Here is a 57,671-nt window from a genome sequence, read left to right as displayed (position 1 = left end):
AGTACCAACCCTAGTGGATATACACCTCAAATAGTTTCTACCGCCGTTGTTCAAACGGGTGGTTACGTTTATCCTCAGGATTTACTATTACTTGATGATTTCATTGGCAAATGGAAGGAGTCTTGGGCAAAGTCCCTTGTTAAATACCATCCAGAGTACTGTTATTTAGAATATTCTAACAATTTATGTCAATTAATAAAAAAAACAGTTGTAAAACAATTTTCAGTTAATGCTGGTGTAACCACTGAGACGGGTTCTGTTACAAGGTTTTTAAATTCAGATGAGTATGATGGTTATTTGAATTATTTAGATACATATCAGAAGGCTTACCAAGCAGGCTTATTTGATTTAGCAAGCCCAATGATGAGCAATCCAAATATATATAGCGGTGACCCTTATTTTCAAATTATAAATGGAGAGACCCCTAATCTACTTGCTTGGAGACAAAGTATAATGCTTGAAGCTTTAAATAGTCAATACGAAACCTATTTATTAAACCAAAACGGATTAGCTACTGACCCATTAAATTACGCCAAAATGTTCCAAGCTGCGGTTATTATGGCTAGATGTAACGCAATTCAGGTATGTAATTTCAATGATGTCAGTTTAACGAGTTCAAGTTTTACAAGCTTGTCACCTAATGCCCAAGAAATCATTAAAAATAGAATATGGAATACGTATAAAAATTTATACATTTCTTTAAAACAAAAAATCAAGCATGTTTTTATTAATGCTTATGCCAAATCAAATGGTTGTTTCAACGGATGTATAGGGACAGGTGGTTCAGATAATATTACGAATGTAATCAATAATTATACTGCATATAACGGAAATAATACCTATGAAGAAATCAATACTTATATAGCTGCAAATAATCCAACTTCAACCACAACTATACCTTTATGTTCTTTGCCACAAGCTGCGGCATATGGTGCTAAGATTAAGAAGTTCATTCCAATTGATTTTGGGTATGATTCTGGAAATTTAGGTGGTTCTTTAAATCAGTTGTTAGCTCTTAATAATTATCAATATTATTTACAAACGGGAAATTGTCCATTGATAAATGATTTAAACTTGTTTATAAGTGGTCTTTTTGAAGATGTTAATTTGACAACATCTTCCAGTTTAGTAGGCTGGAATCAAATAGGGCAGGGATTGACAGCAAATTTATTTCATGAACTTACAGGGACTCCTATGCCAACTACTTTAACCCCAACTATGGGAGTTACTATAAATGGTTCGGATTTAAACTTTACTTTTGCCCCTATAGTGCCAAGCTATGTTGCTTCTGCATCACAACTGGTATTGACACTTCCTGCTTCAGCTAATTTAAGCTGGAATAATTATTCAATGGGTAATAGCAGTAATGATTGGCATATTATTGCTTGTAGCCAATTGTATTATGATGTACTTACCTCTAACTTATCGGCTAATCCACCGATTTATGGTTTCCAGATTATTGCCAGGATACAACAAGGTTCAGGGACTTTTAGAGATGTTATATTAACTGGAAAAACGATTGCTAAAATTGGTGCTTGTCATCTTGAGGGACAGTCAGGAACAGGTGAAGTTATTACGCCAGTAGTAACAGCCTGTAATGATAAAAAAATACAATTTCAAGATGCTTTTAAAGCACTTTATAATCATTTATTACAGACAAATCATTTATTTGATAGCGCTTATGATTTAACGAGTGACCCATTTTATATGAGTAGTTTTTTAAGAACTATGTTTGGCTCAACTGCTTCTGATAATGTTACATGGACCGGAACTCAACAGACAGATCATTATTTATTTCAAATATTTAAGAATTCTACCAGTATGCTTGCTTTGCAATTTTGGACAGAAAGCTTTATTGATAATGGTATAATACCACAAGATTTGATTTCATTATCCGTTGATAATTATATTTATGAACCTCAAAATTCAACCAATGAAGCCGGAAATTATATAACGAGTATTTTTAACGTTGATAACGGAACAATTACAGTAGGAGGAACTTTAACGAATTGTCAAGGGCAATATTGTCCTGGTGAGACTAAAAAACCATTGTATTTGCTATGTTGTTCTCCATGTGGCGAATGGGATTATAATGGGAATGGTATTGGAGATATCTGTGATGGTAATAATGGAAATTGTGGTACAGTAGATACTGATGGAGATGGTATTTTTGATAATTGTGATAATTGTCCAACAATTAAGAATGCCGATCAAGCTGATGCGGATAATGATGGTATTGGTGATGTATGTGATTCTGAGGGTAATCCACATCTCACATCATGTCCAATAACTCAAGAAGAAGAAGTTGCATATGAGAATAGACTTAGAGATGTTCTGAATTTTTTAATATTGCCAGGAAATCATTCCATAGCTACTTATAATAATCAGACACAATATACTGCTTATGGTCCAATACAAAGTAATGCTGTCATTTCTACATTTATTCAGCAATGCAATTTAGAGTCTCATTTTCAGGCATTAAGAGATTACCTTGTTGCTTGGCAGAATACAAATTACAATCTTCCAGTTGGTCCTTTTATAAACTATGGTTTATATTATAATACCACAGGAGGAGCTATGTTATATTTTAATAATGGGGATACATCAAATACTTCGAATATTACTATTCAATTGCATTTGCCCGATGTAGACCATATTAATTATATTGATATGACAGATACATTTTTTGGAAATGTAAGCTATGTTGACCATGTTGGTATTACTCATGTTCTTAATCACATACTAATATCTAATTATACTAAGTTTAATACTCAGGGAGAGTGGATTGGTAGTCGTTTCTGTAATTTTATAAGCAACGATTATGATCCTTTAAGCAACAGGAATAGTGCTTCTGCTGAAGGAGTTGTTTCATTTAAAGGTGACCCAGTTATTAATCAATCACCAATAACTATAAATAGAGGCGATGCTCCACCTGTAAATGCGCCTTATACAGCCGCTTGTGAATGCATCCCACAAACGGTAGCTCCAGTAGCTTGTGAAGAAAAATACACAAAGTATACGAAGTATTTAGCTGAGCATAATTTGCCTACCATTACTGTAATGCCCCAACAAGCATTTTGTGATTTGAGTTTACAATATGTAGTTGATTCTTATGTTTATTACATGAGTACTTTAAATGTTCAGTCTGCTGATGATCCAAACTTTCTGACTATAGCGCAGTTTGGAGAAACCGATTTGCATTATGGTTATAACCAAATAAACCAGGTTATAAACAACTATTTGGTCTATTGTTTAGAAAATCAAGATGACCCCGAGAGAGTATATTGGAATGATTATGTAAATACTATATATATGGCTGGCCCTCATGGATGTCCACCAGGTCCAATGCCTGCCTATTCTCCAGCGATTACTCTTCAAGATCCTTGTAAAGAATTAATGGCTAATGTAACAGCAACATATCAGTTGGATTCTTATAATGCCTATATACAATATTTGCGTAAAGAATTTATTAGACAGTACATTGAACAAGCTATTAAATATGCTGTTGAAAATTTCAAAATGACATATGGAGATCAAGAGTATCAACACACTTTATATTATTATGATCAAGCCGGAAATTTAATTCAAACTGTAGCACCTGAGGGAGTATCTAATTTAGGTGTTAGTTTAAACGCTTCAATTAATAATTTCAGAAATCATCCTAATGCTATTGAAAACCCTTTGTTAACCCCTGCTCATGGATTTAAAACTGAGTATAAGTACAATTCGCTAAACCAATTAGTATGGCAGAATACACCTGATGGTGGCATGACAAGATTTGCATATGACGCTTTAGGCAGGATTATAGCCTCTCAAAATGATAACCAACGGATTGTAGATGTAGAAACAGGAAGAGAAAAATACAGCTATTCGGTTTATGATTTTTTAGGGCGAATAATTGAAGCAGGCGAAGTATTTGTTAAGCCTGGAGATTATAATATAAGTGATGAAGGAAGGTTAATATTCGGAGGAAATGCAGTGAATGACTTTTCAGGAACCACAAATATTAGAAGAGAAGTAACTATTACGGTTTATACAGAAGATCCTCTAGTGGAATCGCCCAGCATATTTGCTTCAAGTTTATTTGTAACCAATACATCACCTGATTTTATTCCGGCTCATAACAACAGAAACAGGGTTACAGGAATTTTTTACTATGATCAACTAGATGTTCTTGATAAATTTACCAATGCAATTTTTTACAATTATGATGTTCATGGTAATGTCAAAGAATTGCTTACTTATATTACTTCTTTAAAGAATTTACCTTGTAGCCCTACAGGTGTAATTAATGAGGAAACAGGACAACTCAACGACTGTGAAAAGCATCTTAAAAGAGTAGTTTATGATTATGATTTAATCAGTGGAAATGTTAATAAGGTGACTTTTCAACCAAATAAAATAGACCAATTTATCCATAAATATAATTATGATGCGGATAATAGGTTACTCAATGTTGAAACCTCACCTGATGGAGTTGTTTGGGAAGAAGATGCGGCGTATAAATACTATCCACACGGCCCACTGGGAAGAACCCAAATAGGGGATAAGAAAGTCCAAGGACAAGACTATAGTTATACCTTACAAGGTTGGATAAAATCGGTTAATGGAGAAAATATAATGTCACCTAATAATGATATGGGGAATGATGGCAATATGTCGGGAGAAACTAAAACAAAAGATGCTTACGGTTATTCTCTAAGTTATTTTGATAATGATCAATTTACGGATTATAGAGCTATTGAAGGAGATAATGGTGATGCTGGTTACGCTCCCTTAATGTTTAGTAGAGACAATTCAATTCCAGGAAATAACAGGAATTTATTTAATGGTAATATTAAACAAATGACTACTGGTGTTAGAATTAATGAAGAAGAGGTTCTTTCAGTTCAAAAAAATAATTATACGTATGATCAGCTTAATAGAATAGTTTCATTGACCTCTAATGCTATAAAACCTAAAGAAAATGGTTCAGGTGGTTTTACGGATAGCTATTTATCCAATTATACTTATGATAGGAATGGGAATATTAAAACACTTCTTAGGAAAGCATTAAATAATGATGGTTCCATTGATGTAATGGATGATTTAAAATATGATTATCAATCGAACAATAATAAATTAACTATGGTTCATGATGAATCTTCTCCGGCTAATGAATCAGAATTTGAAAATGACCTAGAAGATCAAATTCATCAAATCCAATTAATATATCCGGACTATGTTTATAACCCTGATGATAATAATACAGGAAATTATATTTATGATCAAATAGGTCAGTTAATCCAAGATAAATCAGAACAGCTAACCATAAAATGGAGAGTTGATGGGAAGGTTAAAGGGATTATAAAAGGTTCAGGAGATTCTTATACTTATGTTGATTTTGAATATGATGGTCTTGGTAATAGAATAGCTAAATCTATACATCAAAATTTTTCTGAATCCGGTAATACAACATACTATTGTAGAGATGCTCAAGGTAATGTGCTTGGGGTATATGATTTAAAAAATAAGCGAGGTAGATTAAATTTATTTTTAAAAGAACACGATATTTATGGTAGTAGCCGAGTAGGGCTAGAAGAAAAAAATACCGTAGTGTATAGTAGTGTACCTTTATATGAGGGGCCTATTAAAGATTATGGAAAATCTACTTTGGTAAATGATAGAGAAAATGCGGTTGCAGAAAAGTGCGAAATTCAGGTTCCACCATTACCATCTGAAAATAGCATGTCAAGAATGTCATCTTGTATTGGAGACCCTGTAGTTAGAGATTATTCATTAAACTTTGGGTTAAATAAATCAGCTACATGGAATTTTAATGCGGCCATGATTACCAATCCACTACCAACTAACATTTCATTAAATACTAGTGTTACGATTAATAACAATTTATCAATACCAGTAAGTTCCATTTATACTGATTTATCGAAATTAATTTTTAATGCTACTGCTCCTGTAAATGGAATTAATATTAGTACACTTTCTCCAATTCCATCTTGTTTTACTCTAGTACAGAATGGGGATACTACTTCTGTTCAAAGGCCAACGGGGTGCCCTTCTACTTCAATGGCGCCATCTAATACTATTTTTGCTCTGAATCAATCAGGATCGGTTGAATATACGATAACAGGAGATATTAATAAATATAATGGAGTAACGGTTGGTTTTGTTGCCAATGGTGTCTATTATGGAATTAGGACTATTATAGCTGCTGGTGATCTTGTATTTAACAAAATGGTTGGAGGAGTAAGTTCATTTGTCACTTCTATTCCGTTGACTAGTTTTAATTCAAGTTATCAGCCTACCGTAAGAATAAGAAAAGCCTACAGAGGAGTCGAGTTTACTATTCCTAATAATGCCGCAAATGTTGATGTACTAGTAAATGATAGTGCAACTAACACGAGATTTAATGCTTACTCTGCTACTTTGAGAGTTGATTTTGCAAATACTAATACATCTATATTAAACCTAAAAGTAGTCCCTGAACCAATTTATGATGTTACTACAGAAGTAAAACTTTCGGTTAGAAAAAATGCCGCGGATTCTTATAAACCAAGAGTTACCATCAATAAATATTCAAGAATAATTAACAGCATTGATCCAACTAATACTATACTTAACTCCTATGAAGCTACTGCAGTTGCTAACGTGCCGAGTAATTTTGAACTTGACTTTACTACTAACTTCTCTTCAACATCTGGGGTACTTAAAATTAATGGAGCTCAAAATCAAAGTTTGACTTCAAATTGGGTTCCATCCAATACTCCCACTGTTGGAGCTATAACTATACCAACAGGCAGTAATAGAATAGGGAATTTCAGTACCATGTATGATTTTGATGTTTGTTATTTTAATTATAACTTTAATAATCTGATTGTTGATAATTATAATTTTGATGATAATGCGAATCCATTATCCCCAACTGGAAGCCCATCCTCAAATGCAATAATGAACCAAAATGGAGCAGTAAGACAATATGGTCCATGCTTGTTAGATCAAGATGAAGACGGACTTTATGATATATATGAAGTTGTATTTGACTCGCCTACCTCAGTAACTTATGCTGAAATAGATACAGATGGGGACGGTTGCCCTAACCATTTGGATGCTGATGATGACGGTGATGGAATTAATACCATTTATGAAGGAGCTAATAATGACGGCGATCATAATCCTAATACAGGTACAGTACTGAATACCGATGCAGCTTCAGCAACAAATCCTGATGGTATTCCAAATTATCTTGATTCTGATGATGATGGTGATGGTTTATTCACTTTATATGAAGGTCCGGCACCGGATGGAGGTATTTTGTCAACGGATACTGATACTGATGGTAATCCTAATTATCTAGATAATGACGATGATAATGATGGTTTATATACTTTTTATGAAAGTGCTGATCCTGACGGAAATCATATTCCTTATGATGCTATAAATACCGATAGTTATCCAACACTAAATACCAATAGTGGTATAATAGATAGTCTCCCTAACTATTTGGATACAGATGATGATGGTGATGGTATTTTAACCATTAATGAATATTCAGATCCAAATGGTGATGGTAATCCTGCTGACGCCGTAAATACTGATATTACTAATTCATCAGGAAACCAATATGTGGCTATTGATGGTATCCCGAATTATTTGGATGTAGATGATGATGGAGATGGCTATCAAACATGGGAAATCATCGAAGGAGGTCCGGGATATGTTAACTATCCTATCCCAGGAGCCGAATACACGATGGATACAGATGGTAATGGTATTCCTAATTATTTGGATTATAATCATGCTATTTTTGATCCAACCGGACCATTCTCCTATAAAAATTATAAAAACCTTGTTGGAGACAAAAGATATGAGCTTAAAAACCATTTAGGAAATGTACTAGTTGTTATTAATGATAAGAAGATACCTTACAAGCCATATGCGAGTATACCATTCTTTAATGCTGATGTTATTGCCTACAATGATTACTATCCTTTTGGAAGTCTAGTTCCTAAACGCCACGGTGGCATTGATGACTATCGTTATGGGTTCCAAGGACAGGAGAAAGATGATGAGATTAAGGGAGAAGGAAATTCTTTGAATTATGATTTTAGAATGCATGACCCGAGAATAGGGAGGTTTTTTGCGATTGATCCTTTAACTGCAAAATATCCTTGGAATAGTCCCTATGCATTTAGTGAAAATAGGGTTATTGATCGGGTTGAGCTAGAAGGTTTAGAAGCCGCTAAAGTTACAATAAGTGGAAGAGCAACATTTCTCATCGTATCAGTGGCTATTGGTGTTTCTGTTGTTGTAGCTCCTAATGGAATTTCGTTATTCGTAACTCCTGAAGGTGGAGTTGGTGCGGGGGTATCAATTGGCGCGGGATTGTCTGTTAGTTTATTTCCTAATGTTACAAACTCAGAACAATTAGGAGGCTGGGGAGTTAGTTTGGGAGGATCAGCAATGGGCAACGGTGGTGATTTAGAAATTTCATTACAACAAGACAAAAACGGGCATGTCAATGATACTAAAATGGGAGCTGGAGGTGCTATTCCAAAAGTAGGAGGTGGTGCCGGTATTGAGTTTCATGCTACCGTTGGCTATTCTTTTCTAATCGGAACTGTTACTTGGGAAGAACTAGGTGATACAATTGAAGATTGGGCAGAAGAAGCAGGTATTCCTGTTAAAGATTTAAAGAAAGCAATTGACGCTGCTAAAAATTACTACACTATGCAAGTTGAACAAGAAAAATCTAACTCAAATACTCCGGATAAAAAAGAAACTAAAAAAGTGGAAACTAATAAAGCCGAAAAGAAAAAGACGGAGACTAAAAAAACTGAAAATAAAAAAGCTGAGGCAAAAAAACCTGAAGCTAAAAAACCTGAAAAGAAAAAGACAGAAAAGAAAAAGTCGTAATAACTTAATTAAAAATTGAACATGAAAATATATGTATCTATTATAGTTATAATCTTTATCATTTCAATAGGAATAAATTTTTTTGTTAATCTTTTATACTTGGATTTAAACAGAAAAGGTTTAATTATCACTTACAAGAGAGTTTCTTTAAAAATTTTAAATTCAGGTTTACAAAATGTGATTAATGTTGAGGACAAAAAATCTATTTTAAAATGTAAAAAATATTATGTGCTATACTTAACATTATTTTATATTAATCTATTTTTAATATTTATTCTGATTATATATGATTTAACGTTTTAAAAAGGTGTTTACATCACTTAAAAATAGACCTACAAGAAAGACTATTCGTTAAGAATAGTTTTTCTTTGTTTTTTTATTCTATTATAAAAAATGAAAAATGAAAACCCCCAAGCCATTAATTCCTTTATTCAAACAGTTTATTAAAGAATCCGAATCGGGCAAACGATTAAAAAAGAATGGGGAACGCATAGCCAAAAGCTCCATAGATAATTATATATATGTACTTAAAAATCTCATATTATTTTCAGAAGAAACCAACACAGAACTCAGAGTTTGCGATATCTTAAAACTCACAAAGAAAGAATTGCTTTCTGAAAAAAATTATTGGAAAAAATTTTACAAGAACTTTACGGACTTTCTATATAAAAAGGGGTGTTTTGACAACTACGTTGGGGCAACTATCAAAGTGATACGGGTATTTTTTAATTACTTAAAACTGGAGAAAGATATTTATGCCGGTGACTTTCATAAACAATTTTATGTCAGGAAAGAAGAAATTGACATCCTAGTATTATCTCCCGAGCAATTAAAATTTCTAATTCACGATAAGGAATTTGAAACCAAATTAACACCAAGCCTAAAAAGAGTGAAAGATATATTTGTTTTTGGATGTACCACGGGTTTACGTTATTCAGATATTTTTTTACTCACCAATAAAAATTTTGAGCAATCAGGCGATGATTGGTATTTAAAATTAAAATCAAAAAAAACCAAAACGAGTAGTTCAATCAAACTGGCTAACTATGCTATTTTAATTTTTCAAAAATACCAGTCCAAAAATAGTAAGACGGCACTTTTTGCACCAATAACACTTTTCAATTTTAACAAAAGCCTAAAGCGTATAGGTGAATTAGCCGAGTTTACAGCTCCAATAGAAATATCCCGTGAGAAACAAGGGATAACCAAACGAATAGCAAGTAGCAAAGAAAGCAAGGACCGTTTTTGTGATAAAATGAGTTCGCATATGATGCGAAGAACCGCCATTACTACACTACTAATTCTTGGTATGCCTGAACACTTAGTACGTAAAATTAGTGGGCATAGTCATGCCAGCAGTTCCTTTAATCGCTATGTTCACTATGCCCAAGTATATATTGATAAGGAGATAGAAAAAGTGCATAGTAAGCTGGAGAGATATTAGATTACTGTAAGTAATAATTATATGTAAATGATTATCGAGTAGTTTAAGCTAAAAATTTTGTACTATAAGTCCCCTCAGATTTCCAGCATTTATAGTTGTGAGTGTTTTTAACAAGCAAAGATGAAAAATAATCGACAACTTTTTCTTAGTACTTTTCTATATAATTTTCCCTAAATGTATTGAAATCATTCGAAGTGATGGCTTTGAAATTAACACAAACAATTACACTTTGATATAAAGTTTCTGATGGTCAATCAATTTTTTTTACTCCATAGTTTAATTCCCAACAAATAATACTCAATTTTATCTAGCTCCCCGTTATCGTTATAATATCTGATTATTCCTTTCCGCCTGCCATGCCTATACTTTCCTTCTTCAATTATACTTCCATTTTCATTTTTTATAAAGTATTTTCCGTTAAAAAAATCATTGTCTATCGTATAGTATTTTATTATTTTACCTTTCTCATATATAATATCAAACTGTTTAGGGTAAATAATATGTCTTTTTAAACCATTTGAGTCATTAAGAATATATAATGGTTGAGTTTTATCCGAATCAAAATTTTCATAATCAATATACCTTACCTCACCATTTTTAAAAAGGTTAATGTTGATTTTCGAAAAAAAACCCTTAGTGTAGTGGCTAATCCTTTTTACCTTGTTTGAAAGAGGATAATAAAGATAGATAAAGCCATTTAATTTAAAATCGTTAATTTCAAAATCATAGACTTTATTTTTATACCTATCTAGTTTAATCCATCTCCCATCTGGTATAATAATTTCAGATGAAAAGCCTGAATTTAAACTTAATTCAGGAAATGGCTCGCCTATTAAATAAAATTCCTCAAATTGTTTGTATGAATATTTACTTGATGCTACATTAAGTTCAAATTGATTCGATAAATCTCTTTTAAAAAATAATGAATCAATCTTCTTATCTATATCATCATCCGGATAACTCGGAAAAAATCTAATGTAACATCCTTCAAAATTCGAAAAATATAATTTTTCATCAAAATTAAAAAAATTATTATCGGAATAAGAAATTGAATCCAATGGCTTCGAATAATGCCCTTTGAATTGTAAATCATTATCATAAATACAAATGTTCCATTTTTGAGAAATTAAATTATTTGAAATTAATAATAGAATGTAAAAACAATTAATTTGTTTTGAATGAATCATCCGATAAAATAATTCTAATTTCAGCTCTTTGATTATTTTTATTTTCAGTATCATTTTCAGATTTTTTTTCAACTTCAGGAACTCCAATTGTTATCTTACTTTCATCAACCCCATAATCTTTTATTAACACTTGTTTGATAAAATTTGCTCGATCATTAGAAAGAATATTATTATTATCTACATTTAGCTCACCTTTAACTATGCTTCCATCAGAACTTCTACCTGTATATCTGCTTGGCACTCCACTTGAAACACCTACTATATTAAGTGTCGCTCCGGTTCCTTTTGAAATAGTTGCAGCTTTTTCGAGCTGTTCCTTTTCTATTGGTGTAAATGAGTCAATAATACTACAGTCAGTTTTAAATTGAACAACAAAAGGTTGAATAGCTATGTTAGTAACATATTTATTTGAAACCTTTTTGTCGGCCATTCCTTTAGCCATTGCTGAATTTAAAGCTTGAGAATCATCCGCAGGCATTTGATCAAATTTTTTAATTTTTTGATAATTATTTTGGAATACTCTCATTAATCGTTTTCTCCCTTCAAGACTAGTAAGGTTAGCACGAGCCGCATTGAACTCATTTTTACCTTCTGGTGTGCTAGTTTCATATTTAAAAATAGCTACTGTTTTATCGTCTACTCCTTCTTTTATCCTTTCAGAGGTAGGAACAAATATTACATATCTTCTTAATACTACCCCAGCATACATTTCGCGAATCATTATTCGCTCTTCAAGGCCATCTAAGTCAATTGCTTGAATTGGTGTATTACCCGCAAATTGATAAGGTGTGTACCATGGATAACCTTTAAATAGTGGGTCAGTAGATAAAAATTTACCTAACCTCGCATCATATATTCTAAATCCATAATCATATTGAACTCCTTCACCTTTTAATTCATCATCTTTTTCCTTACCATTAAACCCATAACGATAGTCATCAATGCCACCGTGGCGTTTAGGAACTAGACTTCCAAAAGGAGGGTAATCTTTTTCGCTGTACTATCAATAAATACAATGAACTTGACGCTTTTAAAAATAGCAAATTATGTTGCTATTTGGACAGAAATCGTATTATTTTCAAAGGTAAATATTATTTTATTGCCCCGTTTCTTTATTTTTATTTTTTTCCTAAAAGTCTTATATTGCATAAGTTTTAAAATAATAGAATTTTGAGAGATTCAGTTGTAAATTTGGTTATAGGGACTGTTGTTGTTTTATCATTTTTTTCTTTTCAAGAGCCTAGGCTTAAAAAAAGAATTACGGATAGTAATTTTAAATATGAGTTTTATGTAACTGATAATAAGCCTGATGTGATGTCAGACAGGGTCTATTATTGGTTTAAGGGCGGCGCTATTCACAATTCAGAAAATGGTATTGCTGGGGAACTGCTTGATGAAACTTTTGATAAATTTTATTTAAATAATCAGTTAGCAGAATCAGGCACATTCAAAAATGGGCTAAAAGTTGGTCTATGGAAAACTTGGCATACAAATGGATTCTTAGCTACTAGTCAGTATTGGAATGATGGTCGAAGAAAGGGAATGAATTTTCATTATAGTGATAGAGGAGAATTGATCGAAAAAGGACGTTACAGTAGAGGTAAAAAGCAGGGAGTGTGGATAAATTTTATTTCAAAAGACACCGTTACTTTTAATAACGGCGAGAAAGTAATACCAAGTCAAGTGGATTTGGCCAGAGAAGCTAAAATAAAAGAAAATAAGGCTAAAAGAAAAATAAAGCGCGATGAAAAGAAAAAGGATAAGCAATTAGAGAAAGAAAAACGAAAAGCCGACAAAACTAAAGCTACTTCCAATAAAGAAAACGATACAAGAGGAAATAATAAAATGAATTCCTCAAATAATAATCCGGAGCCTAAAGCTAAAAAAGATAATTTCTTTAAGAGATTATTTTCTAAAAAGGAGAAGTCAAATGGTAAAGGCAAATAGTTTACTCTATGCTGTTTATGTTTGTTTACTGGTTTCAATATTATGCGGAGCCTTATTGTATTTTTCTAGTTTATATACAATGCTCAATACCTTCTATAACACTAGAGAGGATATGTATGTTCAAAATGAATCAATTTTGAACTATGCACTTACCCAAGGAGATGAAGAAAATACAATGGTTAACAAAGAGAACGGAATTGTCTCCAACTACCAGATGAAATCACATGGGTTGCTTAATGTAATTGTTGTAAGCAGCATTTTAAAAAATGACACCATTGCATCTGCTCATTTTGTAGGGCATTATGCCACCAATACAACAGCCTTATATTTGAGCAATTTTTCTAATGATTTGTCTTATTCTGGTAATGTAACTTTAATTGGAGATAAACTATTGCCTAGTAAATTTATTGATGAAAAATACATTACTAGTGCTCAGAGCAATTTGAAGTCCATAGGAAGGATAGGTTTGTCCACCAGTGTTTTACCGGAGATAAGTCCTGATTTTAAAAAAGTATTTGAAGAAAAAAAATCGGCAGGCTTTTTTTTAAAAGATATAGAAAAGAGTAGGGACTCTATTTATTTTAATTCCTTTTTAAGTAAGACTATTGAGGTGGAGTTGAACTCACCGCTACTTGAAAATGTAATTATTAAAGGGAATTTTATTTTATATGCTAAAGATTCAATTACCATTAGTGCTAATGATGTATTAGAAGATGTAATTATAAAGGCTCCAATAATTAAAATAAGCAAAGGTTTCAAGGGGAATATTCAGGCTATTGCCACTAAAAAGATTGTGATAGAAGATGACGTTATACTTAATTATCCATCGGTAATGGCTATTTATAATACTTCCAATGAAAAGAGTGAGATGACGATTAATAAAAACTGTTCTATTTATGGCGCTGTGGTGTTATTTGGTACACGATTGAATAATATTGATGATAACAGTATAGTACTAAAAGAAGATACAAAAATAGTAGGTGATGTTTACTGTACCGGAAAATTGATGGTATACGGTAGTGTTTACGGTTCGGTATATACTAATAAAATTTTTAGCCGAACTTCCTCGGGAAATTATGAGAACTGCATTATAAATGGAGAAATAGATGTTACAAAAAGACCTAACTATTTTATCTCCATACCACTATTTAAAAACAAGAATGAACCGTATGGCATATTTAAGAAAGTATTGTAGACTATCGGCTAATTCTATTTTGGAATCAGTAATTGCTTTATGCATTATTGCTATATGTCTTTATGTGGCAGTATTGGTTTATGCAGCGGTATTTACTCCTAAAACTTCTCCTAAATTTTACGGTTCTAGGAACAGGTTGGCAGAAATATATTATATGGTTCAGGTTAATCCCGATACGATTGAAAAAATGTCAAATGATAATTTAGTTATCCATCAGGAATGGGTTAACAGTAATTTGCAGGAATTCAGTATTAACTATAAAGACAGTTCCGGAGTGTTTATTAAGAATGATTTTTTTGTTCAGCAACAAAATGAAAAATAAATTGACTGCAACAGCGAGAGCCTTTTCTGTATTAGAGGCAGCATTTAGCATGGTCATTACGGCTATAGTGATTGGTTTGGTTTTTATTGTTTTTAGCATATTATCCGAAAGAATGCTCGATTTTAAGAATCAAAATCAATTTGTTGCCGATATGAACCGATTAACTTATGCTTTAAATAAGGATATCTTTGACAGTGAGAAAATGTCAAGGGATGATGAGAATATTGTCTTTAATACTTATGCGGGAGCTAATGTAAAATACCTGCGTGTTGATGAATACACCATAAGAAGTAAAGATGGTTTTCAAGACACTTTTAGAATTCCATTGACACATTTTATCATAGATACAGTTAAAAACAAAAATAACCGCATCGTTTTTCAGCGTCTTTCTTTGGAATTGAATGTCAATCAACAGCTGATGAATCTGAAGTTTTTTAAAAAAGTATATTCTAATGAATTAATGAAAAACTATAAATAGGATGAGTATTGATTTAAGTAACTATAAGAATATCTCGGCAAATAAAACAGAATTTAACTTTGAATTAAAATCTTTAACCGGTACTAAAAAGTTATCGGACAAGAAGAAAGAAGTGTTTTATCGAGAATTGGGGATGTTATTAAAATCAGGAGTTGATTTTAAAAAAGCACTGGAAATCTTAAGCCACCAGGCCAAATCTAAACTTGAGCAAAGCATCATTATTGATATTAAAGAAAAAGTGGTTTTGGGTAAAAGCATTTGTGAAGCTATGATCAGTACCAATCAATTTTCACCATATGAATATTACAGCATTCAAATTGGTGAAGAAACTCGAAAATTAGAAGAAGTATTAAATGAATTGCAGAAATTTTTCAATAGAAAAATTCAAATGCGCCGCCAAGTCATCTCAGTCTTAACCTATCCTTGTATAGTAATGTTGGTTACTATTTCCGTACTCTATTTTATGTTGAATAAAGTAGTGCCAATGTTCAGTTCTGTTTTTAAACAATTTGGAAGCGAGCTACCCAAAAGCACTCAAATGATTATCAAAATATCAAATCATTCAGGAGCATTATTTCTGTTTTTATTTTTATTAATAACTGGATTAGTTGTTTTTCATTATCTCTTCAAAGAAAAAGATTCTTATAGGGACATTACCTCAAAAATTGTTTTGAGGATACCTTATTTTGGTGATTTAATCAAGAAAATATATATTTCCCGGTTTTGCCAATCTATGAATTTATTAACTACGTCTAAAACGTCGTTAATTACCTCCTTATCATTAACTTCAAAAATGATAGGTTTTTATCCTATTGAAAAATCAATCGAAAGCATTAAAGGTGATGTAACCAAGGGGATTTCTTTAAGTGACAGTCTGAAAAAACACAGCGTATACGAAAATAAAATGGTTTCAATGATTGAGGTAGCAGAGCAAGTAAATCAATTAGATGTTATGTTTGAAAGACTAACAGAACAATACAACGAAGAAATAAATCATCAAACTAAAATGATTGGTGTGATTTTGGAGCCAATGATTATTATCTTTATTGGAGTTATAGTCGGAGTTATAATGATATCGATGTATGCTCCAATGTTCGATTTAAGTAAGATTATCAAAAATTAAAGGAATAGTATTAATTTAGGAAATACCTTGTATAATTAAAAAAAAACCTTTAATTAGAAGTCAAATTATTAATAACACTGAATTGCGAATTCAGATGCTAAATAAGCAATAAATTTTATCCTTAAATTATAATAGAAGATGAAAAAGTCAGGAATTAAAATGGTTAAAAAAATTAAAGGAACTATGGTTAAAGCCTACTCTATGACTGAAATATTAATTGTACTGTGCATAATTGGAATTATTCTTTTAATGGTTTTACCCAATCAAACTGCGGTTATCAGTCAGGCTAAAGCCATAGAAGCTCAGGCTATGCTGAATCAAGTTTACGGGCTGGAAAAAAGCCATTTTTACCGGTATTCAAAATACAGCAATAATCTTGAGGAGTTAGGTTTTGAACAAGAGTTGACTGTGGATCAAGGAGGACAAGCTGTTTATAAAGTGGAGGTTATAGATGCTACCAACGATTCTTTTTTGGCCAGAGCCACTTCTGTTTCTGATTTAGATAGTGATGGTGCCTTTAATACATGGGAAATTGACAATAAGAAAATATTAACGGAAGTAACAAAGGAGTAGATTGGATTTTATTATTACAGGATTGCTATTGAGCTTAATTATAGTGCTATTTCAGGATTTGAAGTTCAGGAAGATACATGTAGTATTGCCTGTATTGATTTTTTTGTTTTCTGTTTTCCTATTTAATAAAAAATCCGGATTGATGAGTTCTATATATATAACCAATATGTTGTTTTTTATAGTAATAATAGCAGTTTTAGTATTGTATATGAGCTTAAAAAACAGAAAGCTATTAAACCCCTTTTCCCATTATTTCGGTTTAGGAGATTTGTTATTTTTCATTAGTATTACTCCCTTGTTTTTAAATTTTAATTACATTCTTTTTTTTATACTCTCCATGATTTTTTCGATTGTATTGTACCTATTGTTTCAAAAAGGAATGAAAGAAAAAACAATCCCCTTAGCTGGGTTTTCAGCTTTGCTATTACTGTTATTTTTACTAAAAGATTTTTTGCTTAATTATACTAAAATGACCATAATATAAGACCATGCAAGAAATCAATATTACTCCCGAAAATCAACATATTATTTCGAGTGATTTAGCTAATCATTATAAGATTGTGCCTAAAAATGCTGATGAGAACAGCATAACTTTTTTTGTAGATACTACTTATAACACTAAAGATTCTATAGAAGAGTTGGAGTTGCTTTTGGGAAAAGATGTATTTTTTTTACCTTTTGAAAGTAATGAAATCGAAAAAGCACTCTCGTTATATTACAGAAAAGATAGAGGTAGTAATGCTTCACAATCTTTAAATATAGATAAAGGAGATTTTTTAGAAAATTTGCTTTACGAAGCAAAGTCACTAAAAAGTAGTGATATTCATTTTGAAATATATGAGTTGGATGCCAGAATCAGATTTAGGATTGACGGTCAGCTTATTGAACGCTATAAAATAGATAAAGAAAATTATTTAGAGTTAGTCAATAAAGTAAAAATTAAAGCAAAGCTTAATATTACTGAGAAAAGATTGCCTCAAGATGGTAGGATTACCAATGATTCCTATGATATAAGGGTTTCTATTTTACCGACACTCTTTGGAGAAAAGATTGTGATGCGTTTGTTAGGCAATGATGCTTCTAATATTGATTTGAATACACTAGGTTTGGATGGTGATGAGTTGCACTATTATCTTGAAGCTATTAAAAAGCCTAATGGAATCATTTTAATTAGTGGTCCAACCGGTTCAGGTAAAACTACCACTCTGTATGCTACTTTGAAATTATTAAATGATACAGTCCGCAATATAGTTACTGTTGAAGATCCAATAGAGTATACTCTTAAAGGAATAAATCAGGTTCAGCTTAAAGAAGACATTGGATTAACATTTGCTTCAACTTTACGATCTTTTCTTCGTCAAGACCCAGACATCATTATGCTTGGAGAAATCAGGGATTCTGAGACCGCTATGATGGCAATAAGAGCTTCGTTAACCGGTCACTTGGTTTTATCTACCATACATACCAATTCGGCAGTAGGAACTGTTGCCAGATTAATTGATATGGGTATACCACCATATTTAATTGCTGAAACGTTAAATATTTCAGTAGCACAACGCTTAATCAGAAAACTTTGTTCCCATTGTAAACTACCCATTGACTTTACTGCAGAAGACTTTCCCAGTAGTTTTCAAATACCTTACAAAATTGATAAATTGTATAAAGCTATTGGATGTAATAAATGTTATCATACCGGTTATAGTGGTAGAAAAGCAATATACGAGATATTAAACGTAGATTTTAAAACAGCAAACCACATAAAAAATAATGAAGTAAATACTATATTCAGTGATAAGGCTAATCATAAGTCTCTACCAGATAGGGCTTTTGATATACTTTCAAGCGGTGAAACTGCACTGGAGGAAATTTATTCAATTTTAATCAATGCTTGATAATGATAAACAAAATTATATATACTGTTATTGGATTTTTTGTTATTAACCTTTCGTTTGGTCAACAAGATTATACGGAGATTAATAAGAAGTTCGAAGATTTTTCGAAGATTAAAAAAGGACTGAATGATGTAATGAAAACAGATGTTTCCGGTTTAACATTATATGATTTTATCAACTCGATAGCTCAAGAACATCAGTTGAACGTTAGTGTTGATACAGATTTAAATCAACCTGTTGTTAATAATTTTTTCGATGTAACCGTAAAGGATGTTTTTACTTTTTTGGTTCAGAAATATGATCTTGATGTTGATTTTGTTAATAATATTATCATCTTCAAAAAGAGAATGGAGATTAAAGTCATTCCTAAAAAAGAGCTCAAAATAATTGATGTCACCTATAACAATTTAAATGATTTTCTTTCCGTTAAACTTGAGAATGATTCTTTGCCTAATGTAGTTCAGGCTATAATTGACAAGTCGGGGAAAAATATCATTATGGCCCCTGACATTAAAACTCAAAAAGTATCCTCCTACATTCTAAACCGTCCCTTTGATCAGGTTATCGAGATGATGGCTAAATCAAATAGTCTTACTGCTACTAAAGACGATAATGGGTTTTATCTTTTAGAAAGGAGTAGTCAGAACTCAGTTTCAACTGCCACGGAAAAAAACAATACCGTTAAAAATAAACCTCAAAAATTAGCCGCTGATGCTCCCGGATTTTTTCAGGTGGATGTTAATAAGAATGGATTTTTAGATGTTAAAGCCAATGTTGCTGATGCCACCGATTTAATTGAAGAGGCTGCAGAAAAATTAAAAATCAATTATTTTTTCTATAATAAGCCTGAAAATGAAAAGACATCATTGCAAGTTGATAATCTAACTTTCGATGATTTATTGGCAAATATTTTTAAAGGCAAAAAATATGCATTCAAAAAGCAGAATGACTATTACTTAATAGGGGAACAGGTAACAGAAGGGCTAAGGGCAACAGAAATCATTCAGCTTGAAAATCGTTCTATTGAATCTGTTTTGACTTCATTGCCAAGAGTTTTTACTGAAAAATTGGAAATTAAGGAATTTGTTGAATTGAATGGTTTAGTTGTTTCTGGTGCCAAGTCTTTGATTGATGAATTGCGTGTCTATATTAAACAAATTGATAAAGTAGTTCCCTTAGTTCAAATAGAAGTTATTATCGTACAGTATAATAAATCATATGATATTCAAACCGGTATTAAGGCTGGTATTGATAAAAGCAATATTAAACAAACCAGCGGAGTTCTATTCCCTACAACTGATGTTAATCTAAATGGTGGTTCAGTGAACAATTTGATAGATGCATTTAATGGACTCGGATTAATTAAATTGGGAAAAGTAACTGAAGCTTTCTATTTGAATCTACAAGCACTTGAGAATAATTCTATTATTAAAATTGAGTCAACTCCGAAAATAGCCACGATTAGTGGTCACGAGGCCAAATTAGCAATTGGGGAAACTAGTTACTATTTTGAGCAAACTAATCAGTTAATTAATAGTGGGATAAATAATAATATTTTGCAGTCAGGATCTTGGAAATCTACTGATGCTAATTTAAGTCTATCTATAAAACCATTTGTTTCTACTGACGAAAATGTTACTCTTAATATAGTTGTTGAAAAAAGTTCTTTCCTAGCCAGAGCAGGGGCTACAGCACCGCCGGGTAAGGCCACACAAAAATTTGAATCTTTGGTGAGAGTTAAAAATAATGAAATGATATTGCTAGGTGGATTAGATGAATTGGAAAGAGAGAATTCAGGTTCAGGTGTTCCCTTGATATCAAGAATACCTATAATTAAATGGTTTTTCAGTAGCAGAAAAAAGGCAAAAAGTACTTCGAAACTTCATATTTTTATTAAACCGACAGTTGTTTATTAATGAATTTTTTATTTCATAAAATAGTAAATTTTAAGGCCCTTAATCTAATCGGAGTCTTTAGGACTGGTGAAGGTGATTCTTATTTTCTTTTGAAAGTAAAGAAAAACAAGTCGCAGTTAGATATTGTTGAAAATTTGGTTTTTTCTGATATTGAAAGCTTAAAAGCTAAACTGGATACCGGAAATCCGTCGATTCTTTTGTTGGATGGCAAAGGAATATTGAATAAAAAGATTGACTTAAAAAATGAGGCTGATACTGAATGGTTAAAAAATTTAGATTATAAATCAATACATTATACCAGTTATAATACTCAAGACAGTCAATTTTTGAGTTTTTGCAGAGCTACTGTATTAGACGAATTGATTGGTCTTTTTCATAAAAATGAAATCCAGATTATTGATTTTTATATTGGTGGTTTAACTGCAGTTTTGGTTAATGATTTACTTGATAAAGGTAAACTCTTATCCAATGAAACAGTACTTGAATTTAATAATAACACTTTAAATGCTATTTCAAAAACTGTTGAAGATAACAAAACTGAAAATTATGCTATTGGAACGGCCTCGATTACTAATTTCCATCTTCCATTATATGGGGCTGCCATTAATTTTTATATCAATCAAAATACTATTCAAAAAAGTAGTAGTGGTCAGATAGATTACGAGGAGGTTATTTATAGAAAGGTTTTTGAAAAATCGGGAGTTGTAATGTTAGTTGGTTTTTTTTGTTTACTGCTTGCCAGTTATGGTTTAACTCAATATTTCATTTATAAAAATGCAACTTTAAATTTAGAAAACAGTTTTACAAATAAGTCATATATGGTTATTAATGATTTAGAACTTCAAAAGGAAAAAAAACTTAAAATTCTTGCTGAAACTGGTTTTTCTTCGAAGAAGTTTATCTCATTTTATTGTTATGAATTGTCAAAATCAATTCCGGCTGCCATCAATTTTTCTTATTTGGAAGTGTACCCATTAAAAAAGAAATCAAAAAAACCGAAAAGGTTGAATTTGATTATAAAATCATTTTATTGAGAGGGAATACTGTTAATGAAACTGCTTTTAATGATTGGATTGATTCTTTAAAAAATGAAAAATGGTTGCAAAAATTGGAGATAATATCTATTAAAAGAGACAAACAAAACATATCTTATTTTGAATTAAAAATCACTATCAAGGATGTTTAATGAATACAGCTATAAACTCAAATTTAAATTTCTGATTGTATTTTTTATAATACTTTCTATAACTGCTTACAAGAGATCTTTCAGTAATTTGATTTTATTGTATACGGAAAATAATGTTTTGAGAGATAAAAAAGCGCTAATGAATAATCAAACTTCCAATATTAGAGTTTTGAGCAACCAAGTGGCTGGGTTAGATAAACTGATTGGTAAAGAAGGGGTTGAAAAAGAAAAAATTCAACAGGAAATCATTGATTTTTTAGTGAAAAATGGCTCCGAAATTTCGATTAATAATTTACAACCCATTCACAATTTTGTATACGATGATTATCAGGTTTATACTTATGAAATAGATTTAACAGGAAGCTATAATCAGTTATTGGACTTGACCTATAAATTTGAAAAACAATTTGACTATTCAAAAATAATAAGCCTTGCCTTTTATACTGATAAAAAAAACACTAAAAAAGAAATGTTACATTTAAAACTAATATTCCAAAATTATGAAAGCAATAAATAGCATAATCATCGTACTGACTTTGATTTCTTTGTGTTCTTGTGAAGATATTATAGAGAAAGATATCACTAACGATGTTGTACAAATTATATATCCGCAAAACAGCCAATCTATTTACAGTAATGTAGTAGATTTTCAATGGAATGAACTCGATGGCGCTGACAAATACAGAATACAAGTTTACTCAACCAATTCTAATATGGTTTTAGATTCATTAGTCAGTCAAAATCATTTTAGTTTTCCTTTGACCCAAGGGAATTATCAATGGCGTGTTAGAGGTGAAAACTTTGCATATTCTTCTACTTATACTTTTAACTATAATTTTGCGGTTTATGAGACTAACGATTTAACTAATCAGCAAATTATATTATCTAATCCATCCGATAATTTTTATACTAATAATACAGCCGTAATTTTATCTTGGCAAAGTTTAACTGCTGCTGATAGTTATAGTTTTGAGTTGATTAATGTTACCAATGCAGCGTCTATAGTTAATCAGCAATCTAACTTAACTGTCACATCTCTTACCTTAAACAGTACTATATTGGCTAATGATGCCCAATATAAATGGAAGATAAAAGGAGTAAACAGTACTAGTGCCACGATGTTCTCTTCGAGAAATTTTTATTTAGACAGAAGTATTCCAAATACTCCTGCAAACGCTTTACCAGCAGCTAATTCATCACAAACTATAAATGAACCGATAAACTTTACCTGGACCATCCCTGCAGATGTTGGAGCCATTCAATCAGCCATATCCTATACGATAGAATTTTCCAGCGATGTAAACTTTACTTCAATTCTTCAGTCATCGAATACTGCAACAACGAGTTTCCAACAGTCATTTTCAACAGCCGGAGATTATTATTGGAGAGTAAAAGCAAAGGATTTAGCCGGAAATACAGGATTGTATAATGTGCCTTTTAAATTTACAGTAAATTAAAACTCATTTTTTAGTTGATGAAAAAGAAATTAAATGTTGTTTTATTAGTATTGATGTTATCCTTGTGGGGAACTGTAATTTATAGATATGTAAATCAATATTTTGTTAAAAAGGAGCCATTGTCTTTTGCTACTATTACCAATAGTAATTATGATGCTAAAAATAAAATACTTAAAAAGGATACTTTTGAATTGAACAAGATTATAAGAGATCCATTTCTGTGCAGCTCTAAAGGAGTAGCTAAAAGAACACGCATAAATTCAAATAATGTATCTTCTAAGAAAGAACTAAAAAAAGAGCTGTCAAAGGCGACCTCTAAAACTTTATTTCCGAATGTTCGTTATTTTGGATATATTAAATCTGTAGATAATAAGGCACAAGAAACAATCCTTTTAAGCTCAGACGGCAAGTTTTTGAAACTGCATTTGAATCAGGATAAAGATGGCTTAAAAGTAACCGCCTTAAACAAAGATTCTATTAAAGTATATTATAATAAAGAATCAAAATGGTTTCGGGTAAAAAAGAAATAAGGTAATGTTGGTAATGTTCCAATGTTAGTGATGAATAAAATTACAATGTTTAACTATATTTGAATCAATAGGAATTATAAAATTTATTAGTGCATTGTAAAATTCTTGCGTTCCCAGCACGTGCCTTACGTTCTGCATCTAAAAGAATTTTATTTCCAAATCCTTTCCCTTCAAAATCTTTTGCTACTGAAACATGAGAAACTTCCCATTGATACCATTGTACTTTTTTGCTTTCTGCACAAGCAATAACTTTTTCGAAATCTAATATATAAACATAATTGTCTTTATTGGCTAAAGCTTTTTCTTCGGTATATTGTACTGTCAATTGATTTCGATTGTTCAGAAGTTCTGCTATTTGATTTGCGATTTTGGTAGTCATAAAGATGATGTCTAAGTAATTGAATCAAGATTAATTAAATTGTCTTTTGTAAACCAGCTTTCAGCAGTAGATAAGATTGCAGGGGAGGGTAGATGAAAAAAAACTGCTAAGTTCTCTTTTGCTCTAGTACAGCATACATAAAATATTTTTTGTGTCCTTTCTTTAATTTTTGGATAACTTTCTAGTTTAGATTTTGTCTTTGATTTGCCATCAATTAATGATTGATAAATACTCCCATTATCAAAAACATATTCGAAGTTATATTTATTCCAATTTCCTCGATCTAGAATAACTAAAACATTATCAAATTCGTTTCCTTTAGTTTTATGTTGTGTCGAGAACGGGGTATAGCCCTCTAAATAATTGAAAAGATTTAAAAATTCAGTATAACCAACTTTACAAACCCTGTTATAAACATATTGTTTTTTAGCAATATACTCATCTAATCGTTGGTCTTTTATAATAATTTTGTAAGTGTCTGCCAAATCAATCATTTCTCCAATACTCTTAGAACCAATATTTGATAAATCTTCAATTTGCTTTTTCAAAACAGTTTTATCATTAATAGAGTTAATTTTATAATTCGTTGTTTTTAAAAAATCATTGTAAAATCCGTCTTTGTATAAACGTATACAATTTTGAATTTTAAATAAATGCTTTAAGAGATTGTCGCGTTTTGAACCCTTTTTGCTCTCTTCTCCTTCTTTTTGTTTTTTATCATCGGTCAGTATCTCGCTATCCAAGTAAATCTTCTTAAAAACTTCGAAGGGATAAGTTATGGCTTCATTAAATAAATCTTGATTTGAAGTTATAAAATTCAACATATTGCCGTTAGAAGGATTTATTCCTGTTTTTTTTATAACGTCACTGAAAGTATCGCTTTCAAGAACTATTATTTCGGGATGTTCCTTTAAAAAAGAATTGATTAAATTTTTATATTCTAAAATCTGGTCATCATTATAGATACTCATCAATGCCGAAAATTGAGCTTGTTTAGCTATTAAATTATGGGTTAAATTTAACTCCTTTGTATTTTCAGCATCATTAAAATCCCAATCGAGATATTGACGTACTTTTTCCAAATTATATTCTGATGAATATATAAATTTTATATCACCGGGTTTTACCTTACCAGTAGTATCCATATTTGGAGCATCTAAATCTTGAGATTCCTTTTGTACCAATCCATCATTTCTCAGTTTATTAGCTAAGTCTATTACTTTTAATGGATTACGACGATTCTGTTCTTTTTTTATTTCTCTAACCAAATCACCTGAATTACCTTTATAGCTATCCAAACTACCGATCGAATTATCATAAATGGATTGCATAGCGTCGCCAAAAAAACCAACTATATTTACCTTTTTACTTTTTTTGAAATGTTTTAAAAAAATCTTAATTACTAATTCATTCGTATCTTGATATTCGTCAACAAGTATGAATTTAAATTTATCCTTGATTATATCATTAAGTTTAATATAATTTTCAAAAAGGTGTTCGGCTATTATCAAAAGCTCATCATGTGAAATAATACCATTTATCAAACTTACGTTTTCCTTATACTGGATCCCATTTTCATTAAACATTTCGATTGTGGGGTTCAGTATGTTAATTTTCTTCACATCAACATTATTGGCTAAATCAACTAGGGCTTTTTTTAGTTCGTATTGATAATTTTTAATACAATCCCATAAAAAATCGTGAATAGTTGAAACATCAAGGTTGTCATCGTCAATTCTTTCCTCAATTTCTTTGACTGCTGCATTAGTGAAGGTGATACAGGCAACCCGTTCGGTAGGATATTTACCAATGATCAATCTAATGGTTTGCACCAGTGTATAAGTTTTGCCACTACCAGCTCCACCACTTAAAAGGAAATTATTTTTACTATCAATCTGTTCGATAATATCATCTATTTCAGTTCTAATTAATTTTCCTTCAGCCATAATATACCTTCTTCTATATATTGGGGAATATCCCAGTTTGAATAATCATCATTACTATTATATATGATGTCAAGCGCAAAGTGTGTTTTTTTATCTATACACTCATTAGCTAAATCATATACATCTTTACTTGAATCGCCAAAATATCTTGGATTTTTAATTCCTCTAAATCTGGCTAGTTTTTTCTTTACTAAATCTAGATTTTTTGTGATAGCAAAGAAGGAATCTTCGAAACTCCTTGGAAAGTAGCTATTACATTCTGTTTGGTATACTATACATAATATGCCATTTATATTTGGAACCCATCCTGAACTATCTTTTATTAAACATTTTTCTTCTAAGGGTAATGTTTTCAAATCTTCTAACGTCTTTCCTTTTAAGAAGTATTTTAATGAAGTATTTGAAAAATCGGTCCCGATTGAAACCCTACAAGCTTCGGCAACTAATCTGTCCTTACCATTTTTATTTTGTACAGTTTTCATTTGCACCGCGTCTAAATCAGTGATGATTAGCGATTTTATTCCAATGAAATCAATAAATAATTCAAAAATTTGAGAGAAAGCACCAACCTCTATTATTGATATGTTTTGTGATAAGAGAGGAATCTTTTTGTCTATTAAATCTGATGCAGAATTTTGAATGTCTAATTTCTTCATCATTGTAGGTAGTAATATCCGTTCAGTATCTCCTTCAATTAATATAGCTTTGTCCGCAAAAAATATTTCAGCTCTACTGATAGTTAAATATTGTTTTAAAAAATCATAGTGCCTATTTTTTTATTGTAAAGAAACTTGAGTTCTTTAAGATTTCTGGATTCAATTTTTGATCCAATCTTTCTTAAATATTTAATTTCATCGAAATTACTATCTGCTACGATATGAGAAGAGTGTGTACTAATTAAACATTGTAAACTTTTTGATAACACGTTATTTGTTCCTGCCGTGTTTTTTATTTGCTTTTCGATTGCGTTACCAACGATAGTTTTTATGTTTTTTATAAAAACGTACTGCATTTGTGGATGCGTATGTGCCTCAGGCTCCTCAATAAACAGAAGATTTATTTCAGATGGGACTTCTAATAAAGATTTTTGAAATTCATATTTTTTTATTTCAATTTCAAAAATCATACTTATTAAATTCAAATAACCTAGACCGTTAAATTGTTCCGGCAAATCATGAATATCATGTTTATAAAATACTGTCGTGTTTCCTTTTAAAAGTTCTTTAGATTGTAAAGTAGATAATACGGATAAAACAGAATCATTTTCTTTTATACCTCCGAGTGTTTTAATTTTAGAAATAATATCTTCAAAGAAGGATTCATAAATTTTTGACAATTCATCGTCTGTATTTATAATAGTGTCTTGAAACTCCTCAATTTTTTCTCTTTCACTTTCTTCTGTTTCTTTCTTTTCGTAAATTTTCGACGTTTGCAGTGAAAGTGTTTTGTCAGTTTCTTTATTCGTTACATCTCTTCGTGCCGAAATGTGTTTGAAATTTATAATATCGGAAAGTTTTATATCCTCTATTGAAATAAAATTATCTTCAATTATTTCATTAGTACTTTTATCGTAGAAAATAGATTTTTTTTGTTCGTAAAATAATCTTGAAAATTTAATTTAATAAAATTTTTAAATGTCTTTTCAATATATTTTTTGGGAGGACTTGAAGATGCTGCTTGATTTTTTTTCCCTGTCTCCCTATTTTTAAAAGCTTTATAATCGTCTCTTATTTTTAGGTAGTTTTCATAATTTAAATAGTAGTCAAACCCCAAAACTATAAAATTATTTTCAGGATCTAGGTCTAACATCAATTTCTGAACTTTGCTAAAATTATCATGGTCAAAATACTCAAAAAGGATCCTTAACTTAATTCCATAAAAATTTTTAACAAAATCTTCTTCTTTTAATTCTAATGAATCTTCAATTAAATTAGTTATCGATGTCACAAAATTTAAATTAAAATCTTCGATACTAAATCTACTACTTTCAGGCTGATTTAAAAATTTATCTAAAATTGTAAGAATAGAAGTTTTCCCGGAATTATTTTTCCCGATAATCAGAGATATTTCGTCTTCTAAATCGATAACGAAGTTTTCTAGAATTCTAAAATTATTGATGTAAAGTTTTTTGATTTTCATAATTTTTCATGAGTTAAATAATGAAGCCAATCAAAATAATCAAATGAATATTTTGATAGATAATTGCAAATAAACTTTTGTGGTATTTGTAGGGGTGGGGCAGGTCAAAAGTAAGAATAAATTTAATTAGTCGACTAAATTTTACAAACTTTTTGATGCAAAATTAGTAAGGAAAGTAGATAGAAACAAATATAATCAAAAACACGAGAATACACTAAATGGGGCAAATAACACCTAATAAAAAAAGACTGCCAAGATCAGTCTTTGTAATTTATTTAATGCTTATTTTGCTTCAGCAAACGTTTCATAGATTTTGTTGGACAACCGCGCTACTTCTATGCCTATATTTTCTGTGCCATAAATACAAAGATTAGTATATGCCCTTTCACCTTCCTTTTTGATTCTCCAAATATTTTGATGAATTCCTTCGTGATTACGATTCCAAGTCATTGCTTTGATACCGATACCTGCTAAATCCGGATTATAGCGTATTCCAAGATCGTGATTAGCAAAAATTACATCATGATCGTTTTCCATTAGTACTTCTACACTAGCAGGTACCCTCAATACCCTTTTGTTAGCTTGGATAACATGCTTTTCAAAATAATTTTCGAACCTCGAATCGTTTCCAGAGGCTACTCTAAATAGCTGCGAGCCGCTGTATTTTGATAGGTAATCGTTTAATGCTCTTTTTCTAATATTTAATGCTGAAAAAAACTTAAGTGCTTCCTCAAGTAGCTCTCGTTTAAAAAATATTTTTCCAAAAATCTTCTCTGCATTATCACTAAGAATTTTGCTTTTAATCTCGCCATCAAAAATCTTCCTAGAAACTAAATCCAATATTTCTGAAAAAGTACCGTATTGAACTGTATCATTGAATTTAACCACAATATAGCTTTCGTCGTCAATATTTGCGGGTAATGGCTTGTTTAATTTAACAATTGAATCCCGATTATAAGATTTTGAGTCAAACTCACGGAAGCCCATTATTTGCTTGTTATCTTTTGATAGCTCATGGAAGAAGAATTTCTCGGCTTCAATATAAACCGGAATTAAAAAACCACTCGCAATGACTTCATTATCTAAATAACCGTAAAACTTCATCTTTGTCATAATCCGCCGTTATTTTTAATATGACTTTTAACAATTTTTTTAATTTCTTTATAACTTGATTCTACAGGGTCTGTCATTCTGTTAGAGTAACTTTTTACGTCACACCCATAGCGTGTTTGTAAAATGGTTTTTAATTGATTGAAGGTAATATTACCAGTAGAAAATTTTAAATCAAACTCGGGCAGAATCACTAATTCCAATCCATTACTAAAATGAAAGGGAAAATCATAAATTAACTCAATTGCACTTTTTCGGCCATCTAACTTGTCATTACGGTCATCTGCAATCATCTCTAAATAGCCCTTGATTGCCGGAATACCATCATCAGGCACAGCAGATTTGTTCTTTTCATCATAGTAAGCCGCATTGTTCTCAAAAAAATGATTAATGACCCTATAAATGTAATCATTATTCCCACTAAAATCAAAATCGTCCAGCGTTAATTTAGTATTAAAAAAATACTTTTCCATACGGTCATGGTGAAAAGCACCAGAATCAAATGGGAATGACTTGACTGGTTGTATAGTAGGTTTTTTAAAAACGAAACACATTGGAAATGCATCATGTTTATTCAGCTTAAAGGCAGCCCTACCATAGAAAATATATAAGTAATGTTCACCAAAAACTTCACATTTTTCAATTAGGTAATCATTGGAAATTCCATTTTTAGCAAGGAATCCTTCTATGTTTTTTATATTAGCTATATGGTTAACAGGCATTTCAGGAATTGCACATTCATCAATAGCACTGACATAATCGTTAAAAATCCCCATAATTATATTAGTTGATCATTCTATTTCAAGTTTAGTAAAAAAATCAATTTAATATACATTTTCTTTCATTTATTTGAAATAACTACATAAGTATTCTTTCTTAACGTTGCTCAAAATTTAGATTTGTTATGCACTTTAATATTGTGTTTGAGATGATACATAAATTTCTACTAAAAATATGCCCATAATTTATTAACTGACTTCTTCAATTACAACACCAATACAAATGCTATCTAAAAGGTGATTATCTTCAAAATCTAATCCAGTAAATATCATTTTTTGTGTCATCCCATTTTGCAACAACCCAATAAAATGTTCATTGTATTTTCTTCCCGAGTTATCAATCTCTAATTGGAAATCTCGCTCTTCAATTAGAACATTGTCTTTATTAAATAATGAAACAACCATTCTAACTTTTTTAGGGCTTCCTTTAATTGGAACAAAATGTAAAAATTGATAAGTATTATCTTTTATCAATGAATCAAAAGTAAATTGATTGACACCTTCAGGTGTATACGCTGTGAAAGTTTCCATATATAGAATTGTTAAAAGGTTTAATAATCTCTTCCTTGAAGAATTCTTTTTCTGTCTTTGGTCTGCAACTCATTGAATTTGTCAATTTTTGCCTGTAAATCATCAGGAAGTTTTATTTGTCCAAATAAGGCAACATAAATTTCATATTGCAATTTAAAGGTATATTTTTTTGACATGTCATAGCTTGTTTGCCAAGGTGAGTAGGTTCCATCTAGATTCTTCACCCGATGCTCTTTTTTTATTGTAAAGTTTACACGAAATGGTCGTTTATCATTAACGATTTCATATGTCAAAGTTTCTTTATAAGTATCGCTTTCAGAATACCATTCGCAAAATCCTCTGCTTTCACTTTCACGTAAAACTTTTTGGTATTCTTGTGCGCCCGAAACGTTCATGGCTTCATAGACCTGCGGTCTTTCGGCGTTGTAGGGTTTATTTTCAACTAATGACTTTTGATATCGTTCAATCTCATCCAGTAAATCTCTTTTTGATTGAGCTACTGTATTTTGAATAAAAGCTAAAATAAATAATGCTAATTTAATAGTTTTCATATTGTCGGTTGGTTTACCCTGTCCCAAGAGTTTTAGAGATTAGATAAAACCAACAGCGTGGGACAAACTCATTACCCAACTCCGCTGGTACCGGCAAGCACCCGAAATATAGATAAGAGAAGCCCACGCCTTGCGAGAGCGACTGCTTAATAATCTATATTTCTTCTGAAGTTTGCCGGTTTCGCGGAGAAAGACTATTAGCTTACGCTATTGATATTTACAATGTTATATATTCTTTATTCTATATTGTTTTTTTTAAATTTCAATTCAAATATATTACATTTTCAATGTAAAAACGATACTATCAATAGATTCATTAAAAATAAAACTGCATTGCAATTAAATGTAAAGCGCATATAAACTAAATAAAAATAAATTCCATCCATATTGATACACATTAATCCGTATTAATTTGGATAGATAATCAAAATGAAAATCTTATTTTTCATCTTTTTGCACTTGGTGTAAGTAATTGTAGGTGCAAACAGCAGCTGATAGAACTAAGGCTGTGAATAACAAAATAGTAACTGTTTTTAATCTGTTGTTGCTTTCAATCAAGGACTGTCGTTGAATATCCGGTGTCACAATTTCAATATTTCTAATATCTATCATTTTTCAAAATTTTTATTTGTTGATTCGGTAATTTTATGATTATAAACTCATATACACATGGGCTGGGTTTACCTTCCCATTTCTCAAAGTGGGTCGTTAAATTGAAATTATATCCTCTGCCTTTTAAAAACTCCTCGTGAACAATAGTTTCTGTTTTATTTCCAAGAAGTTCCTTAAGTATATTTCTATTTTTATGGAGTGGTCGGTCTATAAATGCTCTTTCAAGTTTCAATTTACTGGCCTTATCATTATTGTATTTGATTCTGTTTTGAGGACTAGCAAAGCGTTGAGAGATTTTTTTAGGAATAAACTCTTCGCCTGAATATAAACACTTTATGGGTTTTTTATTATCGTTCATTTTAAACTTAATTTCAATAAAATTTATAGGGTATTTTGAAAATTTGGCTTAACCGCATTGATGTTTTCCTCAGTTAATGAATCGGAGTATATAAGGACACGCTTTCCGAGTTTAAAAGCTTTTATTCGATTGTCCCGGATTAATCTGTCAATGGTCTTTGTTGATACTTTTAGATATCCTGCAGCTTCAAAGCGATTAAAGAATTTTTCAGAATTACTAGTATTTTCCATTGGTATTTATTTTAATACAACGGTACAAGGTTATGAATAAACAGAAATATAAAGCGTCCTATTTTCAAACTTATAGTTTTAAATAGGACGCTTTAATTAAATATTTTTTCATTTATATATTCACCATTTTCAATCGAAATTTTTTGAAGCGATTGATTAATTCTGAATCAGATAATTCATAACCCAATAATTCCCGGTAAAAAAAATTACAAGTAATTAATTTAAAAAAGGGTAATAGGAACTTATTTTTTTTCTTTGAGCTTAATGAAGGATCTAAAGGGATATTATTTTCAATAATGTCATTTAGTATTTTAACTATTTTCTTTTCGTCATCGTATTGTAAAATTTCAGAAAGAATATCTTGAATTAGATTGATATCATTAGTCTGAAACGATTCATAATAGGCATTCACATAATTGACTTTTGAATAATAATTAATCTTTGTGTAATTTGAAGTTTCTAGATCGGATTGATATTTACAATACTGATCATAATGGCTTTTAAAATCCATAACTTCATTGAATTTACCAATTGAATGACAATAGATTACTTTCGATAACTTTATGAATAAATATTTATAAGTGAATGTTATGATATCGTTTAAAAATCTTTTGCGATTGATAGATATTCCAATATCAGAAAGATATTCCAATTCATTTTCTATGTCATTTAGATTTAACTTTAAATTTGTGATTACTACAAATTGATTTATATCCATTATTGATTGAGAAGTAATGTCTTTTCTGGAAATTACTTTTTTATCGTTTTCAAATACTCTTCTGAAGGAATAGGGCAGTATCGTTTCCAATAAATGTTGATTTCTAATTTCGATATTGTTTATTACGTCTACAAAATCTCCATAGGAGTCAAAATGATTTGGATAATAAATTAAATTATTTATATCTTCAATACTAAATAACCTATTGTTATTTAATAAGTTGAATTTATGTATTGGAAATGTTGAGCCATTTGTATATATTGGCATAAGAATAAATTTATGTCACAAAAAAGTCACACTAAGGTATAAAAAAATCCCGAAACCTTGTATATCAAGTGTTTCGGGATTATAGCCGTGACCACGATGGGATTCGAACCCACACGTCCTTTCGAACACCACCCCCTCAAGATGGCAAGTCTACCAATTTCTCCACGTGGCCTAAAAAAGTAAAGACGTTGCAATGCAACGTCTTTACTTTGTGACCCGACTGGGGCTCGAACCCAGGACCCCAACATTAAAAGTGTTGTGCTCTACCAACTGAGCTATCGAGTCTTTAGCATCAAAATAAAAGAAAAATTGTGACCCGACTGGGGCTCGAACCCAGGACCCCAACATTAAAAGTGTTGTGCTCTACCAACTGAGCTATCGAGTCTTTTTCTTTTCTTGAATGCGGGTGCAAATATAAGGCCTTATTATTTATATTTCAAAGCAATTTTATTATAAATTTACCTTTTTTTAACAATGGTTGTTAACGGCTTAATTTATAAGGTTTTATTGCGATGCAGAAAATAATTTTGATAGGTTATATGGGGGTCGGTAAGACCACTATTGCCCAATTATTGGCTGAAAAATTAAATTGGGGTTGGGTTGATTTGGATAAAATAATCGAAGAGAAGGTAAAATTATCCATTCGGGAAATTTTTGAAAAGCACGGTGAAATCTATTTCAGAAAGATGGAACATGAACTTTTTAAACAATTAGTCCAAAACGATAAAAAAATAATCATCAGTACCGGAGGCGGAACACCATGTTATGCTAATAATCATTTACTTTTAAACGGTGAAGGCATAGAATCAATTTACTTAAAAGCTTCGATAGGTACTATTTTTGACAGATTGAAAGAGGCTAAAAGCGAAAGACCTTTAATAGCTAACCAAACCGAAGCCGAGCTGAAAGAGTTTATAGCCAAAAATCTATTTGACCGCAGTTATTTCTATATTCAGGCCGCTCACAAAGTTGATATTGACGATAAAAATCTGGCTACGGTTGTTGATGAAATTTTCGACCTGTTACACTAAATAAGCATAATTGTTATCCGTTTCAAACACTACGTGTACATGTTCTTTGGAAGATGTTGAAAGTGAAATGCCTTTAAAATCAGCTTTTACCGGAAATTTTTTGTGATTTCGATCTACTAAAACAGCTGTTTTAAATTTCTTAACGGGCACATCCAAAAAGTGTTTGACTCCATACACTAATGTAGTTCCTGAGTTTAAAACATCATCAACCAAAACAATTCCTTTATTGCTGTATGCTTCTTTAGCGATTGAAGTTGTAATTGGGTTGAACGGATTTTGTTTATCTATTTTTACTTCGCATAGCGACACTTTTAGAGTAGAAATTTCTTTTAGTGCTGTATTTATTTTTTCTGCCAAAACATAGCCATTATTAGCTATTCCGGCCAAAATGATTTCCTCTTCATCAGCAAACGTTTCATAAATCTGATAGGCTATCCTTTTTATTTTATGCTCAATCTGTTGGTGATTTAAAATGATGTTTAGTTGCATGTTTAGTATGTTGTTGGTTTATTCTTCGTCTTTAATAAAATCTACTCCAAAGCCATCTATATCTCTTCTGTCTTTTTTGGTTGGTCTTCCTGTGCCTGTTTTTCTGTAATGTTCTTTGGATAGTTTTAGTAGCTCTAAATGGGCAAAAGTTTCGGAAGGGGTATCATCTTTTCGGTAAATATCCACCAATTTAGCGCCAACACGATTGGCAGGAATGTCTAAAACAGTTATTTCATATGTAATTTGGTCTTTTCTAAAGGTGACTTTGTCTAAAGGAAAAACTTCCCGAGACGCTTTGGCTACCTGACCATTGACGGTAATTTGATTTTTACGGCAGGCTTCGGTAACCATGTTTCTGGTTTTGTAATAACGAACACACCATAAATATTTATCCACTCTCATTTTTTTTCCAAAATCAACGTTAAATTGTTTACAAAAATAAATCAATATTGTATCTTGCGAGCCTAAAAATCAAATAAAAATGAATAATTTTTTCAAGTCGGTATTGCTTTTTTTTCTTTGCCTTTTTGCGGCTTCCTGTTCGAAAAGTGATAGTAGTACTGAGCCTCTTCGTGATTATGCTCAACAGTATGCAAAAGATAATGAAAATATAGTAGCGTTCATGAAATCGCACTATATGACCGTAGTGCATAACCCGAGTGGAAATGACGATCTGGATGTGGTTTTTACGAAAATTCCAGAAAATGGGCCACAAGTATCGATTTGGGATCAAACCGAATATCCTATAGATACGCATGTAGTTACCATAAAGCAAAATGATACAAATGTTACCTACACAATATATTACATAGCTTTAAGAGGAAAAATTGACAGGTCCACATCACCTGCCGAAGAATTGGAAAAAGCACCGTGTAATGTAGATAATGTTTTGGCGGCTTACCGTGGTGAGTATATTTATAACGGAACAGAAGGAATCATATCAAAACAGTTTGAAGAGTCAAACAATCCGGAAACGTATTTTAATTTATACGGAGGCGTAATAAGAGGATGGACAGAGATTTTTCCAAATTTCAGAGCCGGTAGTTATATCAGTAATTCTGATGGCACGGTTTCCTTTTCTAATTTTGGTGCTGGGATAATGTTCCTTCCGTCAGGACTGGCTTATTATTCAGGAACTGGCGGCAGTTCAACATTCCCAGCTTATTCCCCTTTAATTTTTACCTTTAAATTGCTTGAAATTAAAAGGAATGATCAGGATTCAGATGGCATACCATCCTATTTAGAAGATTTGAATAATGATGGATATATGGCCACTTTAGAAACAGGTGTTAGTAATCCAGATAACACGGATCAAGATAAAGTAATGATGCCAAACGGAAAATATACCAGAAATGATGAAATTCCGGATTTTTTGGATGTTGATGATGATGGAGATGAGATATTGACCAAAATTGAAATCAAAAATCCCGCTACCGGATTAGCTTATCCGTTTGCTGATATTCCGACATGCGGAAGCAGTGGAAACGGTAAGAAACGCCATTTAGACCCTAGTTGTCACTAATAAAAAAGCCGCTCATTGAGCGGCTTTTTTTATGTTGTTTAGGTTATTTTATTTTCTTTTGATTACTTTTTCAACAGCCGCTACGATTGCTTGATTGTTTAGCTTGTATTTCTCCATCAATTGTTCCGGTGTCCCACTTTCTCCGAAGCTGTCGTTTACTGCTACAAATTCTTGTGGTTTTGGATTGTGAAGTGCTAAAACACGCGAAACACTTTCGCCTAAGCCCCCAAGAAAATTATGTTCTTCAGCCGTAACAACACAACCGGTTTTGGCAACCGATTTTAAAATTGCTTCTTCATCTAATGGCTTAATGGTGTGAATGTTGATGACTTCTGCCGAAATACCTTTAGCTTCTAAAGCTTCAGCGGCAATTAATGCTTCCCAAACTAAATGCCCGGTAGCAATAATAGTTACATCAGAACCTTCGTTTAGCATAATGGCTTTTCCTATTACGAAAGGTTCATCAGCAGGGGTGAAGTTAGGCACAACCGGACGACCAAAACGCAAGTAAGCCGGACCGTGGTGCTCAGCTAAAGCAATCGTCGCCGCTTTGGTTTGATTGTAATCACAAGTATTAATCACAGTCATTCCCGGTAACATTTTCATCAATCCAATGTCTTCTAGAATTTGATGTGTAGCACCGTCTTCACCAAGTGTTAATCCGGCGTGTGAAGCACAAATTTTCACGTTTTTATCTGAATAAGCTACTGATTGACGGATTTGGTCATAAACTCTTCCAGTAGAAAAATTGGCAAACGTTCCGGTGAAAGGAATTTTGCCACCAATGGTTAAACCGGCTGCAATTCCAATCATGTTAGCTTCAGCAATTCCGATTTGGAAAAAACGCTCCGGATGATTTTTCTTGAAATCGTCAAACTTTAACGAACCGATTAAATCAGCACAAAGGGCTACTACATTTTCATTTTTTTGTCCCAACTCAGTCATTCCTGCACCAAATCCTGAACGGGTATCTTTACTTCCTGTATTTTCGTATTTTTTCATAATTCTAATAATCTCCTAAGGTTGCCGGATTTTGAGCCAATCCATTAGCTAATTGTTCATCATTGGGTGCTTTGCCGTGCCATGCGTGAGTGTGCATCATAAAATCAACGCCATTCCCCATTACGGTGTGTAACAAAACACAAACCGGTTTTCCTTTACCGGTTCTGCTTTTGGCTTCTTCCATACCGGCAATAATAGCTTCGATGTTGTTGCCTTCTTTGATTTCTAATACTTCCCAATCAAACGCTTCGAACTTGGCTTTTAAATTACCCATATTCAACACTTCATTAGTAGAACCGTCAATTTGCTGACCGTTATAGTCAATCGTAGCAATTAGGTTGTCTACTTTTTTTGCAGAAGCATACATGATGGCTTCCCAGTTTTGTCCTTCCTGTAATTCACCATCACCATGAAGTGAATAAATCAAATGGTTATCACCGTTTAACTTTTTAGCCTGAGCTGCTCCAATAGCTACTGACATTCCTTGTCCCAAAGAACCTGAAGCAATTCGAACTCCCGGTAAACCTTCGTGAGTAGTTGGATGCCCTTGCAAACGAGTATTGAGTTTTCTGAACGTAGCCAATTCTGCTACCGGGAAATAACCGCTTCGGGCCAAAACGCTGTAAAAAACCGGCGAAATGTGACCGTTAGACAAGAAGAATAAATCTTCTCCCTTACCGTTCATGTCGAAACCCGGGTTTCTTTGCATTAAGTGTTGGTATAACACGGTGAAAAATTCGGTGCAGCCTAAAGAACCACCCGGATGTCCCGAGTTTACAGCATGTACCATACGAAGAATGTCTCTTCTTACTTGTGTTGTGAAATCTTGTAATTGTTGAATGTTAGCCATTACATGTAGTTAAAATTATTCGGTGTCAAAAGTAATTCTATTTTTTGCGAAAGGCAAAAGTTTTACAAATTAGTTATCAAGTAGTTTCAAGCCATCAACAAGTTGAAATTATGTAACAACGTGCATTTATTTTATAACATCATTGTAGCAAAATCGCATTAGTTTTATCTTCTCAAATCTACATAGTTATGAAAGTATCACAAACGATTTATTATCTTGACGATGATATAGACGATTTAGACTTCTTTAAAGAGGTTGCTGAAAGCCTGGGGCATACGGTCAAAGTTTTTTTGGATGGCAGTAAAATGCTATTCATTTTAGAAAACATAGATGAAAAGCCCGATGTTATTTTTTTGGATGTTCATATGCCGATACTCAATGGGGAAGAAATTCTTAATGTGATAAAACGATCTGATAATTTAAAAAACATTCCCATTGTTATGGTGTCAGGGGCTTATCCACGAAAAATGGTGCGCAACTTTTTGGATTTAGGGGTTAACTATCTAATGAAAAAACCGCATGTCAACGATTATAAAGCTGCTGTTGAAGAAGTGTTAAGTAGTTATTTAGACAATCAGCAAGCTGTATAAAAGCTAATTGTCTTTGTAGTGAGGCGTCAAATAGAGTGTAAATTGCTCTTTTAACGAGTATTACCGTGTTTCATCGATTTAATGCTGTAGCATTGAAATTTAAAAATACTTTTGACTTGTAATCGGAAACGATTTAGATACTATACTTACTTAAGTTAAAGATAATACGTCAAAAACAAAAATCAAACACTTTTGAAAAGCCATCTCCTCGAGATGGTTTTTTATTTTAAGATACCAATGATTTTTGACCACTTTTCAACCACTACATTAATTTCTTCCGAAAGGTGCGCTTTATAAATCAACACGAGATAAAGCAATGAAAGTAATACCGATTTGAGCCCAATGTTGATAATCGTGTGAAATGGAAAATCCCAAAAATAGAACAGTACAAAGCAAAGAGCTAAAATCCCCAATGATGTGATGGTTTTTGAGGTAAACGGATACAAATTCATTTTCTTAATTACAAAAAAGAGTTTGGTAGTGTTGTACATTACTATGGTAATCAAAGTCGCCAAAGCCGAACCTTCAATACCATACAGCGGAATGAAAATCATATTCAAAACAATCATCAAAACGACAGTGGCTATGCCAAATAAAAGTACGGTTCGATAATATTTGGTATTGACAATAATAGAATTATTATTTCCCAAAAGCACATCATAGAATTTGGATAAGCCAATCATAAAAACAATAGCAATGCCACCACTGTAATCTTTCGGAATCAAATGATACATTTCTTTGATGTTGACAAAAATAAGTATCATGATAAAACCGCCAATTACCTGAAGATTGATAGCGCTTCTTTTATATAAATCATTGAGTTCATCGTGTTTTTTTTCGACCATCAATCGGGCTGTGATAGGAGCCACAATTTGAGTCATGGCACGACTTGGTACGGCAATCACTGTAGCTATAAATATGGCAACGGAATAGAGGGCATTTTGGCTGACTGCCAAGTATTTTGCAATCATTACTTTATCAAAATCAATCAGCATTACGGCAACACCGCCCGATACGATTATGAAGCAGGAGTAGTAAATAATATCTTTCAGGTTTTCGGGAATAGCGAATCGGAGTACCGGCCTTTTTACTGAAATAGCATAAAGCTTCATCGCAACCAATTGCCCAAAATAAGTCAGGGCTACACTATAGACAAAAGTTTCTTTTGACAGCCAATTAAAATGAACGCCTACAAGAAGTCCCATTATGATAAGACGGACGAGGATTTCGTAAATGAATGTTGCAGCAACCGACTTCATGTGCACTTTTGCCCAGGCATAAAAAACTTCAGTATAGGCTGAAAACATCCCAATCAGAGGAATAAGCCAAAAGAACGGTTTTAGAGTTGGATTTTTTTGGATCCAAGTGTGTGAAATTTCATCGTAGAACCCATAAAATACTAACCCTAGCGGAATGATTATAGCCAATGGCAAAATGAGCATAAACGTTAGAAATTCATCCCGTTCTTTTTGATTAGCATAAGAAGAAAAGAATCTAATCAATGTGTTTTGTGCACCAAAGGCCATTATAGGCATCAGAATATTGGCTCCGGAAAGAACAGTGTTCACGATGCCATAATACTCTTTTTCAAGAAAATAAGTATAAAAAAACAAGGCATTAACGGCACCAATTCCGAAACCCAGAAAAGTGATGATGGTGTTTTTAATGGATTGGTTTTGAACAATGCCCATGTTTTGCTTTAGGATTTAAGAATTGCGATTAAGTATTTTAACCAATTGCTCCGTCAAACTTTTTCGAGAATACTGCTGTAAACCTACGGCATGCACTTTCAGATTTTGGTTTTTGTATTCCTGATAATATTCCAAAAGTAGTGCTTTTAGTTTTTCTTTTTCGTCATAAGTAAAGAAAGCTCCGGTGTTGGTTGAGGTAATAATTTCGGCAAAATCAGAGCCTTCCGGACCAATGGCTACAATGGGTCTTTCGGAAACCATGTATTCAAATAGTTTTCCCGGGATGATGCTTTTGGTGTCTTCGGAATTAATCTCAATCAGTAATAAAACTTGAGATTTACGTTGATGTGCCACCGCTTCCTGATGAGATACATAACCCAAATTCTGAACATAATGCGTAAGTTTAAATTCCGAAATGGTATCTAAAACTTCCTGACTCACGGCTCCTATTAATTTTAATTGAAAATCATTTTTAAAAGACGCGTTTTCCATGGTCAGCTCTTTTAAAGCCTTCCATAGTATTCTAGGATTTCTTTCGGATAAAAACGAACCAATATGTGCCAAAGTGAATTTGTCATCCAAGGGCTGTTTGGTTATTTTTTCTACATCATACCCATTGGTAATGATTTCAATAGGTTTTGATGTAATTGCCTGAAATTCTGTTTTAGTAGTTTTGCTGGTTACAATAATGGTGTCGGCCGAATTTAAAACTTCTTTTTCTAAGGCTTTGTGTTTCTTAGTAGCATAGGATGAGAGTTTCAATGCTTTGTGATAACCAATGGTTGTCCAAGGATCACGAAAATCAGCAAACCATTTTAATTTCAACTCTTTTTTCAATTCCAAACCAATTAAGTGTAAACTATGTGGCGGTCCCGATGTAACAATGGTATCAATGTTATTTTCTTCGATGTATTTTTTTAAGTAGTTTACCGAAGGCTTTACCCATAGAAATCGCGCATCAGGAATAAAAATATTGCCACGAACCCAAAGCAACATTCTTTCTAAAAAAGATTGTTTCTTTTGATTCGGAATAATGCCGGAGCTTATTTTTTTGGTTTTGTTTTTTGAAAGAAAGGACGCCAATTGATAAGGCTCAAAAATTTGGTGTTTTAGAATAATAGCTTTTTCCGAAACTTCGCTTTGCAGGCCTTCATCAATAATTGGATACGTTGGATTCTCAGGAATGTATACTATGGGCTGCACATTAAAATCGGGCAGGTATTTTACAAACTTTAACCAACGCTGTACGCCCGGTCCACCGGCTGGCGGCCAATAATAAGTGATGATTAAAAGTTTCTTGGGCTCAGACATTAGGCTTGCTTCTTTTTCTTCTGGTCAATATACACTCCACCAATAATCACCAAAAGCATTCCGATTGAGCTAAACAACGCAATACTGCTTCCTGTTTTTACTACTTGCGGTTCAAATTTGAATTCGATTTTATGATTGCCTTTTGGAATGACTAAACCACGTAACACATAATCCACTCTGAAAATGCCCGTTTCTTTTCCGTCAATAGTCGCTTTCCAACCATCTTTGTAATAGGTTTCAGAAAACACGGCAAAACCGTCATTGGCATTGTTTGAAGTATATTCAATATGATTGGGTTTGTACGTAGTTAATTTTATGGTTGCTGTGCTGTCAGATTTAAAGCTGTTTTCTTTTATAGCTGCATACGCTGCTGTGGCAAATGTATCCTTATACAATTGTGTTTCAGATTTGTTAATAACAGCCACATTTTTGGTGTCCAATTTATCCAAAGCTTTCATTTCCTCGTCAGCCGATTTTACTTCTTTTAATTCAGAAACAAACCATGCATTGCCATTGGTGAACGGATTGGTAATCGGCACACTTTGGCCGTCTTTTACTTCTACCAAAAGATACTTGATATTCAAGGCGTCCAGTATCGAAATATTTTTGGTTAAAGACAAAGTTGTTGGGTCGATATTACTCCCTAAATCAGCTAATTTTTTGTCAACGATATAATCGAATAATTGATCATAACGTCTTGGTCGAACGGCACTATACCCTCCGACAGATTTGTGGAAATAGGAAGTTCGTCCTTGCAATCTGCCTTGTAATTCATATACACGATAAATGGATTTGTCTTTCAGAATTTCTTCATCGGCAGGCGTAGGTTCAAAAGGCTGATCGACTTCTCGGGCGCTTCGGAACTGATGCGGTGTGTTGCTTACATAATTTTTATCAACAAAAAATAAATCGCCTACCATGAAAACACCAACGATGATGATGGCGGTGTTTTGTGCTAATTTTCCTTTGATATAAAACCAAAGCGCTCCAAAAGCAACCACCATGAAAAATCCGGAACGCAATAAATCGGCCATGAATAAACTGGCACGGTCGGCTTTTAAGGCTTCTACGAAAGCGGTTCCCATTTCTTTGCCGTAAGCTTGTGTATAATAACTATCATTTGCTGTAGCGAAAGAGAACATCCCTTTGGCTAAAAATAATAAAACAATCAAACCAATAGAAGTGGCTGCAGTGTATAGCAATGATTTTTTTTGATTTTCGGTTTCTTTAAAGAAGGATTGTAATCCCATTATGGCTAAAACCGGAAGGCATAATTCCAAGATGACTTGTATCGAAGAAACAGCTCTGAACTTGTCGTAAAGCGGCACATATTCAATAAAGAAGTTGGTTAAACCCGATAAATTTTTTCCCCAAGAAAGCAATAAGGAAACTAATGCACCTGCTAGGAAAGCGTATTTTATTTTGCGTTTGTCATGGTATAAAGCCAAGACACTGAGGAAGAAAACAATGACGCCAATATAAGCCGGAGCAGCTACCATGGGTTGGTCTCCCCAATAAGTTGGTGCTGATTCTGAAAATTGTCTGGCATCTTCGTCTGAACCGCCTTGATTGATAATGAACTCGTATAACTTACTGTCTTTTCCAATGTTTTCAGTGTTAGAACCACCAAAAAGGCGAGGAGCTATGAGGTTTAAACTTTCGGCTATACCATAACTGTATTCTGTAATATAATCATGCGACATCGAAGCTGTGGTATCATTTTTTGAGCCATCAGCATTGAAAGTTAATTCACTTTTTCCGCGCATACTAAAGTCGGTGTATTCTTTGGTAGCCAATAAACTCGTAGCGTTTACCCCAACGGCCAGAACTATAGCAACTACAAAAGTTCCGGCTATTTTAGGTAATGACTTTAAGTCGTTTTCTTTAATTAGTTTGTATAACAAATAGACGCCAAGCGCTAACAAAAGAAACAACAAGTAGTAAGTCATTTGAAAGTGATTCGCATTGATTTCCAAGGCTACAGCTAACATCGTCAGGATACCACCGTGCAGATATCGTTTTCGAAAAACTAAAATAAATCCGGCAACTACCAATGGCATGTAAGCAATGGCGTGTGCTTTTGCATTATGACCAACACCCAGAATTACAATCAAATAAGTTGAAAAACCAAACGCCAAGGCACCAAAAAAAGCTTTTAACGGATCAGCTCTGAAAACCAGTAATAAGGCGTAAAATCCTAAAAAGTACAGAAATACATAATCTGCCGGTCTTGGTAAGAAACGCAAAGCATCATCCAGTTTACCAATATAATCGTGCGGATAATTGGCTCCCATTTGATACGTTGGCATACCCCCAAAAGCGGAATTGGTCCAATAAGGTTCTGTGTGATATTCAGCTCGAAAATCGTTTTGTTCTTTGGCCATTCCGGTATATTGAACGATATCGGATTGGAAGATTTTTTTGCCTTGCAGTACCGGATAAAAGTAAATTAATGAGATGGTGATAAAACCAATGATGGCTAAAAAATGCGGGTAAAATTTTTGAAGTTGCTTCATTTATTTGGTTTGAAGGGAGGTTTGGTTTAACTATTCAATTTCTTCGAAATCAACATATTCGCCTACTACTTTTTTCTCTTTTGGTTTTTCAGAGTTAGTATTTTGAGATGTATGTTGTTGTTGGTAATTTTGTTGCTGTTGTTGAAATTGATCGGCGGCTTTTTCCATCATTTTTTGCGCCATTATTGGTAAAAACAAACGCGCTAAGAACTTTACAACGTAGTAAAAAGCAAAGATGAATAAAATGGTTTCTAAAAGGCCACTAAAAGATGCGGTTTCCATTGAATAAAAAATTTTTGTCAAAAATACTAAATTCCTTAATGTAATTTTCGCTTTGACTTCTTAAATAAATAATAAAAAATACTACTTTTGAAACACTAAGTTATCCTGCTTAATTTTCACAACATATGAGGTACCTAAAAAGATTTTTTGTCATTGGTTTTCTGCTGATTTCGGTTTCGCAATACGCCCAATATACTGACCTTATTAATTCCAATCGACCGGGAAAATCGATGTCGGCTTTCTCTGTAGGGAAAACAGTAATTCAGGCAGAAGGTGGGGTGTATGGTGTTCGCGAAAAGCATGATTTAGCGCGGTATGAAGCCAATGGTTTCGGTACAGAAATAGATGTACGGTATGGAGCTTTTTTTGATCAATTCGAATTTAATTTAAACACACAATACCAATACGATTGGTACCAAGCTCCACTGGTTGACGATACTCGTGGTGGTTTGAAGCAATTTACCATTGGTGTAAAATATTTAGTTTATGATCCGTTTATCAAAGAAGATAAGCCCAATTTGTATAGCTGGAAAGCCAATCACAAGTTCAGTTGGAAGCAATTTATTCCGGCAGTAGCCGTGTATGGTGGTTTGAATTTAAAGATAGGACCTAATCCGTTTACTTTTGAAGGAGACAAAGCCATCAGTCCGAAAGTAATGGTAATTACGCAGCATCATTTTGGTACTAAATGGGTTTGGGTCAATAATATTATAGCGGATAAATACATGACTAAGTACCCAACCTTGGGGTGGATTACCACAATGACCAGAGGGTTCAATATGCGCTGGTCTGCTTTTTTGGAAATGCAGGCCTACAAAAGCGACTATTATGCCGATAATGTCTTCAGATTGGGAGCGGCCTATTTGGTTCGGGAAAATATTCAACTCGATGCTTCTCTGAGTAAAAACGTGAAAGATACACCATCATTATTATCAGGGAATGTTGGTCTTTCCTGGCGTTTTGACAGTAATTATGAAACGAATTACAAACGCGTTAAAAATCAAAAAGATCCTAAGGATAAGAAAGATAAAAAATCGAAAAAAGATAAAGGTAAAAAGCGCAAAGACGAAGTAGAATTAGAAAACACCAAACCATAATGATTACCATAGTTGAAGCCAATAGCAAAAAACTGCTGAAAGATTTTGTGAAATTTCCGTTTGTCTTATATAAAAATCATCCATACTGGGTTCCGCCTTTGATTAATGATGAGTTAGATTCATTTGATAAAACTAAAAATCCTGCTTTTACTACAGCTGATGCTCATTTCTATTTGGCATATCGCGATGGAAAAATTGTTGGGCGAATAGCTGCTATCATTAATTGGAGTGAAGTAAACGAGCAACAGAAAAAGAAAGTGCGTTTTGGTTGGTGGGATGTTATTGATGATGTAGAAGTGACTAAAGCCTTATTAGAAAAAGTTTATGAATTCGGAAAAAGCAACAACCTCGAATATGTCGAGGGACCAATGGGATTTTCCAATTTGGATAAAGTTGGTGTCTTGACTGAAGGGTTTGATGAAATCGGTTCGATGATTACTTGGTATAATTTTCCTTATTATAAGGAGCACTTAGAGAAATTGGGTTATGTCAAGGAGAAAGAATACCTCGAAAACAAGTTTCCTTTTTCAAATGTGAAGACTGAATTTTTCGTAAAAGCTCAGGAACTTATCAAAAAGCGCTACGAATTAAAAGCTCTGAATTTTACTAATACCAATGACATCATGCCCTATGTGGATAAGATGTTTGATTTGTTTAATTCCAGTTATGCCGGCCTTTCTTCCTTTGTAGCCATAACTGATGTGCAAAAGGAATATTTTAAAAAAAAATACATCAGCTTTATCAATCCGGAATACATCAAGTTTATTGAAGATAAAAATCACAATATGATTGCCTTCAGTATAGTAATGCCTAGTTTTTCAGAAGCGCTACAAAAAGCCAACGGGAAATTGTTTCCTTTAGGGTTCTATCATTTGCTTAAAGCCAAAAATGAAAGCAAAGATGTACTATTCTATTTAATAGGTATAGATCCTGAATATCAAAGTAAAGGGGTTACCGCTATCATTTTTAATGAATATTACCATCTCTTCAAAGAAAAAGGGATTCAAAACTGTATCCGAACTCCTGAGTTGGAAGACAATCACGCCATACACAATATGTGGAAGCATTTTGATCCGGTAACCTTTAAAAGAAGGCGAACTTATAAAAAGAATTTGTCTTAACCGGATACAACGCTCTAAAAATCTTAGTTTTATAGGTTAAAACACCACCGTTGTTTAACTGATTTTAAACTTAATTATTGACTTAGCATTAAATCATTTTTGAGTTTTTATGCAGTTTGTCGATGAAATAGAATTGTTTGTAGAAAACTTATGCCAATTTTAACATAAACTGCTATTAATACTTAATTTTAACATCCCAATAAGAATCTACTGTTTGTCTTTCACCAAGATTGAAGTTTAAAAAAGACACTTATTCTTTTAATGCTTGTCCCAAAAATACTAAAAACCTAAATTTACTCATGATGTGGTATTACTAAATACTTAACATTATGAAAAACAGTACTTTATTGCGTAATTTAGGATTTCCCTGCCGCGAGAGTTATGCCTCAGGCGCAGGAGAAAGTGGTCTTAAGTTAGATTTTTCCAAAACAGGAGTTTTGGGAGAAACTTACACCAAAAGTAGTAGTTCAAAAAGTCAAAGTATGATTAGCATCGTTTTGTTATTTGTGCTTTTTTTGTTTACTAATTTTTTAACCGCCCAGACTGTCAAAATTGATGGGTTAACTACTTCATTCCCTGGGGAATGGAATCAAGCTGGAATTATTCACGTTGCCGACAAATTCAATATTATCAATCAGGATGATATTTTTGCGGGAAATGAAAAAGATTTCTTCTATGCCAACAACTGGTTTTGGAAACTAGGGACAGCTAAAGACAAGAATGACATTGCCAATGCAGCAGCTGTTATTCTTCAACCGGGTCAGGTTATACGATCTGACGGTTCAGTTGCCACTGGAGGACCATTTATAGTGTTCGCAGGGGATAGAATATCCAATAGTGGGGATGCTCAAATTGGATTTTGGTTCTTTCAGGATGGTACCCATCCGGAAACAGTAAACGGCGTTAACCTTTTTACTCCTGCTAAGCATTTACCACCTGTAATTGGTGATATCCTTGTACTTGCGAATTTTACCAACGGTGGTAATATTGGAGCGGTAACCGTTTTGGAGTGGGTAGGAACAGGAGGTAATTATGCTGATAATCCTGCTTTTAATTTAAAGACGTTCTCTGCTCAGGTGGCTGAGAATAATACTGTTAACACGCCAGTGCCAACAGGCTGGTTTTTTAAAGATAAAAATAATAATGACAATACGACCAATACTACACAATATGGTTTAAATGAATTTTATGAAGGATATGTAGACCTTGCTCAATTAGGAAACGTAGGAGCATGTTTTTCAAAATTCTTACTAGAAACGAGATCCTCTCAGGAGATTACTGCAACATTGGATGACTTTGTTGGTGGTGGTTTAGGAGGAGTTCCATCGGCAACAGTGGCTGCAACGCCAGTGTCTTGTTTTGGACAAAGTTCTACAGTTACTGCAACACCTAGTCCTGCTGGGGTTTATACGTATACTTGGACGGTACCGGCAACTGCCAGTAACCCAGGTAATGTCGCTAGTTTTAATGCTACGGTGTCCGGAAGTTATTCAGTGGTTGTGACCACCGAAAATGGTTGTCCATCTAATCCGAGTGCGCCAGTGGTAGTAACAATTCCAACTAAAGTAGAATTGACTGCTAACGGAACTAGTCCATTGTGTTTTGGCGGAAATGGTTCAATTACTTTCAGTGCTACAGGAGGAACAGGAGCTAAAACGTATACAGTAAACGGTAACGCAGCAACTTCACCATTCTCTGCGTCAGCTTCTGGTACTTATACTATTGTAGCTACAGATGCTAATGGATGTACTGATACTAAACAAGTGACTATCACAATTCCATCTAAAGTTGATTTAACTGCTAATGGTACAAATCCATTGTGTTTTGGAGGAAATGGTTCTATAACTTTTAGTGCTACCGGCGGAACAGGGGCTAAAACGTATACTGTAAACGGTAATGCAGCTACTTCACCATTCTCAGCTTCTGCAGCGGGTACTTATACTATTGTAGCAACAGATGCTAACGGATGTACTGATACCAAACAAGTAACGATTACTATCCCAACAAAAGTTGACTTAACGGCTAATGGAACTGATCCATTGTGTTTTGGCGGAAATGGTTCTATAACCTTTAGTGCTACCGGCGGAACAGGAGCTAAAACGTATACTGTAAACGGTAATGCAGCTACTTCACCATTCTCAGCTTCTGCAGCGGGTACTTATACCATTGTAGCTACAGATTCTAACGGATGTACTGATACAAAACAAGTAACGATTACTATTCCAACCAAAGTTGACTTAACAGCTAACGGAACTGATCCATTGTGTTTTGGAGGAAATGGTTCAATTACTTTCAGTGCTACCGGTGGAACAGGAGTTAAAACGTTTACTGTAAACGGTAATGCAGCTACTTCACCATTCTCAGCTTCTGCAGCGGGTACTTATACTATTGTAGCTACAGATGCTAACGGATGTACTGATACCAAACAAGTAACGATTACTATCCCAACAAAAGTTGACTTAACGGCTAATGGAACTGATCCATTGTGTTTTGGCGGAAATGGTTCTATAACCTTTAGTGCTACCGGCGGAACAGGAGCTAAAACGTATACTGTAAACGGTAATGCAGCTACTTCACCATTCTCAGCTTCTGCAGCGGGTACTTATACCATTGTAGCTACAGATGCTAACGGATGTACTGATACAAAACAAGTAACGATTACTATTCCAACCAAAGTTGACTTAACAGCTAACGGAACTGATCCATTGTGTTTTGGAGGAAATGGTTCAATTACTTTCAGTGCTACCGGTGGAACAGGAGCTAAAACGTATACTGTAAACGGTAATGCCGCTACTTCACCATTCTCAGCTTCTGCAGCGGGTACTTATACCATTGTGGCTACAGATGCTAACGGATGTACTGATACCAAACAAGTAACGATTACTATTCCAACTAAAGTAGAATTAACGGCTAACGGAACAAACCCATTGTGTTTCGGCGGTACAGGTTCAATTACTTTCAGTGCTACAGGCGGAACAGGAGCTAAAACATATACTGTAAATGGTAATGCCGCTACTTCACCGGCAACGGGATTAGCAGCAGGAGTTTACACTATCGTGGCTACAGATGCCAACGGATGTACTGATACCAAACAAGTAACGATTATTATCCCAACCAAAGTTGACTTAACAGCTAACGGAACTGATCCATTGTGTTTCGGAGGAAATGGTTCAATTACTTTCAGTGCTACAGGCGGAACAGGAGCTAAAACATATACTGTAAACGGTAATGCCGCTACTTCACCATTCTCAGCAGCTGCTTCAGGAGTTTACACTATTGTTGCTACAGATGCCAACGGATGTACAGATACCAAACAAGTAACGATTACTATCCCAACCAAAGTCGAATTGACTGCTAATGGAACAAATCCATTGTGTTTTGGAGGAAATGGTTCAATTACTTTTAGTGCTACCGGTGGAACAGGGGCTAAAACGTATACTGTAAACGGTAACGCAGCCACTTCACCATTCTCAGCATCTGCTTCAGGAGTTTACACTATCGTAGCTACTGACGCTAACGGATGTACTGATACAAAACAAGTAACAATCACTATCCCTACTAAAGTAGATTTAACAGCTAATGGAACTAATCCATTATGTTTCGGTGGTACAGGTTCAATTACTTTCAGTGCAACCGGAGGAACAGGAGCTAAAACCTATACAGTAAACGGTAACGCAGCTACTTCACCGGCAACGGGATTAGGAGCTGGAGTTTACACTATTGTAGCTACAGATGCTAACGGATGTACCGATACAAAACAGGTAACAATCACTATTCCAACTAAAGTAGAATTGACTGCTAATGGTACAAATCCATTATGTTTTGGAGGAAATGGTTCAATTACTTTCAGTGCTACCGGTGGAACAGGAGCTAAAACGTATACTGTAAACGGTAACGCAGCTACTTCACCATTCTCAGCGTCTGCTTCAGGAGTTTACACTATTGTAGCTACAGATGCTAACGGATGTACTGATACTAAACAAGTAACTATTACTATTCCAACTAAAGTAGAATTGACTGCTAATGGAACCAATCCATTGTGTTTTGGTGGTAATGGTTCAATTACTTTCAGTGCTACCGGCGGAACAGGATCTAAAACGTATACTGTAAACGGTAACGCAGCCACTTCACCATTCTCAGCTTCTGCTTCAGGAGTTTACACTATTGTAGCTACAGATGCTAACGGATGTACCGATACAAAACAAGTAACGATTACTATCCCAACTAAAGTAGAATTGACTGCTAATGGAACCAACCCATTGTGTTTCGGTGGTACAGGTTCAATTACTTTCAGTGCTACCGGCGGAACAGGAGCTAAAACGTATACTGTAAACGGTAATGCAGCTACCTCACCGGCAACGGGATTAGGAGCTGGAGTTTACACTATTGTAGCTACAGATGCTAACGGATGTACTGATACCAAACAAGTAACGATTACTATTCCAACTAAAGTAGAATTGACTGCTAATGGAACTAATCCATTATGTTTTGGAGGAAATGGTTCAATTACTTTCAGTGCTACCGGTGGAACAGGAGCTAAAACGTATACTGTAAACGGTAACGCAGCTACTTCACCATTCTCAGCGTCTGCTTCAGGAGTTTACACTATTGTAGCTACAGATGCTAACGGATGTACCGATACAAAACAAGTAACTATTACTATTCCAACTAAAGTAGAATTGACTGCTAATGGAACCAACCCATTGTGTTTTGGTGGAACAGGTTCAATTACTTTCAGCGCTACCGGCGGAACAGGAGCTAAAACGTATACTGTAAATGGTAACGTGGCTACTTCACCGGCAACGGGATTAGGAGCCGGAGTTTACACTATCGTGGCTACAGATGCTAACGGATGTACCGATACAAAACAAGTAACGATTACTATCCCAACTAAAGTAGAATTGACTGCTAATGGAACCAACCCATTGTGTTTCGGTGGTACAGGTTCAATTACTTTCAGTGCTACCGGCGGAACAGGAGCTAAAACGTATACTGTAAACGGTAATGCAGCTACCTCACCGGCAACGGGATTAGGAGCTGGAGTTTACACTATTGTAGCTACAGATGCTAACGGATGTACTGATACCAAACAAGTAACGATTACTATTCCAACTAAAGTAGAATTGACTGCTAATGGAACTAATCCATTATGTTTTGGAGGAAATGGTTCAATTACTTTCAGTGCTACCGGTGGAACAGGAGCTAAAACGTATACTGTAAACGGTAACGCAGCAACTTCACCATTCTCAGCAGCTGCTTCAGGAGTTTATACTATAGTTGCTACAGATGCTAACGGATGTACCGATACAAAACAAGTAACAATCACTATCCCTACTAAAGTAGAATTGACTGCTAATGGTACTAATCCATTATGTTTTGGAGGAAATGGTTCAATTACTTTCAGTGCTACCGGAGGAACAGGAGCTAAAACGTATACTGTAAACGGTAATGCAGCTACTTCACCATTCTCAGTGTCTGCTTCAGGAGTATACACTATTGTAGCTACAGATGCTAACGGATGTACCGATACTAAAACAGTAACGATTGCTATTCCAACTAAAGTTGATTTAACGGCTGAAGGAACTAATCCTCTATGTTATGGCGGAAATGGTACAATTACATTTAGTGCTACCGGCGGAACAGGAGTTAAAACGTATACTGTAAACGGTAACGCAGAAACTTCACCATTCTCTGCTTCTGCTTCAGGAGTATACACTATCGTGGCTACAGATGCTAACGGCTGTACTGATACTAAACAAGTATCTATCACTATTCCGACAGCTGTTGAGCTTAGCTTAACTTCATTACCTGAAATATGTGCTAATACTGCTACCGGTAGTGTTGAAGCAACATTCTCTGGTGGAACAGGAGTTTATAGTGTTAGTATAGATGGTGGGGCATTTACAGAACAAGCTTCTCCTTATACTTTTGCTAATTTAAGTACAGGCCAACATACTGTAGTAGTTAAAGATGCAAATGGTTGTGAGGCTACAAGCGAAATAACTGTTGATTTGATTCCTTGTGAAGCATTCTGTACATACACTCAAGGTGCTTACGGTACTTCAGGTGGTTCAATGTGTGACGGAGAAGTTGGGCATTTAACTACAGCACAAATGATTGCTCAATGTTTGGCAAATGCTGGTGGAACAATTACCGTTGGTTTGCCTGGACGTTCAGTATTTATGACTGCTCCGGGTGCTGTAAGTTGTATTATTGACAAATTACCTGGCGGTGGTCCATCAAAAGAACTTCCGGCTGGAAACAATAGTGTTTGTTCATTACCGAATTCTCTATTGAGAAGTGGTGTAATCAATAATGCATTACTTGCTCAAACGATGACTTTAGCATTGAATGCTAATATCAGCCTTACAACAAATTTAAGTGGGTTTGTATTACAGGCAGGTACTCTTGCAACAGCTAATCCACTTGGTGGTTGTGGTTCAAAAGAGCCGGTTGAAAGAATTTGTGGTCACTACGATGAGTTTGGAGTTTGGGTTAATACAGTTAATGAATACACCTATAAAACTATCCCTGCTGCTGTGGTGAATGCTATTACACCAAATGGAAATGGAGACAAAACAGTGGGTGGGTTAATTGATTTAGCTAATCGTGCTCTAGGTAATGCAGATGGTATTAATAGTTCTGAAGGAGGTGTTAGTCTTTCAGCTATTACTAATGTTGTAGACGCCTTGAATAATGTATTTGATGAATGTAAAGTGTTTGTAGGTTGGGATGTTACTCCTTGTCCTGCTCAACCAGTAGCAGTAAGAATGAACGCATCATCAGCAAATGAAGTTAAAGGTTTATCAGTTATCGTGGCACCTAATCCGTACACTGATAACTTCAAATTAAGCTTAATCACTTCAAGTGAAGCACAAGTTAGCGTGTCTGTTTATGATATGACAGGAAGATTAATCGAAAAACGTGATGTTAATCCAAATGAAGTATCTCAAATTCAAGTAGGTAATAACTATTCGTCAGGAGTTTACAATGTTATTGTAACGCAAGGTGAAGAAGTAAGAACCCAAAGAGTTATTAAAAGATAATTTTTAAAATTATTATAAAAGTAAAGCCCCTCAACATTGAGGGGCTTTTTTATTTACAGAAAAATGATTCCCAAATCATTCATCCGGCCATCCTAATCTTACGAAACAAAAAGCGCAAAGACCAAAAAGATGTAGTTAATGTCCGAAAAAAATCATTATTAACCCATTAAAAAAACATCAGCAAAATTGAAATAATGTATTAATGATAATGCTATTTAAATATCCGGAAAGTAACTCTAAACAAAAACAAAAACAAGCTTATTAGTGAAGCCGTAATTGAAGCTATGGGTTTCAAAAAAAGGCCATTTATCTTTTAATCGAGTATAAATTACGTTTAACGATTTTAATCTTACAGCATAAAAATATTACTTAATTTCGGAAACTATTTAATTTTTTATAAGCCCCAAGCTCTATAAACTTTTATTTTTTAATGTTAATGGTGTTAACCTAACTTAATGTATTTAATAATGAAACAAAACAAAACACTTGTATATAGTCCTAAAAGGATATATATATTAAATTTATTTGTGTCTGTTGTAGCATTTCTCGCTGTTTTTCTGGCTCCGGATACAGCAATGTCGCAACAACTTAAAAACGCAATAAATAAAACCGATTTAAAAGAGACAAATACTCGTCAAATTCCGGGTACTTTAATAAGTCTTGGAGCCAATGCATCCTCTAGATTAGCGGCTCCCAATGGACCAACGCTAAACAATACACAAGCGGGAGCCTTGACTGAAGCTTATAGCTCAACCGGTCATTACACGCTTTCGGTTGATGGAAAAGGATCATCTCTTTCATCAATGACGGTTCGAGTAAATAAACCAAATGCAGCAGCAACGGTTCAAAAAGTTATCCTTATGTCAACTGCTACTGGTTCTACTATAGCCAATGGTTGTGTTACATTGTCAGGTTTACCTGTAAACTGGAACGGAACAGCAACAAGCAGTAGTAGTGGAATAGGTTTTTATAATTATTGGGCAGATGTTACCAGTCTTGTTTCAACTCAAATAAATGCACTTCCAGCCGGGATTTCAACATTGACTGTTACAGAATGTAATAGTGCAGCTATCGAAGGGTCGGTATTGTTAGTTGTATTTAATGATGCAACCGCTACTGAAAAAACGATTATTATTATGTTTGGGGCAGCTACACCTGCTGGAGATAATTTTTCAGTTACTTTGGCACAACCAATTGATCCAGCTCAACCAGGTGCTCTGTTAGATATGGGATTAGGAATAGGTTTTAGTTATCAAGCAGCCGGAGGGACACAAACGTCTCAGGTATCAGTTAACGGACAAAGATTATCAAGTTCTGCTGGAGGTGAAGATGATGGTGCTTCTGAAAATGGAGCTTTACTTACTGTAGGGGGTATAGGAAATGTTAATACAAATCCTCTTAATCCAAATGCGGGTCCTACAAATCAATTTACTGATGATGAATTGTACACCATTTTACCATTCATAACAAATACAACTACAAGTTTAAATATTAATACGGTTAACCCATCAGGTGATGATAATATATTCCTTGCTTATTTTGCACTTTCAGGTGCAGCTATTATAGGCGAAGGTATTTTATTAACACAAACTACTACTTCTGGGAACGTTGGAACTAATCATACCGTTAAAGCAGTTGTAAAAAATGCAAACGGTCAACCATTACCAAATAAAACAGTTACGTTTACTATTACGGCAGGACCAAACTTTGGTTTAGCTCCTTTTACAGCAACAACAGATGCTAATGGAGAGGTTAATTTTACCTATTTAGGTTCAGGTGGCCCTGGAGTTGATACAATTATGGCTTGCTTTACAGATAGTCAAAATCAGTTAGCATGCTCAAATGTTCTTTCTTTCCAATGGTTAGCTGCAGCAGTACCTCCAACAATTGAATGTCCGGCGGATATCATTGTTAATGCAACTACAGGTTTGTGTGGTGCTAATGTTACCTATTCAGCTGCAATAGCTGCAGGGGATCCAACTCCTAATGTAACTTATTCACACGCCTCAGGAAGTTTCTTTCCGGTAGGATCAACGGTTGTGACAGCTACAGCAACTAATGTAAATGGTTCATCAACTTGTGAGTTCGTTGTAAGTGTTTTAGATACAATAGCTCCAGTATTGTCAATTTCTAATATTGAAAGATGTTTTAATGAAGATGACTTAGGTTGTGCAATTGCTCTTGGAGTAACTGCTTCTGATAACTGCGAAGTAGAGTCGCTTACTAACAATGCTCCTCAGTGTTTCCCAGTAGGTAATACTACTGTAACATGGACCGCAACAGACGTACACGGAAATGTTACCATTGCCTCTCAAGTTGTAACAAGACATCCTGAAATAGTGGTTACTTGTCCTGGAAATAGAACAGTAGCTTGTAACGAAAATGCAGCTGAAGCTTTTGCTGCTTGGATTGCAGGGTTCTCTTATACTGGAGGAGATGCAAATACAACAGTTACCAACTTAGCTCAGTATCAAATGCCTGCCCCTGGAGTGCCTTTAACTATTGCATATTCAGCTGAAAATGGTTGTGGTAGTGATTCTTGTACTTCAGTATTTACAACTGTGGCAGATACTATATCGCCTGTATTTACTTTCTGTCCTCAGGGAGTAGATTTAGGTTGTAATCCTCAAGGTGGTGTTCCTGCTCCGGCAGCAGCTACAGCTACAGATAATAATGGTACACCAAGTATTACATCATCTTTAGGCCAAGAATCAGTTGATGGATGTTTACATACACAAATCAGAACTTATACTGCTACAGATGCATGTGGTAATAGTGCAACATGTTTACAAGTATTTACTTGGACAGTAGACACAACACCGCCGGTATTTACTTTGTGTCCTTCTGGTGCTAATTTAGGTTGTAATCCAACCGGAATTCCAGCACCTGAAGTAGCAACTGCAACTGATGCATGTGGAGTACCAAGTATTACATCAGCTTTAGGTGAAGAGTCATCTGTTGGATGTATGTATTCACAAACCAGAACATATACTGCTACAGATGCTTGTGGTAATTCATCAACTTGTACTCAGGAGTTTACTTGGAGAATTGATTTAGAAGGACCAGTATTTAGTGGTATTTCTGAAAACAGAGACGTTTTAGTAAATGACGAAGGTGATACTTGTGCTCAAGACTTAGGCGGTGGAGGAATTGCTACTGTAACTGAAAAAATGGATAATTCAAAACAAATTGCCAAAAGCAGAGTTAATTTTGATCAGCCTAGAAATGAAGACCACCCTAATACGCCACTTAGCTGGACATATGGTGTTAATAACTTTGATCAAGCTGAGTATTTTGAAGGAATGGGAGTTCCTCAACGTATTGTGTTTACGCAATTAAC

General features: G+C 33.6%; 44 protein-coding genes, 3 tRNA genes and 1 pseudogene (2 of these 48 cut by a window edge). 21 read left to right on the top strand and 27 right to left on the bottom strand.

Features of this window, described 5'->3' with window-relative positions; translation table 11 throughout:
- Both GUU89_RS14545 and GUU89_RS14540 read left to right on the top strand, forming a co-directional pair.
- Positions 1-8,913: the 3' portion of an RHS repeat-associated core domain-containing protein gene (locus GUU89_RS14545; RefSeq protein ID WP_162128579.1), read on the top strand. Its footprint begins 60 nt before the window's first position; 8,913 of the gene's 8,973 nt are visible here — the last part of the coding sequence; its start codon lies beyond the left edge, outside the window; the stop codon is at positions 8,911-8,913.
- A gap of 400 nt (positions 8,914-9,313) precedes the next feature.
- Positions 9,314-10,357, top strand: a complete 1,044-nt coding sequence (locus tag GUU89_RS14540; RefSeq protein WP_162126051.1) for a tyrosine-type recombinase/integrase — start codon at positions 9,314-9,316, stop codon at positions 10,355-10,357.
- Between the two features lie 254 nt (positions 10,358-10,611).
- Here the strand turns inward: GUU89_RS14540 and GUU89_RS14535 are convergent, their stop codons facing one another.
- The 3 genes and pseudogenes from GUU89_RS14535 to GUU89_RS15435 form a co-directional block, all read right to left on the bottom strand.
- Entirely contained in the window at positions 10,612-11,598 is a 987-nt protein-coding gene (locus GUU89_RS14535) for a toxin-antitoxin system YwqK family antitoxin (protein ID WP_162126052.1), read from the bottom strand.
- Positions 11,522-12,265 carry a hypothetical protein gene (locus tag GUU89_RS14530; RefSeq protein ID WP_235922057.1) on the bottom strand — a complete coding sequence of 248 codons (744 nt, stop codon included), beginning with the start codon at positions 12,263-12,265 and terminating at the stop codon, positions 11,522-11,524. The genes GUU89_RS14535 and GUU89_RS14530 overlap by 77 nt, the downstream gene beginning before the upstream one ends.
- A gap of 24 nt (positions 12,266-12,289) precedes the next feature.
- Positions 12,290-12,517: pseudogene (locus GUU89_RS15435) on the bottom strand (RHS repeat-associated core domain-containing protein); the annotation flags it as partial.
- A gap of 197 nt (positions 12,518-12,714) precedes the next feature.
- On the opposite strand from GUU89_RS15435, the gene GUU89_RS14525 reads away from it, so the two are divergent.
- The 12 genes from GUU89_RS14525 to GUU89_RS14465 all read left to right on the top strand — a co-directional run bounded on the left by GUU89_RS14525 (position 12,715) and on the right by GUU89_RS14465 (position 24,163).
- Positions 12,715-13,491, top strand: coding sequence for a toxin-antitoxin system YwqK family antitoxin (locus GUU89_RS14525; protein WP_162126050.1), 777 nt, complete (start codon positions 12,715-12,717; stop codon positions 13,489-13,491).
- A complete protein-coding gene (locus GUU89_RS14520) occupies positions 13,475-14,686 on the top strand; it encodes a hypothetical protein (protein WP_162128578.1) in 1,212 nt (403 codons plus the stop codon). Before GUU89_RS14525 ends, GUU89_RS14520 begins: the two co-directional genes overlap by 17 nt.
- On the top strand, positions 14,661-15,008 hold the full coding sequence (locus GUU89_RS14515; protein WP_162126047.1) for a hypothetical protein: 348 nt from the start codon (positions 14,661-14,663) through the stop codon (positions 15,006-15,008). The genes GUU89_RS14520 and GUU89_RS14515 overlap by 26 nt, the downstream gene beginning before the upstream one ends.
- Entirely contained in the window at positions 14,998-15,486 is a 489-nt protein-coding gene (locus tag GUU89_RS14510; protein ID WP_162126046.1) for a hypothetical protein, read from the top strand. Before GUU89_RS14515 ends, GUU89_RS14510 begins: the two co-directional genes overlap by 11 nt.
- 1 nt (position 15,487) lies before the next feature.
- Positions 15,488-16,609 carry a type II secretion system F family protein gene (locus tag GUU89_RS14505; protein ID WP_162126045.1) on the top strand — a complete coding sequence of 374 codons (1,122 nt, stop codon included), beginning with the start codon at positions 15,488-15,490 and terminating at the stop codon, positions 16,607-16,609.
- A 138-nt stretch (positions 16,610-16,747) separates the two neighbouring features.
- Positions 16,748-17,182, top strand: a complete 435-nt coding sequence (locus GUU89_RS14500) for a type IV pilin protein (protein WP_162126044.1) — start codon at positions 16,748-16,750, stop codon at positions 17,180-17,182.
- Between the two features lie 488 nt (positions 17,183-17,670).
- Entirely contained in the window at positions 17,671-19,074 is a 1,404-nt protein-coding gene (locus GUU89_RS14495) for a GspE/PulE family protein (protein ID WP_162128577.1), read from the top strand.
- Between the two features lie 2 nt (positions 19,075-19,076).
- Positions 19,077-20,990 carry a type II secretion system protein GspD gene (locus GUU89_RS14490; protein ID WP_162128576.1) on the top strand — a complete coding sequence of 638 codons (1,914 nt, stop codon included), beginning with the start codon at positions 19,077-19,079 and terminating at the stop codon, positions 20,988-20,990.
- On the top strand, positions 20,990-22,024 hold the full coding sequence (locus GUU89_RS14485) for a hypothetical protein (RefSeq protein ID WP_162128575.1): 1,035 nt from the start codon (positions 20,990-20,992) through the stop codon (positions 22,022-22,024). Before GUU89_RS14490 ends, GUU89_RS14485 begins: the two co-directional genes overlap by 1 nt.
- A gap of 291 nt (positions 22,025-22,315) precedes the next feature.
- Positions 22,316-22,693, top strand: a complete 378-nt coding sequence (locus GUU89_RS14475) for a hypothetical protein (protein WP_162128573.1) — start codon at positions 22,316-22,318, stop codon at positions 22,691-22,693.
- Complete coding sequence (locus GUU89_RS14470) at positions 22,677-23,633, top strand: hypothetical protein (protein WP_162126041.1); 957 nt, start codon at positions 22,677-22,679, stop codon at positions 23,631-23,633. The genes GUU89_RS14475 and GUU89_RS14470 overlap by 17 nt, the downstream gene beginning before the upstream one ends.
- Before the next feature lie 17 nt (positions 23,634-23,650).
- Positions 23,651-24,163: a hypothetical protein gene (locus GUU89_RS14465; RefSeq protein ID WP_162128572.1), complete on the top strand. Its 513-nt coding sequence runs from the start codon at positions 23,651-23,653 to the stop codon at positions 24,161-24,163.
- A 64-nt stretch (positions 24,164-24,227) separates the two neighbouring features.
- Here the strand turns inward: GUU89_RS14465 and GUU89_RS14460 are convergent, their stop codons facing one another.
- The 16 genes from GUU89_RS14460 to GUU89_RS14385 all read right to left on the bottom strand — a co-directional run bounded on the left by GUU89_RS14460 (position 24,228) and on the right by GUU89_RS14385 (position 34,168).
- On the bottom strand, positions 24,228-24,542 hold the full coding sequence (locus GUU89_RS14460) for a GNAT family N-acetyltransferase (protein ID WP_162126039.1): 315 nt from the start codon (positions 24,540-24,542) through the stop codon (positions 24,228-24,230).
- Between the two features lie 11 nt (positions 24,543-24,553).
- A complete protein-coding gene (locus GUU89_RS14455) occupies positions 24,554-26,488 on the bottom strand; it encodes a UvrD-helicase domain-containing protein (RefSeq protein ID WP_162128571.1) in 1,935 nt (644 codons plus the stop codon).
- On the bottom strand, positions 26,470-27,210 hold the full coding sequence (locus GUU89_RS14450) for an ATP-dependent endonuclease (RefSeq protein ID WP_317163899.1): 741 nt from the start codon (positions 27,208-27,210) through the stop codon (positions 26,470-26,472). The genes GUU89_RS14455 and GUU89_RS14450 overlap by 19 nt, the downstream gene beginning before the upstream one ends.
- Positions 27,211-27,239: 29 nt before the next feature.
- On the bottom strand, positions 27,240-28,007 hold the full coding sequence (locus GUU89_RS15205) for an ATP-dependent nuclease (RefSeq protein WP_262886126.1): 768 nt from the start codon (positions 28,005-28,007) through the stop codon (positions 27,240-27,242).
- A 29-nt stretch (positions 28,008-28,036) separates the two neighbouring features.
- A complete protein-coding gene (locus GUU89_RS15200) occupies positions 28,037-28,627 on the bottom strand; it encodes an AAA family ATPase (protein ID WP_162128569.1) in 591 nt (196 codons plus the stop codon).
- Positions 28,628-28,909: 282 nt separating this feature from the next.
- Entirely contained in the window at positions 28,910-29,740 is an 831-nt protein-coding gene (locus GUU89_RS14435; protein WP_162128568.1) for a hypothetical protein, read from the bottom strand.
- Positions 29,737-30,513, bottom strand: coding sequence for a hypothetical protein (locus GUU89_RS14430; RefSeq protein ID WP_162128567.1), 777 nt, complete (start codon positions 30,511-30,513; stop codon positions 29,737-29,739). The genes GUU89_RS14435 and GUU89_RS14430 overlap by 4 nt, the downstream gene beginning before the upstream one ends.
- Before the next feature lie 192 nt (positions 30,514-30,705).
- A complete protein-coding gene (locus GUU89_RS14425) occupies positions 30,706-31,047 on the bottom strand; it encodes a hypothetical protein (RefSeq protein ID WP_162128566.1) in 342 nt (113 codons plus the stop codon).
- Between the two features lie 20 nt (positions 31,048-31,067).
- Entirely contained in the window at positions 31,068-31,598 is a 531-nt protein-coding gene (locus GUU89_RS14420) for a hypothetical protein (protein ID WP_162128565.1), read from the bottom strand.
- Positions 31,599-32,036: 438 nt separating this feature from the next.
- Positions 32,037-32,210: a hypothetical protein gene (locus GUU89_RS14415; RefSeq protein WP_162128564.1), complete on the bottom strand. Its 174-nt coding sequence runs from the start codon at positions 32,208-32,210 to the stop codon at positions 32,037-32,039.
- Positions 32,197-32,568, bottom strand: coding sequence for a hypothetical protein (locus GUU89_RS14410; protein ID WP_162128563.1), 372 nt, complete (start codon positions 32,566-32,568; stop codon positions 32,197-32,199). The genes GUU89_RS14415 and GUU89_RS14410 overlap by 14 nt, the downstream gene beginning before the upstream one ends.
- A 23-nt stretch (positions 32,569-32,591) precedes the next feature.
- Positions 32,592-32,798 carry an excisionase family DNA-binding protein gene (locus GUU89_RS14405; protein WP_162128562.1) on the bottom strand — a complete coding sequence of 69 codons (207 nt, stop codon included), beginning with the start codon at positions 32,796-32,798 and terminating at the stop codon, positions 32,592-32,594.
- Between the two features lie 112 nt (positions 32,799-32,910).
- Positions 32,911-33,783, bottom strand: a complete 873-nt coding sequence (locus GUU89_RS14400; protein ID WP_162128561.1) for a hypothetical protein — start codon at positions 33,781-33,783, stop codon at positions 32,911-32,913.
- An 88-nt stretch (positions 33,784-33,871) separates the two neighbouring features.
- A tRNA-Leu gene (locus GUU89_RS14395) sits at positions 33,872-33,955 on the bottom strand.
- Positions 33,956-33,995: 40 nt separating this feature from the next.
- Positions 33,996-34,068, bottom strand: a tRNA-Lys gene (locus GUU89_RS14390).
- Between the two features lie 27 nt (positions 34,069-34,095).
- Positions 34,096-34,168, bottom strand: a tRNA-Lys gene (locus tag GUU89_RS14385).
- Positions 34,169-34,295: 127 nt separating this feature from the next.
- Here GUU89_RS14385 and GUU89_RS14380 point away from each other — a divergent pair.
- Positions 34,296-34,814 (top strand): shikimate kinase, encoded by a 519-nt coding sequence (locus GUU89_RS14380; RefSeq protein ID WP_162128560.1) that lies wholly within the window; start codon positions 34,296-34,298, stop codon positions 34,812-34,814.
- On the opposite strand, the gene GUU89_RS14375 is transcribed toward GUU89_RS14380, so the two are convergent.
- Together GUU89_RS14375 and GUU89_RS14370 are read right to left on the bottom strand one after the other, a co-directional pair.
- Positions 34,806-35,303, bottom strand: a complete 498-nt coding sequence (locus GUU89_RS14375) for a phosphoribosyltransferase family protein (RefSeq protein WP_162128559.1) — start codon at positions 35,301-35,303, stop codon at positions 34,806-34,808. The genes GUU89_RS14380 and GUU89_RS14375 overlap by 9 nt on opposite strands.
- An 18-nt stretch (positions 35,304-35,321) precedes the next feature.
- Complete coding sequence (locus GUU89_RS14370; RefSeq protein ID WP_162128558.1) at positions 35,322-35,705, bottom strand: RNA-binding S4 domain-containing protein; 384 nt, start codon at positions 35,703-35,705, stop codon at positions 35,322-35,324.
- 79 nt (positions 35,706-35,784) lie between these two features.
- Between GUU89_RS14370 and GUU89_RS14365 the strand changes: the two genes are divergently transcribed.
- A complete protein-coding gene (locus GUU89_RS14365; protein ID WP_162128557.1) occupies positions 35,785-36,825 on the top strand; it encodes an FKBP-type peptidyl-prolyl cis-trans isomerase in 1,041 nt (346 codons plus the stop codon).
- A 48-nt stretch (positions 36,826-36,873) separates the two neighbouring features.
- On the opposite strand, the gene GUU89_RS14360 is transcribed toward GUU89_RS14365, so the two are convergent.
- Entirely contained in the window at positions 36,874-37,827 is a 954-nt protein-coding gene (locus tag GUU89_RS14360; protein WP_162128556.1) for a transketolase family protein, read from the bottom strand.
- Between the two features lie 4 nt (positions 37,828-37,831).
- Positions 37,832-38,677, bottom strand: coding sequence for a transketolase (locus GUU89_RS14355; RefSeq protein ID WP_162128555.1), 846 nt, complete (start codon positions 38,675-38,677; stop codon positions 37,832-37,834).
- 188 nt (positions 38,678-38,865) lie between these two features.
- Between GUU89_RS14355 and GUU89_RS14350 the strand changes: the two genes are divergently transcribed.
- Positions 38,866-39,267 (top strand): response regulator, encoded by a 402-nt coding sequence (locus GUU89_RS14350; protein ID WP_162128554.1) that lies wholly within the window; start codon positions 38,866-38,868, stop codon positions 39,265-39,267.
- A 221-nt stretch (positions 39,268-39,488) separates the two neighbouring features.
- Here GUU89_RS14350 and GUU89_RS14345 read toward each other — a convergent pair whose 3' ends face one another.
- The 4 genes from GUU89_RS14345 to GUU89_RS14330 are packed head-to-tail and all read right to left on the bottom strand — an operon-like array spanning position 39,489 to position 45,067.
- Entirely contained in the window at positions 39,489-40,958 is a 1,470-nt protein-coding gene (locus GUU89_RS14345) for a lipopolysaccharide biosynthesis protein (protein ID WP_162128553.1), read from the bottom strand.
- Between the two features lie 15 nt (positions 40,959-40,973).
- Positions 40,974-42,269 (bottom strand): glycosyltransferase family 4 protein, encoded by a 1,296-nt coding sequence (locus tag GUU89_RS14340; protein ID WP_162128552.1) that lies wholly within the window; start codon positions 42,267-42,269, stop codon positions 40,974-40,976.
- Positions 42,269-44,785 carry a YfhO family protein gene (locus GUU89_RS14335; RefSeq protein WP_162128551.1) on the bottom strand — a complete coding sequence of 839 codons (2,517 nt, stop codon included), beginning with the start codon at positions 44,783-44,785 and terminating at the stop codon, positions 42,269-42,271. Before GUU89_RS14335 ends, GUU89_RS14340 begins: the two co-directional genes overlap by 1 nt.
- A 30-nt stretch (positions 44,786-44,815) precedes the next feature.
- Complete coding sequence (locus tag GUU89_RS14330; protein WP_162128550.1) at positions 44,816-45,067, bottom strand: DUF4834 family protein; 252 nt, start codon at positions 45,065-45,067, stop codon at positions 44,816-44,818.
- Between the two features lie 125 nt (positions 45,068-45,192).
- On the opposite strand from GUU89_RS14330, the gene GUU89_RS14325 reads away from it, so the two are divergent.
- The 4 genes from GUU89_RS14325 to GUU89_RS14310 all read left to right on the top strand — a co-directional run.
- The gene (locus GUU89_RS14325; protein WP_162128549.1) at positions 45,193-46,164 is read left to right on the top strand and encodes a transporter; all 972 of its coding nucleotides are present in this window, start codon (positions 45,193-45,195) and stop codon (positions 46,162-46,164) included.
- The gene (locus tag GUU89_RS14320) at positions 46,164-47,285 is read left to right on the top strand and encodes a GTP cyclohydrolase (RefSeq protein WP_162128548.1); all 1,122 of its coding nucleotides are present in this window, start codon (positions 46,164-46,166) and stop codon (positions 47,283-47,285) included. Before GUU89_RS14325 ends, GUU89_RS14320 begins: the two co-directional genes overlap by 1 nt.
- Positions 47,286-47,614: 329 nt before the next feature.
- Positions 47,615-54,331: a T9SS type A sorting domain-containing protein gene (locus GUU89_RS14315; RefSeq protein ID WP_162128547.1), complete on the top strand. Its 6,717-nt coding sequence runs from the start codon at positions 47,615-47,617 to the stop codon at positions 54,329-54,331.
- Positions 54,332-54,858: 527 nt separating this feature from the next.
- Positions 54,859-57,671, top strand: the 5' portion of a protein-coding gene (locus GUU89_RS14310; RefSeq protein WP_162128546.1) for an HYR domain-containing protein. The gene runs 1,117 nt beyond the window's last position; the window shows 2,813 of its 3,930 coding nt (coding positions 1-2,813); its start codon is at positions 54,859-54,861; its stop codon lies beyond the right edge, outside the window.

The sequence above is a fragment of the Flavobacterium phycosphaerae genome, assembly GCF_010119235.1.
Taxonomy (GTDB): domain Bacteria; phylum Bacteroidota; class Bacteroidia; order Flavobacteriales; family Flavobacteriaceae; genus Flavobacterium; species Flavobacterium phycosphaerae.
This window is presented reverse-complemented; position numbering and strand designations above follow the sequence as displayed.

What these genes read in the sequence shown, in the direction of transcription:
- GUU89_RS14460 (WP_162126039.1), bottom strand. Translation starts at nt 24,542, where the DNA reads ATGACTACCAAAATCGCAAATCAAATAGCAGAACTTCTGAACAATCGA.
- GUU89_RS14410 (WP_162128563.1), bottom strand. Translation starts at nt 32,568, where the DNA reads ATGAACGATAATAAAAAACCCATAAAGTGTTTATATTCAGGCGAAGAG.
- GUU89_RS14465 (WP_162128572.1), top strand. Translation starts at nt 23,651, where the DNA reads ATGAAAAAGAAATTAAATGTTGTTTTATTAGTATTGATGTTATCCTTG.
- GUU89_RS14515 (WP_162126047.1), top strand. Translation starts at nt 14,661, where the DNA reads ATGGCATATTTAAGAAAGTATTGTAGACTATCGGCTAATTCTATTTTG.
- GUU89_RS14405 (WP_162128562.1), bottom strand. Translation starts at nt 32,798, where the DNA reads ATGGAAAATACTAGTAATTCTGAAAAATTCTTTAATCGCTTTGAAGCT.
- GUU89_RS14325 (WP_162128549.1), top strand. Translation starts at nt 45,193, where the DNA reads ATGAGGTACCTAAAAAGATTTTTTGTCATTGGTTTTCTGCTGATTTCG.
- GUU89_RS14495 (WP_162128577.1), top strand. Translation starts at nt 17,671, where the DNA reads ATGCAAGAAATCAATATTACTCCCGAAAATCAACATATTATTTCGAGT.
- GUU89_RS14370 (WP_162128558.1), bottom strand. Translation starts at nt 35,705, where the DNA reads ATGAGAGTGGATAAATATTTATGGTGTGTTCGTTATTACAAAACCAGA.
- GUU89_RS14345 (WP_162128553.1), bottom strand. Translation starts at nt 40,958, where the DNA reads ATGGGCATTGTTCAAAACCAATCCATTAAAAACACCATCATCACTTTT.
- GUU89_RS14455 (WP_162128571.1), bottom strand. Translation starts at nt 26,488, where the DNA reads ATGGCTGAAGGAAAATTAATTAGAACTGAAATAGATGATATTATCGAA.
- GUU89_RS14500 (WP_162126044.1), top strand. Translation starts at nt 16,748, where the DNA reads ATGAAAAAGTCAGGAATTAAAATGGTTAAAAAAATTAAAGGAACTATG.
- GUU89_RS14415 (WP_162128564.1), bottom strand. Translation starts at nt 32,210, where the DNA reads ATGATAGATATTAGAAATATTGAAATTGTGACACCGGATATTCAACGA.
- GUU89_RS14350 (WP_162128554.1), top strand. Translation starts at nt 38,866, where the DNA reads ATGAAAGTATCACAAACGATTTATTATCTTGACGATGATATAGACGAT.
- GUU89_RS14365 (WP_162128557.1), top strand. Translation starts at nt 35,785, where the DNA reads ATGAATAATTTTTTCAAGTCGGTATTGCTTTTTTTTCTTTGCCTTTTT.
- GUU89_RS14430 (WP_162128567.1), bottom strand. Translation starts at nt 30,513, where the DNA reads ATGGGGATTTTTAACGATTATGTCAGTGCTATTGATGAATGTGCAATT.
- GUU89_RS14360 (WP_162128556.1), bottom strand. Translation starts at nt 37,827, where the DNA reads ATGAAAAAATACGAAAATACAGGAAGTAAAGATACCCGTTCAGGATTT.
- GUU89_RS14470 (WP_162126041.1), top strand. Translation starts at nt 22,677, where the DNA reads ATGAAAGCAATAAATAGCATAATCATCGTACTGACTTTGATTTCTTTG.
- GUU89_RS14475 (WP_162128573.1), top strand. Translation starts at nt 22,316, where the DNA reads ATGAATAATCAAACTTCCAATATTAGAGTTTTGAGCAACCAAGTGGCT.
- GUU89_RS14485 (WP_162128575.1), top strand. Translation starts at nt 20,990, where the DNA reads ATGAATTTTTTATTTCATAAAATAGTAAATTTTAAGGCCCTTAATCTA.
- GUU89_RS14375 (WP_162128559.1), bottom strand. Translation starts at nt 35,303, where the DNA reads ATGCAACTAAACATCATTTTAAATCACCAACAGATTGAGCATAAAATA.
- GUU89_RS14400 (WP_162128561.1), bottom strand. Translation starts at nt 33,783, where the DNA reads ATGCCAATATATACAAATGGCTCAACATTTCCAATACATAAATTCAAC.
- GUU89_RS14510 (WP_162126046.1), top strand. Translation starts at nt 14,998, where the DNA reads ATGAAAAATAAATTGACTGCAACAGCGAGAGCCTTTTCTGTATTAGAG.
- GUU89_RS14535 (WP_162126052.1), bottom strand. Translation starts at nt 11,598, where the DNA reads ATGATACTGAAAATAAAAATAATCAAAGAGCTGAAATTAGAATTATTT.
- GUU89_RS14355 (WP_162128555.1), bottom strand. Translation starts at nt 38,677, where the DNA reads ATGGCTAACATTCAACAATTACAAGATTTCACAACACAAGTAAGAAGA.
- GUU89_RS14520 (WP_162128578.1), top strand. Translation starts at nt 13,475, where the DNA reads ATGGTAAAGGCAAATAGTTTACTCTATGCTGTTTATGTTTGTTTACTG.
- GUU89_RS14425 (WP_162128566.1), bottom strand. Translation starts at nt 31,047, where the DNA reads ATGGAAACTTTCACAGCGTATACACCTGAAGGTGTCAATCAATTTACT.
- GUU89_RS14530 (WP_235922057.1), bottom strand. Translation starts at nt 12,265, where the DNA reads ATGATTCGCGAAATGTATGCTGGGGTAGTATTAAGAAGATATGTAATA.
- GUU89_RS14330 (WP_162128550.1), bottom strand. Translation starts at nt 45,067, where the DNA reads ATGGAAACCGCATCTTTTAGTGGCCTTTTAGAAACCATTTTATTCATC.
- GUU89_RS14315 (WP_162128547.1), top strand. Translation starts at nt 47,615, where the DNA reads ATGAAAAACAGTACTTTATTGCGTAATTTAGGATTTCCCTGCCGCGAG.
- GUU89_RS14540 (WP_162126051.1), top strand. Translation starts at nt 9,314, where the DNA reads ATGAAAACCCCCAAGCCATTAATTCCTTTATTCAAACAGTTTATTAAA.
- GUU89_RS14340 (WP_162128552.1), bottom strand. Translation starts at nt 42,269, where the DNA reads ATGTCTGAGCCCAAGAAACTTTTAATCATCACTTATTATTGGCCGCCA.
- GUU89_RS14490 (WP_162128576.1), top strand. Translation starts at nt 19,077, where the DNA reads ATGATAAACAAAATTATATATACTGTTATTGGATTTTTTGTTATTAAC.
- GUU89_RS15200 (WP_162128569.1), bottom strand. Translation starts at nt 28,627, where the DNA reads ATGAAAATCAAAAAACTTTACATCAATAATTTTAGAATTCTAGAAAAC.
- GUU89_RS14420 (WP_162128565.1), bottom strand. Translation starts at nt 31,598, where the DNA reads ATGAAAACTATTAAATTAGCATTATTTATTTTAGCTTTTATTCAAAAT.
- GUU89_RS14505 (WP_162126045.1), top strand. Translation starts at nt 15,488, where the DNA reads ATGAGTATTGATTTAAGTAACTATAAGAATATCTCGGCAAATAAAACA.
- GUU89_RS14380 (WP_162128560.1), top strand. Translation starts at nt 34,296, where the DNA reads ATGCAGAAAATAATTTTGATAGGTTATATGGGGGTCGGTAAGACCACT.
- GUU89_RS14320 (WP_162128548.1), top strand. Translation starts at nt 46,164, where the DNA reads ATGATTACCATAGTTGAAGCCAATAGCAAAAAACTGCTGAAAGATTTT.
- GUU89_RS14435 (WP_162128568.1), bottom strand. Translation starts at nt 29,740, where the DNA reads ATGACAAAGATGAAGTTTTACGGTTATTTAGATAATGAAGTCATTGCG.
- GUU89_RS14335 (WP_162128551.1), bottom strand. Translation starts at nt 44,785, where the DNA reads ATGAAGCAACTTCAAAAATTTTACCCGCATTTTTTAGCCATCATTGGT.